Source organism: Streptomyces sp. NPDC049585, from assembly GCF_040675615.1.
Classification (GTDB): domain Bacteria; phylum Actinomycetota; class Actinomycetes; order Streptomycetales; family Streptomycetaceae; genus Streptomyces; species Streptomyces luteosporeus.
The window spans coordinates 56584-113020 of record NZ_JBFAPE010000022.1 but is presented as its reverse complement, the minus strand read 5'-3'; the positions used below and the strand labels follow the sequence as shown (position 1 = coordinate 113020).

At 73.8% G+C, this 56437-nt stretch carries 49 protein-coding genes (1 of these 49 cut by a window edge); 19 read left to right on the top strand and 30 right to left on the bottom strand.

The features are described from left to right. Positions 1-138: 138 nt before the first annotated feature. The 3 genes from AB0K17_RS22120 to AB0K17_RS22110 form a co-directional block, all read right to left on the bottom strand. Positions 139-2091, bottom strand: a complete 1953-nt coding sequence (locus tag AB0K17_RS22120; RefSeq protein WP_365983959.1) for a primary-amine oxidase — start codon at positions 2089-2091, stop codon at positions 139-141. Beyond that, the gene (locus AB0K17_RS22115) at positions 2088-3638 is read right to left on the bottom strand and encodes an APC family permease (protein ID WP_365966349.1); all 1551 of its coding nucleotides are present in this window, start codon (positions 3636-3638) and stop codon (positions 2088-2090) included. Before AB0K17_RS22115 ends, AB0K17_RS22120 begins: the two co-directional genes overlap by 4 nt. Positions 3639-3709: 71 nt before the next feature. Then, a complete protein-coding gene (locus AB0K17_RS22110) occupies positions 3710-4690 on the bottom strand; it encodes a hypothetical protein (RefSeq protein WP_365966348.1) in 981 nt (326 codons plus the stop codon). A gap of 339 nt (positions 4691-5029) precedes the next feature. Between AB0K17_RS22110 and AB0K17_RS22105 the strand changes: the two genes are divergently transcribed. Beyond that, complete coding sequence (locus AB0K17_RS22105; RefSeq protein ID WP_365966446.1) at positions 5030-5914, top strand: DMT family transporter; 885 nt, start codon at positions 5030-5032, stop codon at positions 5912-5914. 19 nt (positions 5915-5933) lie between these two features. Then, positions 5934-6467 (top strand): NUDIX domain-containing protein, encoded by a 534-nt coding sequence (locus tag AB0K17_RS22100; protein WP_365966347.1) that lies wholly within the window; start codon positions 5934-5936, stop codon positions 6465-6467. Positions 6468-6631: 164 nt separating this feature from the next. Here AB0K17_RS22100 and AB0K17_RS22095 read toward each other — a convergent pair whose 3' ends face one another. Next, a complete protein-coding gene (locus AB0K17_RS22095; RefSeq protein WP_365983958.1) occupies positions 6632-7561 on the bottom strand; it encodes an NADP-dependent oxidoreductase in 930 nt (309 codons plus the stop codon). Positions 7562-7601: 40 nt separating this feature from the next. Next, complete coding sequence (locus AB0K17_RS22090; protein ID WP_365983957.1) at positions 7602-9101, bottom strand: MFS transporter; 1500 nt, start codon at positions 9099-9101, stop codon at positions 7602-7604. Between the two features lie 138 nt (positions 9102-9239). Between AB0K17_RS22090 and AB0K17_RS22085 the strand changes: the two genes are divergently transcribed. From AB0K17_RS22085 to AB0K17_RS22070, 4 genes are all read left to right on the top strand, one after another. Beyond that, complete coding sequence (locus AB0K17_RS22085) at positions 9240-9698, top strand: MarR family transcriptional regulator (protein ID WP_365983956.1); 459 nt, start codon at positions 9240-9242, stop codon at positions 9696-9698. A 91-nt stretch (positions 9699-9789) separates the two neighbouring features. Next, positions 9790-10731, top strand: coding sequence for an MBL fold metallo-hydrolase (locus AB0K17_RS22080; protein ID WP_365983955.1), 942 nt, complete (start codon positions 9790-9792; stop codon positions 10729-10731). Between the two features lie 108 nt (positions 10732-10839). Then, positions 10840-11868 (top strand): phosphotransferase family protein, encoded by a 1029-nt coding sequence (locus AB0K17_RS22075; RefSeq protein WP_365983954.1) that lies wholly within the window; start codon positions 10840-10842, stop codon positions 11866-11868. 9 nt (positions 11869-11877) lie between these two features. After that, positions 11878-13158 (top strand): acyl-CoA dehydrogenase family protein, encoded by a 1281-nt coding sequence (locus AB0K17_RS22070; protein WP_365983953.1) that lies wholly within the window; start codon positions 11878-11880, stop codon positions 13156-13158. Between the two features lie 4 nt (positions 13159-13162). Here the strand turns inward: AB0K17_RS22070 and AB0K17_RS22065 are convergent, their stop codons facing one another. Further along, positions 13163-13774: a TetR/AcrR family transcriptional regulator gene (locus tag AB0K17_RS22065; protein ID WP_365965161.1), complete on the bottom strand. Its 612-nt coding sequence runs from the start codon at positions 13772-13774 to the stop codon at positions 13163-13165. 239 nt (positions 13775-14013) lie between these two features. Here AB0K17_RS22065 and AB0K17_RS22060 point away from each other — a divergent pair, with 239 nt between their 5' ends. Together AB0K17_RS22060 and AB0K17_RS22055 are read left to right on the top strand one after the other, a co-directional pair. Continuing rightward, the gene (locus AB0K17_RS22060; protein WP_365983952.1) at positions 14014-15366 is read left to right on the top strand and encodes a serine-threonine protein kinase; all 1353 of its coding nucleotides are present in this window, start codon (positions 14014-14016) and stop codon (positions 15364-15366) included. 180 nt (positions 15367-15546) lie between these two features. Further along, positions 15547-16158, top strand: a complete 612-nt coding sequence (locus AB0K17_RS22055; protein WP_365965163.1) for a hypothetical protein — start codon at positions 15547-15549, stop codon at positions 16156-16158. Positions 16159-16224: 66 nt separating this feature from the next. Here AB0K17_RS22055 and soxR read toward each other — a convergent pair whose 3' ends face one another. Continuing rightward, the gene (gene soxR, locus AB0K17_RS22050) at positions 16225-16674 is read right to left on the bottom strand and encodes a redox-sensitive transcriptional activator SoxR (protein ID WP_365965164.1); all 450 of its coding nucleotides are present in this window, start codon (positions 16672-16674) and stop codon (positions 16225-16227) included. A gap of 30 nt (positions 16675-16704) precedes the next feature. After that, positions 16705-17319 (bottom strand): TetR/AcrR family transcriptional regulator, encoded by a 615-nt coding sequence (locus AB0K17_RS22045; protein ID WP_365965165.1) that lies wholly within the window; start codon positions 17317-17319, stop codon positions 16705-16707. 122 nt (positions 17320-17441) lie between these two features. On the opposite strand from AB0K17_RS22045, the gene AB0K17_RS22040 reads away from it, so the two are divergent. The 3 genes from AB0K17_RS22040 to AB0K17_RS22030 are packed head-to-tail and all read left to right on the top strand — an operon-like array spanning position 17442 to position 20136. Beyond that, entirely contained in the window at positions 17442-17960 is a 519-nt protein-coding gene (locus tag AB0K17_RS22040) for a DUF2165 domain-containing protein (RefSeq protein ID WP_365965166.1), read from the top strand. Positions 17961-18020: 60 nt separating this feature from the next. Then, positions 18021-19358 carry a homogentisate 1,2-dioxygenase gene (hmgA, locus tag AB0K17_RS22035; RefSeq protein ID WP_365965167.1) on the top strand — a complete coding sequence of 446 codons (1338 nt, stop codon included), beginning with the start codon at positions 18021-18023 and terminating at the stop codon, positions 19356-19358. 28 nt (positions 19359-19386) lie between these two features. Beyond that, positions 19387-20136 (top strand): GntR family transcriptional regulator, encoded by a 750-nt coding sequence (locus AB0K17_RS22030; protein ID WP_365965168.1) that lies wholly within the window; start codon positions 19387-19389, stop codon positions 20134-20136. A gap of 81 nt (positions 20137-20217) precedes the next feature. On the opposite strand, the gene AB0K17_RS22025 is transcribed toward AB0K17_RS22030, so the two are convergent. Together AB0K17_RS22025 and AB0K17_RS22020 are read right to left on the bottom strand one after the other, a co-directional pair. Then, positions 20218-20508 carry a hypothetical protein gene (locus AB0K17_RS22025; protein ID WP_365965169.1) on the bottom strand — a complete coding sequence of 97 codons (291 nt, stop codon included), beginning with the start codon at positions 20506-20508 and terminating at the stop codon, positions 20218-20220. Positions 20509-20726: 218 nt separating this feature from the next. Then, entirely contained in the window at positions 20727-21563 is an 837-nt protein-coding gene (locus AB0K17_RS22020) for an SGNH/GDSL hydrolase family protein (RefSeq protein ID WP_365965170.1), read from the bottom strand. 315 nt (positions 21564-21878) lie between these two features. On the opposite strand from AB0K17_RS22020, the gene AB0K17_RS22015 reads away from it, so the two are divergent. The 6 genes from AB0K17_RS22015 (at position 21879) to AB0K17_RS21990 (ending at position 30187) form a co-directional block, all read left to right on the top strand. Then, positions 21879-22334 (top strand): hypothetical protein, encoded by a 456-nt coding sequence (locus AB0K17_RS22015; protein WP_365965171.1) that lies wholly within the window; start codon positions 21879-21881, stop codon positions 22332-22334. A 2-nt stretch (positions 22335-22336) separates the two neighbouring features. Beyond that, the gene (locus AB0K17_RS22010) at positions 22337-23431 is read left to right on the top strand and encodes a GNAT family N-acetyltransferase (protein WP_365965351.1); all 1095 of its coding nucleotides are present in this window, start codon (positions 22337-22339) and stop codon (positions 23429-23431) included. A 418-nt stretch (positions 23432-23849) separates the two neighbouring features. Further along, on the top strand, positions 23850-24671 hold the full coding sequence (locus AB0K17_RS22005; protein WP_365965172.1) for a glycosyltransferase family 2 protein: 822 nt from the start codon (positions 23850-23852) through the stop codon (positions 24669-24671). Then, positions 24668-25747 carry a glycosyltransferase family 2 protein gene (locus tag AB0K17_RS22000; RefSeq protein ID WP_365965173.1) on the top strand — a complete coding sequence of 360 codons (1080 nt, stop codon included), beginning with the start codon at positions 24668-24670 and terminating at the stop codon, positions 25745-25747. Before AB0K17_RS22005 ends, AB0K17_RS22000 begins: the two co-directional genes overlap by 4 nt. Next, the gene (locus tag AB0K17_RS21995; RefSeq protein ID WP_365965174.1) at positions 25744-26589 is read left to right on the top strand and encodes a polysaccharide deacetylase family protein; all 846 of its coding nucleotides are present in this window, start codon (positions 25744-25746) and stop codon (positions 26587-26589) included. Before AB0K17_RS22000 ends, AB0K17_RS21995 begins: the two co-directional genes overlap by 4 nt. Beyond that, a complete protein-coding gene (locus AB0K17_RS21990) occupies positions 26582-30187 on the top strand; it encodes a polysaccharide biosynthesis C-terminal domain-containing protein (RefSeq protein WP_365983951.1) in 3606 nt (1201 codons plus the stop codon). Before AB0K17_RS21995 ends, AB0K17_RS21990 begins: the two co-directional genes overlap by 8 nt. A gap of 292 nt (positions 30188-30479) precedes the next feature. Here AB0K17_RS21990 and AB0K17_RS21985 read toward each other — a convergent pair whose 3' ends face one another. From AB0K17_RS21985 to dnaE, 14 genes are all read right to left on the bottom strand, one after another. Continuing rightward, positions 30480-31127, bottom strand: a complete 648-nt coding sequence (locus tag AB0K17_RS21985) for a hypothetical protein (protein ID WP_365983950.1) — start codon at positions 31125-31127, stop codon at positions 30480-30482. 19 nt (positions 31128-31146) lie between these two features. After that, on the bottom strand, positions 31147-31401 hold the full coding sequence (locus tag AB0K17_RS21980; RefSeq protein ID WP_365969716.1) for a hypothetical protein: 255 nt from the start codon (positions 31399-31401) through the stop codon (positions 31147-31149). An 84-nt stretch (positions 31402-31485) separates the two neighbouring features. Beyond that, positions 31486-32889 carry a xylan 1,4-beta-xylosidase gene (locus AB0K17_RS21975; protein ID WP_365983949.1) on the bottom strand — a complete coding sequence of 468 codons (1404 nt, stop codon included), beginning with the start codon at positions 32887-32889 and terminating at the stop codon, positions 31486-31488. 96 nt (positions 32890-32985) lie between these two features. Then, a complete protein-coding gene (locus AB0K17_RS21970) occupies positions 32986-33360 on the bottom strand; it encodes a GntR family transcriptional regulator (RefSeq protein WP_365983948.1) in 375 nt (124 codons plus the stop codon). Between the two features lie 9 nt (positions 33361-33369). Beyond that, complete coding sequence (asnB, locus tag AB0K17_RS21965; protein ID WP_365983947.1) at positions 33370-35220, bottom strand: asparagine synthase (glutamine-hydrolyzing); 1851 nt, start codon at positions 35218-35220, stop codon at positions 33370-33372. Between the two features lie 111 nt (positions 35221-35331). Next, on the bottom strand, positions 35332-36498 hold the full coding sequence (locus tag AB0K17_RS21960) for a type III PLP-dependent enzyme (protein WP_365983946.1): 1167 nt from the start codon (positions 36496-36498) through the stop codon (positions 35332-35334). After that, positions 36495-38207, bottom strand: a complete 1713-nt coding sequence (locus AB0K17_RS21955) for an IucA/IucC family protein (RefSeq protein WP_365983945.1) — start codon at positions 38205-38207, stop codon at positions 36495-36497. Before AB0K17_RS21955 ends, AB0K17_RS21960 begins: the two co-directional genes overlap by 4 nt. A gap of 57 nt (positions 38208-38264) precedes the next feature. Continuing rightward, positions 38265-38513, bottom strand: coding sequence for a hypothetical protein (locus AB0K17_RS21950; protein WP_365983944.1), 249 nt, complete (start codon positions 38511-38513; stop codon positions 38265-38267). After that, positions 38510-39730 carry a siderophore biosynthesis protein gene (locus tag AB0K17_RS21945; RefSeq protein ID WP_365983942.1) on the bottom strand — a complete coding sequence of 407 codons (1221 nt, stop codon included), beginning with the start codon at positions 39728-39730 and terminating at the stop codon, positions 38510-38512. The genes AB0K17_RS21950 and AB0K17_RS21945 overlap by 4 nt, the downstream gene beginning before the upstream one ends. 110 nt (positions 39731-39840) lie before the next feature. Next, positions 39841-41367 (bottom strand): carboxyl transferase domain-containing protein, encoded by a 1527-nt coding sequence (locus tag AB0K17_RS21940; RefSeq protein ID WP_365983941.1) that lies wholly within the window; start codon positions 41365-41367, stop codon positions 39841-39843. Positions 41368-41371: 4 nt separating this feature from the next. Then, entirely contained in the window at positions 41372-41905 is a 534-nt protein-coding gene (locus AB0K17_RS21935) for a DUF402 domain-containing protein (RefSeq protein ID WP_365983940.1), read from the bottom strand. Positions 41906-41967: 62 nt separating this feature from the next. Next, complete coding sequence (locus AB0K17_RS21930; RefSeq protein ID WP_365969705.1) at positions 41968-42867, bottom strand: triacylglycerol lipase; 900 nt, start codon at positions 42865-42867, stop codon at positions 41968-41970. Positions 42868-43063: 196 nt separating this feature from the next. Then, positions 43064-44119 (bottom strand): hypothetical protein, encoded by a 1056-nt coding sequence (locus tag AB0K17_RS21925; protein WP_365969704.1) that lies wholly within the window; start codon positions 44117-44119, stop codon positions 43064-43066. A gap of 89 nt (positions 44120-44208) precedes the next feature. Continuing rightward, positions 44209-47622: a DNA polymerase III subunit alpha gene (gene dnaE, locus AB0K17_RS21920; protein ID WP_365983965.1), complete on the bottom strand. Its 3414-nt coding sequence runs from the start codon at positions 47620-47622 to the stop codon at positions 44209-44211. Positions 47623-47939: 317 nt separating this feature from the next. On the opposite strand from dnaE, the gene AB0K17_RS21915 reads away from it, so the two are divergent. Both AB0K17_RS21915 and AB0K17_RS21910 read left to right on the top strand, forming a co-directional pair. Next, positions 47940-48980, top strand: coding sequence for a DUF3533 domain-containing protein (locus tag AB0K17_RS21915; RefSeq protein ID WP_365983963.1), 1041 nt, complete (start codon positions 47940-47942; stop codon positions 48978-48980). Between the two features lie 450 nt (positions 48981-49430). Then, complete coding sequence (locus AB0K17_RS21910; RefSeq protein WP_365969703.1) at positions 49431-49880, top strand: subtilase-type protease inhibitor; 450 nt, start codon at positions 49431-49433, stop codon at positions 49878-49880. 77 nt (positions 49881-49957) lie between these two features. Here AB0K17_RS21910 and AB0K17_RS21905 read toward each other — a convergent pair whose 3' ends face one another. The 6 genes from AB0K17_RS21905 to AB0K17_RS21880 form a co-directional block, all read right to left on the bottom strand. Then, complete coding sequence (locus AB0K17_RS21905; protein ID WP_365969702.1) at positions 49958-50851, bottom strand: S1 family peptidase; 894 nt, start codon at positions 50849-50851, stop codon at positions 49958-49960. Between the two features lie 339 nt (positions 50852-51190). Beyond that, positions 51191-52105 (bottom strand): slipin family protein, encoded by a 915-nt coding sequence (locus AB0K17_RS21900; protein ID WP_365983939.1) that lies wholly within the window; start codon positions 52103-52105, stop codon positions 51191-51193. A 194-nt stretch (positions 52106-52299) separates the two neighbouring features. Next, complete coding sequence (locus AB0K17_RS21895) at positions 52300-53214, bottom strand: S1 family peptidase (protein WP_365983938.1); 915 nt, start codon at positions 53212-53214, stop codon at positions 52300-52302. 265 nt (positions 53215-53479) lie between these two features. Further along, entirely contained in the window at positions 53480-54307 is an 828-nt protein-coding gene (locus AB0K17_RS21890) for a DUF1684 domain-containing protein (RefSeq protein WP_365983937.1), read from the bottom strand. A gap of 5 nt (positions 54308-54312) precedes the next feature. Continuing rightward, entirely contained in the window at positions 54313-55611 is a 1299-nt protein-coding gene (locus AB0K17_RS21885; protein WP_365983936.1) for an LLM class flavin-dependent oxidoreductase, read from the bottom strand. Further along, on the bottom strand, positions 55608-56437 hold the 3' portion of the coding sequence (locus AB0K17_RS21880; RefSeq protein ID WP_365983935.1) for an LLM class flavin-dependent oxidoreductase. It continues 211 nt past the right edge of the window; 830 of the gene's 1041 nt are visible here — the last part of the coding sequence; its start codon lies beyond the right edge, outside the window; the stop codon is at positions 55608-55610. Before AB0K17_RS21880 ends, AB0K17_RS21885 begins: the two co-directional genes overlap by 4 nt.

Below are 56437 nucleotides of genomic sequence, written 5' to 3'. Positions count from 1 at the left end.
AGCCAGCGACGGCCTGCAGTCGACGCGCCGGGGGCGAAGCGCGGCACCCCATCTGCGGGCGCGTCGTGGCTTGTCGCGCAGTTCCCCGCGCCCCTACGGGGCCCGGTGGTGCCCCGCGGCGAAGAACGTACAGCGCCCCTACGGGGCGCAGTGGCCGCCGGGGGTCTCGCGGGGCAGGTCCAGGGCCGGGTTGCGGTCGAAGAAGCCGGTGGGCTTGAGGGTGAAGCCGGTGGGCTCGACCGGCATCACCGGCCATTCCTCCAGCCGCGGCAGGTGGGTGGGGCCGAAGGTGTGCCAGACGGTCAGCTCGGTGTTCTCCAGGGATTCGCCGCCGGTGGTCCACTGCGGCAGGCCGCCGTCGCCGGGGTGCTGGTTGGGGTATTCGCCGGCCGGGTAGCGGCGGTCGGCGCGGTGCCGGGTGACCCACAGGTGCTTGGTGCCGTACGCCATGCGCCGGGCGACCGGCGAGCCGGGCCGGGCGAGCAGGACGGGCCCCGGCTGCGGTACGAGGGTGTAGGCGACGGGCTGCCCCATGCGGTTGCGGGAGGCGGGGTTGAGGATCCGCCAGCGCCGGCCGGTTGTGGGGTCGGCGAGCCGCCCGCCGTCGGCGCTGTCGGCGATGACCGTGGTCCGGGTGGTGAAGGCGTTGCCCTGGGGGTTGTCCGGGCCGGCCGGCACGGGGACGACGTCGATCTCCTCGACGGTGTTGTGCAGGCCGTCGACCGCCATGTCGAGACGGACGCAGAAAAGGTGCTGGTGGTAGGGGGCCAGCAGGCCGGGGGCCACCTCGGTGCCGTGCGGCGAGCCGGTGCCGGGCTCGATCGCCGCGGTCTGCACCATGCCGGTGGACTTGGCCTCGAAGGCGATCGTGCCGTCCTGGTGGAAGTACCAGTAGAAGCCGTAGTCGTAGTTGCCGACGGTGGCGATGTAGGAGACGACCAGGCGGCGGGCGCGGCGGGACTCCACGGCCATGTCGTTGAAGACGTCGGTGTGCTTCCACAGCAGGCCGTGGTCCTCTTCGTGGATGCAGATGGCGTTCGGCAGCGTCAGCGGGTCGCCGGCCTCGTCGGCGAGGACGGCGTCGAGGTAGCGGATCTCGCCCAGGCAGTCGCAGCCCAGGCGCAGTGCGTTGGCGTTGCGGCCCAGGGAGTACTCGCCGGCGTCGAGGAAGGCCACCCAGTTGCGGGACTCCTCGCTCTCGCCGTAGGCGACGGCCATCTCGGCCAGGGAGGCGCGGTGGAGCACGGACCGCTCGCGGTCGCCGTCGCGGTGGGTGATTTGGTGCAGGACCAGGCCCTCGCGCGCATTGAAGTCGATGCGGAAGCTCCAGTTCAGCCAGGTCAGCTGCGGCCCGTCGAGCTGGAAGGAGGGCCCCTGGCTCTGGGTGATCTCCAGCGGCCGCAGGTCGGTGCGGCGCGGCCCGGTGAACTCCGCCTCGTAGCGCCCGCACTCGGCCGGTACGGGGACGGGTCCGGTGTCGACAATGCGTACGACCGTGCGCTCGGTGACGTCCACGTCGGCGACCAGACCGCCCACGGGGTGCGCCCAGGCGTTGTCGGTGGCGTCGCAGCGCAGCCACGTCAGGCAGCGCAGCAGCCGGCGGCCGGGGCGGTCGAGCACGAGGCCGCCCGCGGCGAGCGGGGCGCAGACGGCGAGCGAGGTGTCCTCGATCCCCCGCTCGGCCATGGCCTTGCACCAGGCCGGGTCGGCCTTGACCAGCGCGTCGACGAGCACGTACTCCTCGAACATCACCTGCGGCTGACCCTCGGTGGCCGGGTCCAGCTCGCGGTACGACAGCAGCAGGCCGGCGCCGGTGTCGACGACCGCCTCGGCGGAGGCGCCGGTGGCCGTGTCGTGCAGGGTGACGCGCAGCCGGCGCACGACGGGGTCGCCGGGGCGGTGGGCGGCGGCCGTGTGCCGCTCGGGCTCCTCCAGCAGGACCATCGGGAAGCGCGTGGTGGGCGTCACCTTGCCGGCTTCCTGCAGGATCCGGCGGGCGGTGGTGATCTCTTCGGCGCCGAGCGGGTCCAGGGGGTGGGGGAAGGCGTCGGTGCCCTGCGGCTGCGGGGCGGCCGGATGGCAGCAGGTCATGGTGAAACCTTTCGCTGAGCGGTGGGGGCCCCGGCGGTGGCCGCGGCCTTCTCCAGCTGGAACGCCTCGTTGCCCAGCCCGATCCGGGCGTGGACCTCGGGGCGTACCGCCTTGAGCACGAGCCCGTAGACGACGCCCAGGACCACGGCGGCGCCCACGACCCCGGGCAGCACCCAGCCCAGGGCCGAGCCGGGGCCGGTGCCGACGAGCACGTGGAAGTCCTTGACCGCGTAGCCGGCGATGACCAGCAGGGCCAGCCCGGCCGCCGCTGCGGCGACGAGCCGGGCGGCCTGGGCGCGGGCGGCGCCGCGGCGTACGAAGAAGACGATGACGGCGGCGCTGGCGGTGGCCATCAGCAGGATGACGCCGAGCGCGCCGACGTTGCCCATCCAGGTGAACAGCCGCTGGACGGGTGCGGTGGGGTCGCCCGCGGGCCGGTCGTCGGTGACGGCGAAGAGGACGACGGCGAGCAGGGAGACGGTGCTCTGCAGCAGCGAGCCGTGGGCAGGTGCACCGCTGGTGGCGGAGGTGCGGCCGAGTGCGGCGGGCAGCAGGCCCTCGCGGCCCATGGCGAAGGCGTAGCGGGCGACGACGTTGTGGAAGCTGAGCATGGCCGCGAACATGCCGGTGACGTAGAAGACGTGCATGACGGTGGTGAACGTGGCGCCCAGCCGGGCCCGGGTGAGGTCGAACAGCAGGTCGGGGCCCTTTTCGCCGGCCAGCCGGGTGATCTCCGCAGGCCCGCCGGCCACGCTCATCGCCCAGGAGCCGAGGGCGAAGAAGAGGGCCACGAAGCCGACGGCGAGAAAGGTGACGCGGGCGACGACGACGTGCGGGCGGCTGGTCTCCTCGGCGTAGACGGCGGCCTGCTCGAAGCCGACGAAGGAGGCGATGGTGAAGGACAGGGCGGTGCCGAGCCCCGCGCCGGCCAGGGTGGTGGGGTCGAAGGCGTGCAGGGAGAGCCCGTCCGGTCCGGGGTCGGCGACGGCGGCGAGGTCGAAGGCGCCGACCATGAGGCACTCGACGAGCAGCAGCACGCCGAGGACCTTGACGTTGAGATCGACCTTCAACCAGCCGAGGGCGGCGACGACGGCGACGGCCGCCGTGGCCGGCACCCACCAGGCGACCGTCAGGCCCAGGTGGGCCTTCAGCAGCCCGGACACCTCGTGACCGAAGATGCCGTAGATGCCGACCTGCATGGCGCTGTAGGCGACGAGGGCCACCACGGAGGCGGCGGCGCCGGCGGTGCCGCCCAGGCCGCGGGCGATGTAGGCATAGAAGGCGCCGGCGTTGTGGACATGGCGGCTCATCTCGGCGTAGCCGAAGCTGAAGAGGATCAGCACGACCCCGAGGATGACGAAGAGCAGGGGCTGGCCGGTGATGCCCATGACGCCGTAGATGCTGGGCATGACGCCGGCCGTGACCATCAGCGGGGCGCTGGCGGCCACGACGGCCAGCAGCAGGCCGGCCACTCCTATGCGGCCGGCGCTCAGCCGTCCGGCGACGCCCTTGAACGTACTGATCTCACTGGTGGTGCCCGTCGACATGGCGGGGTGGTCCTTCCCGTGGGGATGCACAGGCGTGGGCGGCCCGGGGCTGCCGGGCCGTGGGGGTGGGGTCAGGCGATGCCGAGCGCGGCCCGGCGCACGGTGCGCAGCGCCGTGCGGGGGTCCCGGTCGGGGTAGGCCCAGGGGGCGTGCGTGGCGTGCGGCCCGATGCGGGTGAGCAGGGCGGCGGCCTCGGCCGGGCGGCCCTCGTGGAACTTGGCGTGGGCGAGGAAGTTGAGGTCGACCTTGCGCCGTGGGTGGGCGGCGGGGGCCCCGGCGCCGGTGCCGGCGCCCTCGTCGGTGTCCCACTCCAGCCACCAGTCGAAGGCGGCCTTCATCACCTGCCGGGCCCGGCGGGTGGTCCAGTGGCCGGAGCGGGCCGGGTCGGGCGGCTCCAGCCCGGCGCCGGCCAGGACCCGGTAGCGCTCGGCGTGCGCGACGACGGGCAGGACGGCCAGCGGGGAGTCGGCCGGTGCCTGCTCGGCGGCCCAGGCGGCGAAGTCGTAGACCTCGTGCAGCGGGTCGTCGCGGTCGCCCTTCTGGTGCTCGGCGAGACGGGCCGCCATCAGGTGGTGGGCGTGGTGGTGGTCGCGGTGCCGGGCGCGCACCTGGTCGAAGGCACGGACGCACTCGTCGTCGGTGCCGGTGCGGCGGGCGAGGACGAGCAGGCCGAGCCAGGGGGTGGGGTCGCGGGGTGTGATCCTTGCGACCGCGAGGCACAGGGCGCGGGCGGTGTCGGGGGGCTCCTTGCCGTCCAGGGCGCGGAAGACCGAGGCGCAGGCGAGCAGGAGGGCGGCGTCCGCGCTGTCGGGCTCGGCGAGCTGCCACTCCCGGGCCCAGACGGCGCTGGTGGCGCCCTCGGCCAGGACGAGGAGGCGGTGGCCGCGGCGGTCCCAGTCGTCCCCGGTGCGGGCGATCAGCCGGCGGGTCTCGTTCCAGCGGCCGCGGGCCAGGGCGTCGCGCGCGCCGGCCAGCTCGGTGTCGTCGAGGGCGGGGTCGAAGGTCAGCCCGTCCTTGTTCCGGTGGCGGCCCAAGGGGGGTGGGGGCGTCATCTGCGGGCTTCCTCCACGGCGTACGGTCACGCACAGCAAACCGGTAGTCACGGCTCCGCGTCAAGGGTGGATCTTGTTGCTGAAGTGACGTCAAGTAAGCTAGCGGGAGGGCCCGTTGCCGTCTGCCGTCCGGCCGGGACTGTGCAGTGGATCGTTACCTCGGGCAGCCATGACACCCCCTGGCGGCCGCACACGCGGGCGACGAACGTTTGTCCGTTTTTTCGCGTCTCCGGATGAACGGCCGAAACGCGGGTACTCGGCGGGGGCACCATTCCTGGTGCGGCTATCGTCTTGTTGTCAAGTCTCCTACGACCGCACGGTCTTGAGGTGCACGACGTGATGGTCTTCGCACTCGCCGTGGCCGCGGCCTGCTGCCTGGGCGTGGGGTTCGTCCTGCAGCAGAACGCCGCCCAGCGGGCCCCCATGAGCGACTTCCTGTCCCTGCGGCTGCTGCTCGACCTCGCCCGCATGCCGCGCTGGCTGGCCGGCATCGCACTGATGGTCTGCGGCATGGGCCTCGGCGCCGTCGCCCTCAGCCGCGGCGAGGTCTCCCTGGTCGACCCCCTCATGGCGACCAACCTGCTCTTCGCGATGGCCCTCTCCCGCTGGCAGACCAAACAGCCCCTCGGCCGCGACGGCTGGTGCGGGCTGTGGCTGCTGGCCGGCGGCGTGGCCGCGTTCATCATCGCCGGCCGCCCGCACGGCGGCCAAGCGGTCACCGACCCGCTGCGGCACTGGCTCGTCCTCGGCATCATGGTCGGCACGGCCCTGCTGCTCGCCGCGGCCTCCAAACGGGTGCGCATGAGCACCGAAGCCGCCCTGCTGGCGGTGGCCGCCGGCTTGCTGTACGGCGTGCAGGACGCCCTCACCCGGGTCAGCGGCGAACGCTTCTCCCACGGCGGCTGGGCCGAGCTCGTCACCGGCTGGCAACCGTACGCCGTACTGGCCCTCGGCCTGACCGGGCTCGTCCTCGTCCAGAGCGCCTTCGAGACGGCGCCCCTGCGGATGTCCCTGCCCGCCCTGACGGCGGCCCAACCGCTGGCCGGCATCGCCTGCGGCATCGGTTTCCTCGGCGACCAGGTGCGCACCACACCCGCCGCGCTGGCCGTCCAGGCCGCGGGCCTGGCGGCCATCGTCTGCGGCATCGTCCTCATCGGCCGCCACCCGGCCATGCCGTCCGGCATGAAGGAGGAGGGCCGGATACGGGACCTCCAGCCGCACTGAGGGCTCTAGGCTGCCGGGCATGACCGATCCTGCGACCGACCCTGCGGACGAGGTGCTGGACGTCGTCGACGAGCACGACCGGGTGATCGGCCGCGCACCGCGCGGCGAGGTGTACGCGAAGGGGCTCCTGCACCGCTGCGTCTTCGTCCAGGCGCGCGACGCCCACGGCCGGATCTTCGTGCACCGCCGCACGGCGACCAAGCTGGTCTTCCCGTCGATGTACGACATGTTCGTCGGCGGCGTCGTGGGCGCGGGCGAGACGTACGACGCGGCGGCGCTGCGGGAGGCCGAGGAGGAGCTCGGCGTCACCGGCCTGCCGGCCCCCCGACCCCTCTTCCGCTTCCTGTACCGCTCGGCCGAGGGCCACGGGGGGTGGTGGTCGGCGGTGTACGAGGTGCGATGTGACCTGGCGGTCAGGCCGCAGGTGGAGGAGGTCGACTGGTGGGCCTTCCTCCCCGAGGAGGAGGTCGCGGCCCGGCTGGACGAGTGGCGGTGGGTGCCGGACGGATACGAGGCGTACGCACGGCTGCGCCGGTTCCGGGAGGGTGGGTAGCCCCGGTCCCGCCGCCCCCTGGCACCCCCGGACCGGGCTTCGCCCGGTGTCCTCGAACGCCGGACGGGCTGGAATCAGCCCGTCCGGCGTTTGAGGACCGGGGGTCCGGGGGCGGAGCCCCCGGGAAACGGTGAAAGGGCGGGACCGGGGAATGCCCCGCAGGGCTACTGCACCCGCACCACGATCTTGCCGCGCGTGTGCCCCTGCGCGCTCAGGCGCTGCGCGTCCGCCGTCTTCTCCAGGGGGAAGACCTCCGCCACCTCCACCGTCAGGACGCCCGCTTCCGCCAGGTGGGCGAGGGCCGTGAGGTCGGTGGCGTCCGGGCGGACCCACAGCAGGCGGCCGCCCAGGGCCGTGGCGGTCTCGGGGTCGGCGATGGAGACCAGGCGGGCGCCGCCCTCGGCCGCGAGCTGCGGCGTGGTGGCGGCGGCGCCGTCACCGACGAAGTCCATGACCGCGTGCACGCCCTCCGGGGCGAGCGCGCGGACCCGGTCGGCGAGCCCGTCGCCGTACGTGACGGGCTCGGCGCCCAGCGAGCGCAGGTAGTCGTGGTTGCGCTCGCTGGCCGTGCCGATGACGCGGGCACCGAGGTGACGGGCGAGCTGGACGCCCAGGGAGCCGACACCGCCCGCGGCGGCGTGGACGAGGACGGTGTCGCCCTCGCCGACGTCCGCGGCGCGCAGCGACTGGTAGGCGGTCAGCCCGGCCAGCGGCAGGCCGGCGGCCTGTTCGAAGGTCAGGTTGGCCGGCTTGCGGGCGAGCGTGCGCACGGGCGCGGCCACGTACTCGGCGAAGGTGCCGCCGGACAGGACGTCCTTGCGGACGTAGCCGATGACCTCGTCGCCCACCGCGAACTCGGGGGCGTCCACGCCCTGCTCGACGACGACGCCGGAGACGTCCCAGCCGGGGACGACGGGGAAGACGGCGTCCAGGAGGGGGTCGAGGTAGCCGGCCTGGGCCTTCCAGTCGACGGGGTTGACCGCCGCCGCCCTGACCTCGATCAGTACCGAGTCGGGGGCGACCTTGGGCCGGGGCAGCTCGCCGTACTCGAGGGCCTCGGGGCCGCCGTAGGCGCGGTAGCTGACTGCCTTCATGGGGGTGACTCCTTCCTGAGGGGGGACAGCGGGCCGTGGTTCAGCGGGTCGCGGGCACGGCTTCAGCCTCGGTGGCCTCGCCGGCGTCCGCCACCGCGCCGGTCCGCCGGGTGGCGAGGGTGCGCAGGCCCAGCCAGGCCACCAGCGAGACCAGCAGGAAGGCGGCGCCCGCGATGACGAACGTCAGCCCGAACTGGCTCTCGGCCGGCAGCTTCGGCACGCCCGGCGGCAGGTGCTCGATGCTCTTGGAGGCGAGGACCGTGGTGATCATCGCACTGCCGATGGCGCTGCCGGTGGAGCGGGAGATGGAGTTGATGCCGTTGGCGATGCCGGTCTGGTGGTGCGGCACGCTGGCGACGATCACGGCCGGCATGGCGGCGTAGCCGAGGCTGATGGCCGCGCCGACGAACATGCCCGCGGCGATGACGGAGTAGGTGTGGTCGTGGTCCAGGGCGATCCAGGCGAAGCCGGCGGTGCCGATCAGGGAGGCGAGGAGCAGGACCAGGCGCGGGCCCTTGTGCCGGACGAGCTGGCCGCCGACGGGGGCGGCGAGCAGCGAGACGATCGTGGAGGGCAGCAGGTACTCGACGGAGGCGCGCAGGACGCTGGCGTCGAAGCCGTAGCCGGTGACCTTCGACGGCATCTGGACGAGGTAGGAGACGCCGATGAACAGAGCGAAGGAGCCGAAGCCGACGAGCAGGCCGGCGATGTTGGCGAAGAGCACCGGGCGGTGGGCGAACATGCGCATGTCGACGAGCGGCTCGCGCACCTTCAGCTCGACCAGCGTCCACAGGGCGGCCATGACGGCGGCGCCGGCGAAGCAGCCGATCGTGCGGGTGGAGGACCAGCCCCACTCGTGGCCCTGGGTGATGGGCAGCAGGAGCAGGATCAGGGTCGCGGCCAGGGTGAGCGCGCCCAGGACGTCGGTGCGGCCGCCGGTGGTCTCGCGGGTGGCGGGCACCAGGGTGACGACGGCGATCAGGGCGAGCGCGGCCAGGCCAGTGGCCAGCCAGAAGGCGCTGCGGTAGTCGGGGTTGTCACCCGAGGTGAGCAGGCCGGTGGCGACGAGGGCCAGGCCGCTGCCGAAGGCGAGGGTGCCGCTGACCATGGCCATGGCGCCGGGCAGCTTCGCCGGGCGGACCTCCTCGCGCAGCACGGACAGGGCGAGCGGGAAGATCGCGGTGGCGGCGCCCTGCAGCACCCGGCCGGTGATCAGCCAGGGCAGGGAGTGCGTGACGGCGGCCAGGACGGAGCCGGCGACCATGACGATCAGCACGCCGACCAGCGTCTGCTTCTTGCCGTGCTGGTCGCCGAAGCGGCCCAGCAGCGGGGTGAAGACGGCGGCCGAGAGCAGGGTGGCGGTGGTGACCCAGCTGACGTTGGCGGAGCTGGTGTGCAGGTCGTTCTGGATGAGGCCGAGGATCGGCACGACGAGCGTCTGCATCATCGAGACGACCATGGCGGCCAGGCTCAGGGCGAAGACGATTCTGGTCTCGGCCCTGCTGTCGGCGGACGACGCGGCGCGGGAGTCGGAGGACATGGGTACGCGGGGTTCCTTCGTGTTACTTCACGACATGGATGCTTGAAATCGTCAAGCAACCCCGGAACCGTACGCCCAGATACTTCAGATAGTCAAGTTAATGATTTAAGAACTCAACCTCTTGAGTACACTCCAGGCATGAGCACTCCCCCGTCGAAGGCCCGGCTCCTCGAACTCGTGGCGGCGCTCGGCACCGCCCAGTGGCAGGACTTCGCCACCGCCGCGGCCCGGCACGGCCTCACCTCCGTCCAGGCCAAGCTGCTGGCCCAGCTCAAGGGGCCGGTGCCGATGCGCGGCCTGGCCACCGTGCTGGTGTGCGACGCCTCCAACGTCACCGGTATCGTCGACCGGCTGGAGGCCCGCGGCCTGGTGCGCCGCGAGCCCGACCCCTGCGACCGCCGGGTGAAGAACGTGGTGGCCACCGACGAGGGCCGGGAGACCATCCGCCGGGTGCGCGCCGAGATGCAGGCCACCCACAGCGCCCTCGACACCCTCGACGAGCAGGAGCGCACGGTGCTGTACGGGCTGCTGGAGCGACTGCGCCCGGGTCTGGAGCACACCGGCCAGGAGCGCACCGGCCACGAGCGCCGCGCCTGACGACCGGTCACCTGCCGTCCGCCGCCCGCCCGTATCCTGGCGGGCGGCCGGATCCGCCCCATCCCGCGGCGGACGACCCAGGGAGGCGCCGATGACCAGCACGACCACGCACCGGGCCGGGGAGCAGGAGACCGAGCCGTACACAGTCCCGCTCGCGCCCGGCGTCACGGCCTACGTGCAGCCCGACGGCGGCTGGTGCCTGAACAACGCGGGCTTCGTCACCGACGGCGGGCGCACCCTGCTGATCGACACGGCCGCCACCGAGCGGCGTGCCCTGCTGCTGCGCGACGCCGTCCTGGCGAGCGGCGCGCCCCTGCCCTCCACGGTGGTCAACACCCACCACCACGGCGACCACACCTACGGCAACTGCGTCTTCACCCCGGCGGCCACCGTCGTCGGCCACGCCGCCTGCCGCAGCGAGACCCTGGCGGCCGGTCTGCAACTGCACGCCGCCTGGCCGCAGATCGACTACGGGCACGTCGAGGTCACCGCGCCGGACATCACCTACACCGGCGCGATGACCGTGCACGTCGGTGGGACGGAGGTGCGCCTGATCCACCCGGGGCCCGCCCACACCATCGGCGACACCATCGTCCACCTCCCGCAGCACGGCGTGGTCTTCACCGGCGACCTCGTCTTCAACGGCGGCACGCCCTTCGCCATGATGGGCTCCATCAGCGGCTGGCTGCGGGCCCTGGACGTCCTGCGGGGCCTCGACGCCCGCGTGGTCGTCCCCGGCCACGGCCGCGTCACCGACCCGAGCGCGTACGACACCGTCGAGGCGTACCTGCGCCGGGTCCAGGAGCTGGCCCGCACCGCCCACGCGACCGGCCGCACCCCGCTGGAAGCGGCCCGCGAGGCCGATCTCGGCGAGTTCGCCGCCCTGCAGGAGAGCGAGCGTCTGGTCGCCAACATCCACCGCGCCTACGCCGAACTGGACGGCCTGCCCCCGGGCTCCCCCCTCGACGTGCCCACCGTCTTCGGTGACATGGCCCAGCTCAACGGCGGCAAGCCGGTCGCCTGCCACCTGTAGGCCGCGCCCCGCCGACCCCACCGACCCCACCGACCTCTGGACGTCATACCGACTGGTCGGCATCATGATCGGCGTCACCCGAGGGCAACCCCCGTGAAGGAGCGCGCGATGAGCCGTGCCGGTGCACCACCGGGTCTGGACCCCGAGCGGTTGCGGGCGTACCTGGACCGAGAACGGCCCGGGCTGGTCGCCGGGCCGCTGCGGGCCGAGCTGATCGAGGGAGGGCGCTCCAACCTCACCTACCGCGTCACCGACGACGCCGGCGGGTGCTGGGTGGTACGCCGGCCCCCGCTGGGGCACGTGCTCGCCACCGCCCACGACATGCGGCGCGAGCACCGCGTCATCAGTGCCCTGCGCGGCACGGACGTGCCGGTGCCCGCGCCGGTGCTGCTGTGCGAGGACGAGGACGTGCTCGGGGCGCCGTTCTACGTCATGGAGTTCGTGCCGGGCACGCCGTACCGCTCGGCGCGGCAGCTCTCCGGCATCGGGCCGGAGCGCACCCGCGCCGTGGTGCTGCACCTGACCGACACCCTCGTCGCCCTGCACGCCGTGGACCCGGCGGCGGTCGGGCTCGCCGATTTCGGGCGGCCGGAGGGGTTCCTGCAGCGGCAGCTGCGGCGCTGGGGCGCCCAGTTGGAGGCGTCCCGCAGCCGGGAGCTCGCCGGCATCGACGAGCTCCACACGGAGCTCGCCGCGGCCCTGCCGGCGTCCGGCGCACCGGCCGTGGTGCACGGCGACTACCGCCTGGACAACGTGCTCGTCGGCGACGACGACACCGTACGGGCCGTGCTGGACTGGGAGATGTCCACGCTCGGCGACCCGCTGACCGACCTGGGCCTGCTGATGATGTACAGCAGCCTCACGGCGGTGCCGGGCTCGCCGGTGAGCACCACCCGCGACGCCCCCGGCCACCCCTCCCCCGCCGAGATCGCCCGGCGCTACGCGGACCGCTCCGGCCGGGACGTCGGCGCACTGCCCTGGTACACGGCCTTCGCCTACTTCAAGCTGGCCGTCATCCTGGAGGGCATCCACTACCGCTACACCCTCGGGCAGACCGTCGGTACGGGCTTCGACCGCATCGGCGAGCTCGTCCCGCAGTTCGTCGAGGGCGGACTGACCACCCTGCGTACGGGCTGAGGAGGCCACGTGGACTTCGCGTTCGACGCGCGCACCGTAGAGCTGCGCGAGAGACTGCTGGCCTTCATGGAGGAGTGCGTGTACCCGGCGGAGGCCACCGCCGCGGCCCAGCGGGCCGCACTCGCCTCGCCCTGGGACGTGCCCCCGGTGGTCGAGGAGCTCAAGGCCGAGGCCCGCCGCCGAGGACTGTGGAACCTCTTCTTCACCGAAGAACACGGCTTCACCGAAGAACACGGCTTCACCGACGAACACGGCTCGACCGGTGAGAAGTACGGCGCCGGGCTGACCAACCTGCAGTACGCGCCGCTCGCCGAGATCACCGGCCGCAGCCCCCAGCTGGCGCCCACCGCCGTGAACTGCGCGGCGCCCGACACCGGGAACATGGAACTGCTCGCCCAGTTCGGCACCCCCGAGCAGCGCGAGCGGTGGTTGCTGCCGCTGCTGGCCGGCGAGATGCGCTCGGCATTCGCCATGACCGAGCCGGACGTCGCCTCCTCCGACGCGACGAACATCGCCACCCGCATCGAGCGCGACGGCGACACGTACGTCATCACCGGCCGCAAGTGGTACATCTCCGGTGCCCTGCACCCGGATTGCCGCATCCTGATCGTCATGGGCGTGACGGACCCCGACGCCGCGGACGTGCGCCGCAGGCAGTCGATGGTCCTGGTGCCGCGCGACACCCCGGGCGTGCAGGTGCGGCGCGCGATGCACGTCTACGGCTACGAGGACCACTACCACGGGGGCCACGCGGAGGTGGTCCTGGACCGCGTACGGGTGCCGGTGGCGAACCTCGTGGGCGAGGAGGGCGGGGGCTTCGCCATCGCCCAGGCCCGGCTCGGGCCGGGCCGGATCCACCACTGCATGCGCCTGATCGGCATGGCCGAGCGGGCCGTGGAGCTGATGTGCCGGCGCGCGGTGGAACGCACCGCGTTCGGCGGGCCGCTGGCGGAGCAGGGCGTGGTGCAGCAGTGGATCGCCGACTCCCGGGTGGCGATCGAGCAGCTGCGGCTGCTGGTGCTGAAGACCGCGTGGCTGATGGACACCGTCGGCAACCGCGGGGCGCACACCGAGATCCAGGCCATCAAGATCGCGACGCCGCGGACGGTGGCGGACATCGTCGACCGGGCCGTGCAGCTGCACGGCGCGGGCGGGGTGGGCCAGGACTTCCCGCTGGCGGAACTGTGGGCCGCCGCCCGGACGCTGCGCCTGGCGGACGGGCCCGACGAGGTCCACCAGCGGTCGCTGGCCCGCCGGGAGCTGGCCCGCTACCGGCCCGGGCGGCCCTGACCCCTCACGGGCGCAGGGCGCGCATCAGCAGGTCCGCCAGGTGGTCGGCCACCTGGCGGGGGCCGAGCGCCCCGTCCGGCCGGTACCAGCTGCCCAGGTGGTGGACGGAGCCGAAGTGGTAGTCCACCACCAGGTCGGCGGGGGTGGCCCGGCTGAAGACCCCGGCGCGCTGGCCCTCCTCCACCAGGGCCCGGAACCGCTCGTGGTAGCGGCGGCGCTCGGCGCGCACCTGCTTGAGCTTCTCGGGCGAGAGGTGGTGCATGGAGCGGAAGAAGATCTTCGTGTCGTCGAGGTTCTCTATCGTGGTCACCACGACGTCGGCCGCCGCCTCGCGCAGCCGTCGCTCGACGGGCGCGTCGGCGCCCGCGAAGGCGTCGAGCCGCTCCTGCTGCAGGCGCAGAACGCGCCCGTAGACCTCGTGCAGCAGGTCGTCCTTGGAGCCGAAGTAGTGGTACAGGGCGCCCTTGGTGACGCCCGCGGCCTCCACGATCTCCTGCACGGACGTGCGGTCGTAACCGCGTTCCGCGAAGAGGCGGGTGGCGGCGGCCAGCAGGCGCTGCGGCACCGGTCTGCCGTCGTTCTCCGTCGCTCCGGCCGTCGCCGTTCTGCTGCTCATCCGCCGCCACCTGCCTTCCGTCCGCGGGGGCGGCCGCGCCGGGTGCGCGGCTCATGCCCAGGATCTTGCCACTGCGACCGGCGGTCGCGCCGGGGCTTCTTCCGCATCCGTTCAACTGCCCGTAGCACAGGGGCTCGCACCGCTGCTCACCAATGGGTGAAGGGCCGTCGGAACGGCTGGACACCCCCTCTTGACGGCAGGACGATGCGCCCCAGGCGAGCGGCGACTTGGGGGACGGGATGTCGGACATAGGCGTGCGGCCGTACTGGGAGCTGACCTTCGACGCCGAGGGCCGCTGCGACCCCGGCGAACGGGACGCCCTGTTGGGGGGCGTCGCGCAGAACGGGCTCAGCGATCTGGTGGTCTTCTCGCACGGGTGGAACAACACCCGCACCTCGGCCACCGCCCTCTACCGCCGCTTCTTCGCCCCCTTCCCCACCCTCCTCGCCGGTGCCGCGCACCCCGGCGGCCTCGGCTACACGGGTGTGATCTGGCCGTCCATGCGGTTCACGGACGAGCCGGTCCCCGACTTCCCGGCATCGCCGGCGACGGCGACGGCGCTCGATGCAGCGTGGCCCGTGCTGGAGCCGGCCACGCTGCAGGCGCTGGCGCGGGTGTTCCCCGGCAGCGAGGCGCTGCTGGACCGGCTGGCGGAGCTGCTGGAGCGGCGCCCGGACGACCCGGCGGCGCTGGCGGAGTTCGTGGGGCTCGCGCGCCGGCTGACGACCGCCGGCCGGCAGGGCGCCGCGGACGGCGGCGCGGGCTCCTCGGTCTGGGCGTACGACCTGGAGGAGGGCGCGGGCGAGCCGGCGGAGCCCACGATGTTCTCCGGCGACCCCGAACGGGCGTGCGCGGCCTTCGCCGAGGCCCTCTCGCTCGCGGGCGTGGCGCGCACCGACCTTTTCGGCGCGGTGCGGCGGCTGTGGTCCGGGGCGCTGGAGCTGCTGCGGCAGGCGGCGTACTGGGAGATGAAACGCCGGGCGGGCGTCGTCGGACAGGCGGGCCTGGGCCCTGTGCTGGGGGCGCTGGCAATGCGCTGCCCCGGCGTGCGGGTGCACCTGGTGGGGCACAGCTTCGGGGCCCGGCTCGTGGCGTTCGCGCTGCGCGGGCTGCCGGTGGACGCGCGGTGCGTGGGCTCCCTCACGCTCCTCCAAGGCGCCTTCTCGCACTACGCGTTCGCCTCGCGGCTGCCCTTCGACTCCGGCAAGGGCGGGGCGCTCAGGGAGCTGCAGGCGCGGGTGAACGGCCCGGTGGTGTGCTGCCATTCGCGCCTGGACACGGCGCTGGGCGTGCTCTACCCGCTGGCCTCGCTCATCTCCGGCGACGCCGACTCCGTACGCCCGGAGACCCTGCTGGGCGTGGACGCGGCCCGCTGGGGCGCGATGGGCCACGACGGCGTGCAGGCCGTGGCGGGAACGGCCCGCGCGACCCTGGCCGAGGCCCTGGCCGGGCCGCTCCCGGCCACAGGCTGCGTGAACGTCGACGCCGCCGCGGTCGTACGGCTCGGCGGCCCTCCCACGGGCGCGCACAGTGATATCTGCCACGCCGAACTGGCCCGCCTGGTCCTTCTGGCGGGGCGCGTGATGCGCTGACGACGGGCGCGAAGCGGCCGTCTTCGCGGCGAGGCCACATCGAGGGGCGCTACCGGGGTAGCAGAGCCTGCAGCCGGGCGGGCCCGCGGGGCCCGCCCGGTTCCCCGAAGGGATCCGATCGGCGACGAGTTACGTCCCTTCCATGTCGATCCGAGTCCGCGCCGCCGGAGGTGGGATGCAGTGGCAGGTTTCAGAGCACTGGCACGAGAGGTGCGCAATCCGCGGAACAGCATCGCCCTGCGCAGGACGTCCCTGCGCAAGTGCCTGGAGCGGTTCGCCCCGTACGGGCACCGGGCGACCTGGCGCCATCTGTGCGCCCGTGCCGGCATCGCCCCGGACGACCGCGCCCCCGACCCCGCCCGGCTGATCGCGGCCCTGGCGGAGCTGGAGGAGGCGCGCGAGGTCTGGCTGGCGTACGAGGTGGAGTTCGCCGGCCGGCGCCGCCGTGAGAAGCACGAGGGAATCCGCCAGCCCAGCGCGGTGGACGACTGGCACCGCAACACCTGGGGCGGGTGCGACATCGTGCCCTGCGCCTCGCCCGACGTCACTCCGGACGCCCGCCTGGCGGACGTCCTGCGCCGGGTCATAGCCGCGATGGAGTCCGCACCGGGGCGCTCCTGCCCGGTGTGCGCGCAGGAGCGCATCGAGTGGCGCACCGATCTGGAGCGCTACCCCCTTCAGGGTCCCGTCTGCACGGACTGCGGCATCGTGGTGCCGACGTCCGTGCTCACACCCGCGGCACTGTCGGCGACCCGCAGGTACGCCCTGGCCGAGCAGTACGCGGCGGTATGAGCGCGCTCCCCGGACCGCCGGGGAGCGCAGGAACCACCGGGCCGGCGGAGCGGGGCCGCCGGCGCATCAGGTGAGCAGCGAGCCGCTGCCGCCCAGCGTGCCGAAGCGGTCGTCGGGGTTGGACAGTGCGCACGCGTCGAGCGACAGGCAGCCGCAGCCGATGCAGTTGTCGAGGTGGTCGCGCAACTTGGTCAGCTGGGCGATGCGTTGCTCCAGCTCGATCCGCCAGTCCTCCGACAGCCGGGCCCAGTCGGCCCGGTTGGGGGTGCGGCCGTCGGGCAGGGTCGCCAGGGCCTCGGCGATGGTGGCCAGGGGGATGCCCACGCGCTGGGAGGCGCGGATGAAGGCCACCCGGCGCAGCGCGTCCCTGGTGTAGCGGCGCTGGTTGCCGGCGGTGCGCCGGCTGGTGATGAGCTTCTTGGACTCGTAGAAGTGCAGGGCGGAGACCGCGACGCCGCTGCGTGCGGAGAGCTGCCCCACCGTGAGCTCGTGAACCTGTCGGGATATCTGCGGCACGTGCCCGACTGTATGTCAGGTGCGTGCGTGTCAGGTGCGGCAGCCGACCATGCGCAGGACCAGGTCCGCGTACAGGTCGCCGACCTCGGCCGGGGTGCGCCTGCCGTCGGTGGTGAACCAGCGGGCGACGTCGACGCACAGGGAGAGCACGGCCAGGGTGGTGCCGCGCACGTCGGGGACGTCGAAGTCGCCCGCCGCGACGCCCTCCTCGATGATGGTGCGCACGACGGAGTCGGTCTCCCGGCGCAGGGCGAGGATCTCGGCGTGGTGCTGCTCGCCGAGCGCGCCGAGCTCGTACTGCACGACGCGGGCGGTGGTGTGGTGCTCGGCGTGCCAGCGCACGAAGCGGCGCACGGCCTCGGCCAGGCGCTCGGCGGGGGTGCCGGGGGTGTCGTGGGCGCGGCGCAGGACGTCGAGGGCGAGGCGGTGCCCGACGCTGCTGATGCGGTAGAGGAGTTCTTCCTTGGTGCGGTAGTGGATGTAGAGCGCGGCGGGGCTCATGCCGGCCCGGCCGGCGATGTCGCGGGTGGTGGTGGCGTGGTAGCCGCGCTCGGCGAACGACTGCACGGCGGCGGTGAGCAGCCGGCGGGCCGCGTCCGGCGTGACGTCGGCCCATTCCCCGGTCGGTCGTGCCTGCGCGCCCATGGTGGTGCCCCCTCCTCGGCGACGAGACGTCCGGCCACCATACCCGCCCCTGAGCGCTCGCTCAGGGGCGGCCCCGGCGGCCGGGCGGCATGCCGGGGGGCCGCGGCGGGCAGCATGCCCCCATGACCACCGGGCGCACCCTCGCGGGGGCGGCCACGGCGCTGACCGCCACGGTGGCGGTCCACATCGCGCTCGTCGCCTTCGGCAACATCACCGATTTCGGCACCAACCAGGAATTCGTCCGGCACGTGCTGGCCATGGACACCACCTTCGAGGATCCCGATCTGATGTGGCGGGCGATCACCGACCGCACCCTGCAGGACGCCGCCTACGTGGCCGTCATCGTCTGGGAGACGGTGGCGGCGCTGGTCCTGCTGGCGGCCACGGCGCTGTGGCTGCGGGCGCTGGCGCGCCGGTCGGGCTACGGTCCGGCGCGGCGGCTGACAACCGTGGGGCTGGTGATGCTTCTGCTGCTGTTCGGGCTGGGGTTCCTCGCCATAGGCGGGGAGTGGTTCGCGATGTGGCAGTCGACGAAGTGGAACGGACTGCAGGCCGCCACCCGCACCATCCTCCTCGCGGGCCTGACCCTGCTGCTGGTCCAGCTGCCCTCACCGCAGTGGCACGGCCGGGACATCCATTGACGTGTCCGCCCACTAATCCTACGGTCGTCCATAGGAATCCGTCGGCAGTGGGAGCACGCGATGAGCGGTACCGACAACGAGCAGGCCCGGAAGACCGCGGAGACGCTGGCCTACCTTCCGGGCTTCGGCAACGAGCACAGCAGCGAGGCCGTTCCCGGCGCCCTGCCGCACGGCCGCAACGCGCCGCAGCGGGCGCCGCTGGGGCTGTACGCCGAGCAGCTGAGCGGCAGCGCCTTCACCGAGCCCCGCCGCAACAACCGCCGCTCCTGGCTGTACCGGATCCGCCCCTCCGCCGCCCACCCGCCCTTCACCCGCGTCGCAAGCGGCGCCCTGCGCGGGGCGCCCTTCACCGAGACCGTCCCCGACCCCAACCGGCTGCGCTGGGACCCGCTGCCCGAGCCCGCCGAGGGCACCGACTTCCTCGCCGGCCTGTGGACCCTGGGCGGCAACGGCGACGCGGCCCAGCGCACGGGCATGGCCGTCCACCTCTACGCCGCCAACGCCTCCATGCACGACCGCGTCTTCAGCGACGCCGACGGCGAGCTGCTCGTCGTCCCCCAGCAGGGCGCCCTGCTGCTGCGCACCGAGTTCGGCCTGCTGCGGGCCGAGCCGGGGCACGTGGCGCTGATCCCGCGCGGCGTGCGCTTCCGGGTGGAGCTGCTCGACGCGACCGCCCGCGGCTACGTCTGCGAGAACTACGGCCAGCCCTTCGTCCTGCCCGACCTCGGCCCGATCGGCGCCAACGGCCTGGCCAACGCCCGCGACTTCCTGGCCCCGGTGGCCGCCTACGAGGACGTCGAGGGGCCGGTCGAGGTCGTCAACAAGTTCTGCGGCAACCTCTGGAGCGCCACCTACGACCACTCCCCGCTGGACGTCGTCGCCTGGCACGGCAACCACGTGCCCTACGTCTACGACCTGCGCCGCTTCAACGTCATCGGCAGCATCAGCTACGACCACCCGGACCCCTCGATCTTCACGGTCCTCACCTCGCCCTCCGACACCCCGGGCCTGGCCGGCGTCGACTTCGTGGTCTTCGCGCCGCGCTGGCTCGTGGGCGAGGACACCTTCCGGCCGCCGTACTTCCACCGCAACGTGATGAGCGAGTACATGGGCCTGATCGAGGGCGCGTACGACGCCAAGAGCGCCGGCAAGGGCGGCTTCGTGCCCGGCGGCGGCTCCCTGCACAACATGATGTCGGCGCACGGCCCCGACCGCGCGACGTTCGACAAGGCGAGCGCCGCAGAGCTGGTGCCCCAGAAGATCGACGACGGACTGGCCTTCATGTTCGAGACCCGCTGGCCGGTGACCCTCACCGAGCAGGCGGCGGGCGCCGACCACCTGCAGCAGGGCTACGACGGGGTGTGGCAGGGTCTGGAGCGCCACTTCCGCCACCCGTAGACCCGCCCTCCTCCCCGTCGGAGCCGCCGTGACCCTCTTCGCCCCCGACTCCCTCGCCCTCAACCGCAAGCTGCCCCTGTGGTACCAGGTCTCGCAGTCGCTGCGCGCCTCCATACTCGGCCGGCGCCCGGAGGACCCGCTGCGCCTGCCCACCGAGGACGCCCTGGCCGAGCACTACGGCGTGAGCGTGCTGACCATGCGGCAGGCACTGAAGGAGCTGGAGGCGGAGGGGCTCATCAGCCGGCACCGCCGGCGCGGCACGTTCATCGAGCCCAGCGCCCGGCGCGGCGCGCCGGTACGGCTGCTGGGCTCGGTGGACACCATCGTCGCCCAGCAGTCCGGCGAGCGCACCGACCTGCTCGACCACGGCCCGGTGCCCATTCCCCCGGACCTGGCCGAGCACTTCCCGGACCTCACCGAGGCGGTGGCCTACCGGCGGCTGCGCCGCGACGGCGCCGGCGGCGAGCCGACGAACTGGGCGGAGAACGTGGTGCGCCCCGACCTCGCCCGCCGCATCGACGTCGCCGACCTCGTCCGCTGGCCGATGACCAAGGTGCTGCGCGACACCGTGGGCGTGACGATCAGCCGCATCACCGACACCGTGGAGGCACGGCTGGCGGACCCGGAGACGGCCCGCCTGCTCCAGGTGCCGCTGCTCAGCCCGATCCTGCACTACACCGGGATCACCTACGACGACGCGGGCCGCGTCGTCGACGTCGCACGCATCCGCTACCGCGGCGACCGCTTCTCCTTCACCGTCACGCTCGAAGCCCACTGACCGGCCGGGATGCCGGGGCCGGGCGGCCTGCCCCCGGGGAAAGGGGCGGGCCGTACGGGAGTCGGACGCCGCGGGTGCGGGTCAGGCGTGGGAGCCGCTGCGGCTGCCGAAGAGCGTGCGGCGCAGCCGCCGCAGCGGGGCGAGCAGGGAGACCTTGGCGGTGCGGCTCTGGCTGCTGCGCTCCTGGCCGGCACGGGCCTGGTCACGGGAGGTGATCTCCCGCATCAGCACCGTGGCGCCCTCGACGTCGCGCTGCGGCAGGGCGGGCCCAGACAGCACCGCGAGATGGCGCTCCAGCCGTGCACTGGACGCACTGCTCCCGTAACTGATGGCAGGCACACGCGCCCTGCTGTGCATAGCTATCTGATCCATGAGACTCCCCACCCGTACGAGGCACCCGGCCCAGGCAGGGTAACCCTATCGCCCCATCGCGTCACCCGCGCATTCGCGGGGCCGATTCACCACCCCGTCAAGGGCGTTGACAGGGCTGACGTGAACCTGCCGTTACCGAGCGGTTGTTGCCCGGGACAATACGCCACGGAAGGGGGGACAATCACGCTACATTCCGATAGATTCACCCTAAATCACTCTCAGTGTCGACGGTGGGCCGGGGCGGCGCCCGGGACGGCCGCCGAGGAGAAGACCGGAAGGTAGCCGCGGGACTGGCCGGAGGCGGTGGGGTGGTAGGACTCGTCCACCGGGAGCGTGACGCTGTTCAGCCACGCGCTGCCGGAGCACAGCTCGTGTCCGGCGAAGGTCGTATTGACGTCACCGAAGCGGAATCCGTGGTCCGCGGCGCGCTTGGCGGTGACGGTGTTGATGAGGTCGGCGGCGGCGTTGATCGCCTTTCTCTTGGTGTCGCTCAGCCCCACGCAGGTGCCGCCGGTCCGGTAGAAGCGGGGATAGCCGAGCACGACCACCTGGGCGCGGGGGGCTCTGGAGCTGATGGCCGAGTAGACGCTGTCGAGCTTGGCCGGCAGCTCGTTCTGGATGAAGGCGCGCGCCTTGGAGATGCGGTCCAGGCACGGGCCGTCCCCGTTGAAGACGCAGGTGGACATGGTGTCGGCGAAGCCGGCGTCGTTGCCGCCGATGCTGATGCTCACCAGTCCCGTGGCGCTGGAGAGCGAGGAGAGCTGTTCGTCGAGCACATCACCCGTACGGGCCCCCGAACAGGCGGCGAAGGAGAAGCGCGCGGGGGCGTGCGCGGCCGCCCACAGGGCGGGGTACGCTCTCGTGCTTCTCTTGCAGTCGCCGCTCGCGGAGTCGTAGCCGCCCGCCCCCAGGCCGGCCGAATAGGAGTCACCGAGGGCGGCATAGGCGGGAGTTGAGGTCTGCTCGGCGGCCTGCGCCGTGGTGGCGCCGCCGGCGGCGAGGGTGACGGTGAGGGCCAGCGCGGAGAGCGCGCCGGCGAGGCGGATCAGTTTCATGGAACCTCCCTAGCAGGGGTCATCGCCATCACCGTGGTAGCAGCGCCCCGGTGTCGCTGGAAGTGTCCATGTCAAATTTTCAATCGGACGACACCCGTCGATCGATCATCCAAACGAATTTGCTCACAAAACGGCCGGACTGACTGGGCGTCAGATGGGCATACTGTTCATTCGACGGACATCCTCCGGTTGTGGTGGCACGCCGCCGGAGCCGTTCGCAACACCCGTTCGCACAGCCTTCACATCTTGACGGGCCTTTGTCCGCTGCGCGACATTGAAGCCCGGCATCCGGCGCTTCGGGGGGCAAAGTCGCCAATGCAGAGCTTCACTGATCTCACCGGTCTGGACGACTCGGCGGAGCCGGGTGGTGATGCGCGCCCGGGGCCCGGCCGCTGCCGGAGGATGCCGGCCGCGGACTCGCTGCCGGTCACCGCGGGCGCGGCGGCGGTGGTCGCCGCGGTGGGCGGAGCCCTCGCCCTCGCGGACATCGCCTCTCCGCTGCGGGCGCCGTTCACACTGTTCTACCTGATCGTGGCACCGGCGTACGCGGTTGCGGCGCTGCTGGACGGGCTGGACCCGCTCAGCCGGGCCGTGGTGGCCACGGGCGGGGCCCTGGCGGCCGACCTGCTGGTGGCCCAGGTGATGCTCGGCCTGCACGCCTGGTCGGTGCGCGGCGGCGTGGCCGCGGTGGCGGGCATGAGCCTGCTGCTCTTCCTGCTGGCACAGGCGCGGCGCCATCGGGGGCGCGCCTCGAGAAGTCGGGCGTCGTGACCGTGGACATCAGCGTGTACCGGCCCGGCGAGCTCACCGCGGCCGACCGGGCGGCGTGGTCGGCCCTGCAGGCCAGGGCCGTGGAGGACGGCTCGCCGCAGCTCGCGAATCCTTTCCTCGCGCCGGAGTTCGCCCTGGCCGTGGGGCGCTGCCGGCGCGGGGCGCGGATAGCGGTCGTGCGGGAGGACGGCGAGGCGGTGGCCTTCTTCCCCTTCCAGCGCACCTCGATGGGGGTGGGGCAGGCGATCGGGCTGGGCGTCTCGGACGCCCAGGGCCTGGTGCACCGGCCGGGCTTCCAGTGGGACACCCGCGAGCTGCTCGCGGCCTGCGGGCTCTCCCTGTGGGAGTTCGACCACCTGATCGAGGGGCAGAAGCCGTTCGAGGTGACGGCCTCCGGGTCGTACGCCTCGCCCGTGATCGACGTCGACCAGGGCTTCGAGCGGTACCTGGCGGCGCTGCGCAAGCAGTCGCCGAAGTTCACGCGCACCACCTTGGCCAAGGAGCGCCGGCTGGGGCGGGACATGGGCGAGGTCCGGTACGTGCACGACGAGCGCGATCCGGCGATGCTGCGCGTGCTGACCAACTGGAAGTCGGCGCAGTACCGAAGAACGGGGCGCGCGGACCGGTTTGCGCGCCCGTGGATAGCCCATCTCGTCGAGCAGCTCTTCCACACCCGCACGCCGTCCTTCAGCGGGCTGCTGTCGGTGCTCTACGCGGCCGGCCGGCCGGTCGCGGCCCACTTCGGGCTGCGCTCGCAGACGGTGCTGGCCTGCTGGTTCCCGGCGTACGACCCGGATTTCGCCAAGTACTCCCCCGGCCTGGTGCTGCACCTGCGGATGGCCGAGGGGGCGGCGGCCGAGGGGCTGGCGTACCTGGACCTGGGGCGGGGCGGCAAGGCGTACAAGGACTCGCTCAAGACCCGTGAGCTCAGCGTCTCGGAGGGCTGGGTGACCAGGCGGCATCCGGTGGCGCTGGGCTACCGGGCGCGGCGGGCGCCGGTGCGGGCGCTGCGCAACACCGTGCAGTCCCGGCCGGAGCTGTTCGAGCACGCCGACCGGCTGCTCAAGCGCGTGGGCCGGATACGGGAGCGCGGCTGACCGGCCGCGGTCAAGCATCCCTGCCGATGCGGCGTCAAGAGCCGGACGGCGGTGGATGGATGCATAGGCGCAAATAACACCAAAGGAGGAGTCTCCAACCCACCTCTTGCCATACACTCTCAAGCTTCAATACCGTCGTACATCTACCCGCATCGGCCCATCATGTATCTCAGCGGCTCCGGGGAGGGCTTGACAGCGTCGCGATGGTGTCCGGCGCGGGGCGCGGCAGGGGGTGCCGCGCTCGGCCGTCCAGTGGAGAGCCGAGTCGCGCGCCGCGCGGCACGATGTATTTGCCAACTCGCCCTGCCCGGAAGGTGATTCTCGCCGTCCGGGGAAGGACGAGTACCCCCTTTTCGAACCGGCACACGATCGGACCGCTGGGGCAGGCGGTCCACCGGACGAGAGGGAAAGACGAACCATGAGTGCGTTCCTGCGCCCGGCGGCCAGTGAAGAGGATCCCGAGACATCCGGTCGCTACCGTCCGGTGACCTCTCATTTCGCGATAGCGCCACCGGTGAGCGTGGTCATTCCCGCCATGAACGAGGCGGAGAATCTCCCGTACGTGTTCAAGACGCTGCCCGACTGGATCCACGAGGTGGTTCTGGTCGACGGCAACTCCACCGACGACACCGTCCGGGTCGCCCGGGACCTCTACCCGCAGGTCAAGGTCGTCGAGCAGCTCGGCAAGGGCAAGGGCGACGCCCTGATCACGGGCTTCGCCGCCTGCACCGGCGAGATCATCGTCATGGTCGACGCCGACGGCTCCGCCGACGGCGGCGAGATCGTCAGCTACGTCTCCGCGCTGGTCGGCGGCGCGGACTTCGCCAAGGGCTCCCGCTTCGCCAACGGCGGCGGCACCGACGACATGACGCTGATCCGCAAGTTGGGCAACCGGATCCTCACATCCCTGGTCAACCACAAGTTCGGCGCCCGCTACACCGACCTGTGCTACGGCTACAACGCCTTCTGGAAGCGCTGCCTGGACGAGATCGCCCTGGACTGCGCCGGCTTCGAGGTCGAGACCCTGATGAACATCAGAGTGGTCAAGGCCGGCCTGCGGGTCCAGGAGATTCCCAGCCACGAGTTCGTGCGCATACACGGCACGAGCAATCTGCGTGCCGTGCGCGACGGGCTGCGCGTGCTCAAGGTCATCCTCGAGGAGCGGGGCACGCCCCGCGCCTCGCGCCGCCGCCGCACCCTGGCCATCGCACCGGCCGCGGGCCGAGGGGACGTCTCTTGAGCAGCGCGTCCCACGGAACGGGCCGGGCCGGTGCGCCGAGCGTGTCGGTGGTCATCTGTGTCTACACCGAGGACCGCTGGGACGACATCCTCGCCGCGGTGGCCTCGGTGCACGACCAGTCCTACCCGGCCCTGGAGACGCTCCTGGTGGTCGACCACAACCCCGCGCTGCTGCGCCGGCTCGCCAAGGCGTACGGCGACGACGGCGCGGGGGCCGGCCTGCCGCCGGTGCGGGTGCTGGCCAACACCGGCCCCCGCGGCCTGTCGGCCGGCCGCAACACGGGCACGGCGGCGGCCGGCGGCGAGGTCGTCGCCTTCCTCGACGACGACGCGGTGGCCGAGCGGGACTGGCTGCTGCACTTCGCGGCCGCGTACGCCGACCCGAGGGTGATGGCGGTGGGCGGCCGGACGGAGCCCGTGTGGTCCTCCCGGCGCCGGCCGGCCTGGTTCCCGCAGGAGTTCGACTGGGTGGTGGGCTGCACCTACCGCGGCCTGCCGCCCGGCAAGGTGGTGGTGCGCAACGTCCTGGGTGGCAACGCCTCCTTCCGCCGCGCCGCGCTGCGGGCCGTCGGCGGCTTCGCCAGCGGCATCGGCCGGGACGGCCACCGGCTGCCACTGGGCGGCGAGGAGACGGAGCTGTGCATCCGCCTGACCCGGGCCATGCCGCAGGCCCTGCTGCTCATCGACGACCGGGCGGTGATCCATCACCGGGTGCCGCCCGGCCGCGAGCGCTTCGCCTACTTCCGCACCCGGGCGTACGCCGAGGGCCTGTCCAAGGCCCTGGTGGCGCGCAGCGTGGGCACGGAGCGGGGGCTGGCGAGCGAGCGCCGCTACACCACGCGGGTGCTGCCCGCCGGGGTGGCGCGCGGGCTGCGGGACGCCGTGCTCGGCCGCCCCGGCGGGGCCGGCCGGGCCGGGGCGATCGTGGCCGGTGTCCTCGCGGCGACCGGCGGCTACGCGCTGGGCAGTCTGCGGGCGCGCGCCGCCGGCGCGCGCTTCGCGGTGGCGGCGCCGCAGCCGGCGGCGGCGGCGCGGGCACCCGCGGCGCCCGCGCCGTACGAGGGGGCGGGCGCATGAGCGGAACTCCGGTGCCGATCCTGATGTACCACGCGGTGGCGCAGGCCCCCGCCCGGGCGGCGTACGGGCTGTCGGTGGCCCCGGCCGCGTTCGCGGAGCAGATGCGGCTGCTGGCCGGGCACGGGTTCACCCCCGTGACGGCCGGTCAGCTGGCCGCGGCGTGGCGCGGGGGCGAGCCGTTGCCTCCCAAGCCGGTGCTGATCACCTTCGACGACGGCTACGAGGGTGTGCACCGCTACGCCCTGCCCGCCCTCGCCGAACACGGCTTCACCGCCACCCTGTTCGCCTCCACCGGCTGGCTGCGGGGGGCGCACGAGGCCGGGGGCGCCCTGGATCTGATGCTCAGCTGGGACCAGCTGCGCGAGCTGGCCGCGGCCGGCTTCGAGATCGGGGGCCACAGCCACACCCACCCCCAGCTCGACCAGCTGGGGGACGAGCGGCTGTGGTTCGAGGTGGGGCACTGCCGTGACCTGCTGGCGGAGGAACTGGGTCACCCACCCGTGTCCTTCGCCTACCCCTACGGCTACTCCAGCCGCCGGGTGCGCGATACGGTGCGCGCGGCCGGGTTCACGGTGTCCCTGGCCGTGGGCAATGCGCTGGCCGCGCGCCGCCAGGGGCCGTACGCCCTGGAGCGGGTGACCGTGCGGCGCTCCACGGGCATCGAGGAGTTCGAACGGCTCGTCGAGGGACGGGACATCGGCCGGATCTTCGCCCGGGACCGGGTCCTGACCAAGGGATACGCCGTCGTCCGCAGAAGCCGGAGTCTCGTCGGAAGCGGCCTCGTCGGAAGCGGCCTCATCAGAAACAGCGGCACGAGGAAAGCGATCGAAGCCCGTGTCTGACACGACCGCCCCGACCGAGGAACGAGCCGAGGACGCAAGCGTGGAGCCGATGCCCCGCCGGCGACTACCCGGGCGGGGCATCGGCAGTCCGCTGTTCCGCAATGCCTTCGCGCTGATGCTCAACACCGGCATCAGCGCCGTCCTCGGCCTCGGCTTCTGGCTGATGGCCGCCCACTACTACAGCGAGTCGTCGGTCGGCCAGGGCTCGGCGGCGATCGCCGCGATGAAGCTCCTGGCCGGTCTGACGGCCGTCACCCTCACCGGGGCGCTGGCCCGCTTCATCCCCGTCGCCGGCCGCACGACGGGCTCGCTGGTCCTGCGCACGTACGCGGGCAGTTCGGTGGTCGTCGCGGTCGCCGCCGGCGTCTTCCTGCTCACCCTCGACCTGTGGGGCCCCTCCTACCGCTTCCTGCACGGGCTGCTGCCGGGGCTGGGCTTCGTGGTCGCCGTGGTGGCCTGGTCGCTGCTGACCCTGCAGGACGGCGTGCTGACCGGGCTGCGCAGCGCGCTGTGGGTGCCGGTGGGCAACACCGTCTTCTCCGCCGTGAAGCTGGCGCTTCTGGTGGGGCTGGCGGCGGCCCTGCCGGTGTCCGGGGTGTTCGTCTCCTGGGTGGTCTCGATCGCGGCATCGGTGCTGCCACTGGGCTGGCTCGTCTTCCGCCGGCTGGTGCCGGCGCACGTCAGAGCCACCGAGGGCCGGGGGCAGCCGGCCTCGTACCGGGAGATCGGCCGCTTCCTCGCCGGGGACTACACCGGATCGCTGTTCTCGCTCGCCGTGGTCTACCTGGTGCCCGTGATCGTCGCGGCACAGGTGGACTCGGCGGACAACGCCTACTTCTACATCACCTCCACCATCGGCGGCACGGTCAACCTGCTCGCCATCAACATGGGCGCCTCCCTGACCGTCGAGGGCTCGCACGATCCGGCGCGCCTGGCCGACAACTGCCGGGCCGCGCTGCGCCGCATGGCCAAGATCATGGTGCCGGTGTGCGTGCTGATGTTCGCCCTCGCGCCGTACATCCTCCACGTCTTCGGGCGCGGGTACGCCGAGGCGGCCACGCCCCTGCTGCGCTGGTTCGCCGTGGGCGCGGCGCTGCGGGTGGTGATGGAGGTCTACTTCGCGGTGCTGCGGGCGCAGAGCCGCACGGCCGGGCTCGCCTATCTGCAGGGACTGCTGTGCGTGCTGGTGCTGGGGCTGACGCTGGTGCTGCTGCCCCGGATGGGGCTCACGGGCGCGGGCGTCGCCGAGATCTGCAGCCTGACGGTGATCGCGGCCATCGCAGCGGTACGGCTGCGGGGCGTGCTGAAGGCGTCGCCGGCCGGATCCTCCCCCACCACACCGGTGCCGGCACCGCCCGACGGGGACCTGGCCGACCTCCCCGTCCGCGGCGAGAACGACCCCGAGGAGGAGGGGGCCGGCGAGAGCGGCCGGGGGCGGCTGACCGGCGCCCGCCGCGTGCTGCGCTCCGCGCTGGACGCGGACACCCTGCCGCTCGGCGTCCGCCTGGACATGGACCACCCCGAGCGCCGCCCCGACGTACGCCCGGTGGGCGCGCCGTCCAAGGCGCCGGCCCCGCCTCCCGTGCCCGGCCCGGTGCGCCGCCTGCGCACCCCCGGGGCCGCCGTGTGGGGGCTGCTCGTGGTGGCGCTGGCACTGTACTGGCTGCCGCTGACGGCCTTCGGCCACGTCGACCTGGACGGCATGGGCGGCTTCGGGCTGGTGTCCGTGCTGCCGGTGGCCACCCTCCTGGGCGCGGGGCTGCTGATCGCCGCGTTCGCCTGCGCCCTGTGCCTGCCCGGGCCGCACCGGTGGCTGCTGGCGGCGGTGCTGGTGGCGACGGTGGTCTGCCTGCACGCGGTGCCCGCCGTGCTGGAGGAGCAGCCGCGCTTCGCCACGGCCTGGCAACATCTGGGCTTCCTGGACTTCATCGACCGCACGGGGGTGGCCGCTCCCGATCTCGACGCCCGGTGGAGCTGGCCGGGCTTCTTCGCGCTGGCCGCCTTCGCCGCGCGGGCCTGCGGCGTGAGCGACCTGGGCGAGGTGCTGCGCTGGTGGCCGCTCGCCGTACAGCTGCTCTACCTGGCCCCGCTGGTGCTGCTGGTGCGCACGGTGCGGGCGGACTGGCGGGCGAAGTGGACGGCCCTGTGGCTGTTCGTCCTGTGCGGCTGGGTCGGGCAGGACTACTTCTCCCCGCAGTCCCTGAACTACTTCTTCTACCTGCTCTTCGTCGCCGTGCTGGTGGTGTGGTTCCGCTGGCCCGGGCAGCTGCGGGGCAAGCGCCTGCCCGGGGAGCAGGAGGTCGCCCCGGCCGGGCGCGGCACCTCGGTGGCGCTGCTGGCCCTGGTGATCGCCCTGTTCGCCGCGTCGGTCGCCAGCCACCAGCTCACCCCCTTCGTGATGCTCGGCGTGCTCACCGCCCTGGTGCTGGCCCGCCGGCTCACACCGGCCGGGCTGCCGCTGCTGTGCACGGTGCTGCTGGCGGTGTGGGTGGGGTTCCTGGCCGAGCCCTACTGGTCCGGGCACTTCGACGACCTCTTCGGCGGGCTGGGCTCGCTCGGCGGCAACGTCTCCGCCTCCGTCTCGGGCCGCATCCAGGGCGGCAGCGCCACGCACAAGGCAGTGCTCTACGTCCGGGTGGCCCTCGCCGCCGGGGTGCTGGTCTGCGCCGCCCTCGGCTGGTGGCGCCGGCGCCGCGCGGGCCTGGCCGACGTCGTGCTGCCGGTGCTGGCCGCCGTGCCCTTCCTCGCCTTCGGCATGCAGTCCTACGGCGGCGAAGTGGCGCTGCGCGTCTTCCTCTTCGCCCTGCCGGGGGCCTGCGCCCTGGCCGCCCTCGCGCTCTTCCCGCGCCCGGACGCAAGGGGTGCGCACCGGTACCGGGGGCCGCTGGCGGCGCTGCTGGCGGGGCTGGTGCTGGTCATGGGGTTCCTGGTGGCCCGCTGGGGCAACGAGCCCTTCGAGCGCGTACGGCCCGGCGAGGTCGCGGCCATGGACTACGTCTACGGGCACGACACGCCGACCGTCCGCCTGCTGTGGCCGAGCAGCAACACCGCCGACGACGTCACGCCCGCCATCCCCTGGGGGGCGCGCGAGATGGAGCGGGTGCTGTACCAGCCGGTGCTCGCCCCCCGCGACCCGGCACGGGCGGGCGACCTGGTGGGCGCCCTGGGCGCGGCCGGCAGCAACGCCTACCTGATCGTCAGCCGCGGGCAGTCGGAGTACCTCGAACTCAGCGCGGGCTACGCCCCCGGCTGGCGGCAGCAGCTGCTGCGGAGCCTCGACGGGCGGCCGGAGCTGCACCGGGTGCTGGCCAACGACGACGCCGTGCTGTACGAGCTGAAGGACAAGCCCGCCGGCACCGCCGCCGCCCCACGGCCGGGCCCGCCGGGCCCCCGGGTGACCTGGACACCGGTGTCCGTCGTCGGCGCGCTGGCCGCGCTGGCCCTGCTGGTGCTGCTCACGGTGCGCGAGCTGGTACGGGTGGGCTCGTCGCCCGGCGTACGGCAACTGCGGCTGCTGCAGGGCTCCTTCTGGTTCGCGCTGCCGCTGCTCCTGGTGGTCGCCGGATCCCTGGCGTGGCGCCTGGTGACACTCTCCTGACCGACGGGGCGCGCCCGTAAGGGGCGCGGGGCGGTGTCGATCTGCGGCTGCCGCCGCGTGGGCGCGACAAGCGGCCCCTGGGGCGATGCGTCGACTGCGGGCCGTCGGTGGCCGGTCGCGCAGTTCCCCGCGCCCCTACGGGGCGCCCCGTAGGGGCGCGGGGCAGTGCCGATATGCGGCTGCCGCCGCGTGGGCGTGACAAGCCACGACGCGCCCGCAGACGGGGTGCTGTGTCGCGCTCGCGCGGCGGCAGCCGCACATCGACATCGCCCCGCGACGAAGATGCGCCCGCCTAGAACAGCGACCGGTAGCACAGGGCCGCCACCGCGCTCGGGCCCGGTAGCGGCCCGGCGGGCCGGTGGTGCGGCAGGGTGCGGCCGTCGAGGGCGGTCACGCCCGTGGCCGGGTAGGTCAGCCGCACCCCGCCGGCGCGGTCCCAGGCCGGGTCGCGCTCCAGCACGCCGAGCCGCTCCATGGAGCTGCCGCGCAGGGCGGGATGGACGTGCAGCGGCCCGACCGCGCCGAACGCGGTGGTGAGCAGGGTCAGGTCGCACTGCTCGGTGTCCACGTGCAGCAGCACCTCGTCGTCGTCCTCGTAGTAGCCGTAGGCGGCGAACGTGGGCACCAGCAGCCGTCCGGTCAGGGCCCGGCCCAGGCCCGTCAGGGCCAGGTGCACCCGGGTCAGCAGCGGTCCGCCCGCGGCGGGGGTGGCGCGGCGGGCGGACCGGCCGGCCGGCACGGGTGTGCGCGGCCCGCGGGGCGGTGGCGCCGCCCGGGCCCACCGCTCGCGGCCCTCGGCCGCCAGGCCCTCGGCCAGGGCACGGTCCCACAGCCCGGGCAGCCGGGTGTGGCCGTGGGCGGCGAAGGAGCCGCGCTCGGCGCGGGTGGCCGTGGTACGCAGCAGCGGGGGCGGGGCGTCGGGCGCGGGGCGCAGGCTCATGCGGCGTGTCGGGGGCGTGTCAGGTGGCGGTGGGGGCGGGCCAGGACACCTCGGGGGTGTAGTGGGCCAGTTCGGCTTCGGGCGCGAGGCTCAGCACGCCGGCGAAGGAGTACCCGCCGGCCAGGGGGACGCGGGCGGCCCCGCCCAGGTGCGCCTCGATGGCCGCTCTGGCCTCCGGTGCGGCCTTCGCGGTCTCGACGACCTCCCGCGGCAGCACGTAGTAGTTGTGCTCCGCGTCCACGATGACCAGCGCCTGACTGGTGTGTTCGGGCATGGTGGCCCTTCTTTCGCAGGGTTCGACACTCGGGTCCTGGTGACACCTGTCCGCAGTGTTGCCGCCCGGTGACCGGGGCAACCGTCACAGCCAGCGCACTTCGTAAGGCCGCAGGTCCAGGGCCCGGCCGTCCACGTGGGCGGTGACCGGAGTGTTCTGTGTGTTGACGACGAGCACGGCGGAGCCGGCGGCGAGCACCCTGACGCGTGCACGGTCCTGCTCGGCGACGTCGGGGGTGCGCAGGGGGGCGCCGGGCGGGAAGGCGCGGGCGAAGCGGGTGAGGAGGTCGAACATCGGCAAGCCGCCTCCGCCGTCGGCCAGTTGGGTGCTGCGCCACAGGCATCCGGGGCAGTCGGCGCCCTCCTCCTCGGGGTTCCAGTAGAAGGCGCCGGCCACGCCGGAGGCGGCCAGCTGCATCATGGCGCTCGCCTGGACGGCGAGGCGGTGCTCCTCGGTCCACGTCCTGCGGCTGTCGTGCTCGTCGGCGGGTTCGACGTACCACTCGGCCCACCACACCGGCAGCCCGGTCGTGCGCTGCAGCCAGGCGGTGACGTCGGCGAACTTGCGGGTGGCACCGAACTCGTCGGGGACGGACCTGTTGCCCGTACGGGTGTAGCTGGCGCCGTCGACGACGACGAAGTCGGCTCCGTCCTTGTGCGCGTCCCAGTACTCCAGGGCGTCGACGGCCCGTTGGTCCACCGCGCCCCAGTCGCCGCTCACCCGGGAGGCGTAGGAACCCGTCCCCGGGGCCTCGCTGTCCATGACGACGTAGGGGCCGCCGACGAGGGCCCTCCTGTTGTGTTGCTTGATCTGCTTGTAGACGAGGTTGTACAGCTCGGTGTACCCCTCGTAGTCCCAGCGGTTGCGGGATTCGTCGTAGAAGCCCTTGAACTCGTTCCAGACGATGAAGTGCCGTACGTCCGGGTAGCGTTGGGCGATGACGCCCGCGAGGTGGGCGAAGTCCTTGTAGTGGGCGCGGTCGGGGGCCTTCTCCAGGGCCTTCTGCGACCAGTCCGTCCGCTCCCCGCCGCCCTTCATCCAGTCGGGGGCGCAGCACAGGGTGAGCACGGGCGTGGTGCCGGTCGAGCGCATCAGGGCGATGCGGCGGTCGAGGTCGGTGAAGTTGTACTTCCCGGGGCGGGGTTCGGGGTTGTCCACGCCCCAGCCCATGATGTGCTGGTTCTGCGCGACGGGGGCGGCGCCCAGGGTCCGTTCGGCGGCCTTCACGGCGCTGTCCTGGCCGAGGTCGGCGCTGTACTGGGTGTGGGTGAAGCCCCATCCCACGGTGGCGGCCGCGCCGCCGGGCCTGTCCGGCGGGCCACCGCCGCCCGACTGCCAGGCCGCGACCGTCGCGGCCACGAGCACCGCGAGGGCGAGCAGCGCCCCGGCGAGCAGTCCCGCCGTGCGCCCCCGGGGCGGCCACGACCACCACCCCCGTACCCGCGACCGTGCCCGGGGCGGCGCGGGCCATCCACGATGACGTCCCATCACGGAAAGGGTAACCGGGGCGGAAACGGTGTGCGGTGGCTTCGGGTCAACGCCGGTGCGGACAGGGCCGGCTCACCGGCCGGCTCGGGAACCGCCTCAGTCGCCGTAGACCGCCCGCAGGGCGTCGGTGACGGCCGCCAGGGCCGCCGCGCGGTCCGCGCCGAGGCGGTGGGCGCGCTCGGCGTAGGACCGGGCGGCGGCCGCGGTCTCGCGCTCGGCGGTGTCGCCGGGGGCGGCGACGAAGGTGCCGTTGCGGCCGCGGGTCTCGACGACCCCGTCGGCCTCCAGGGCGCGGTACGCCTTGGCGACCGTGTTGGCGGCCAGCCCCAGCTCCTCGGCGAACCCGCGCACGGTGGGCAGCTTGTAGCCGACCGGCAGCACACCGGAGCGGGCGCGCTCGGCGATGCGGGCACGGATCTGCTCGTACGGGGGTTCGGGAGCGTCGGGGTCGACGGTCAGGTGCAGGGCCATGGCCCCATGCTAGAGCGCGAGCTCGGCCCCTTGGCCGGTCAGCCAGCCGTTGAGGTTGAGGACCACCTCGGTGGCGGTGCGGAAGGACTCGCCCGCGCCCTCGGCCAGGGCCTCGGCGACCGCGGCGGAGTCCAGCAGCGGCCGGACCGGCGCGTCGGCCCCCAGGCCCTGCAGCGCGCTGCGCAGGGCCGCGGCGTAGCGGGGGTCCTGGGTGCTGGGGTAGGGGCTCTTGACGCGGTCGGCGACGGCGTCGGGCAGCACGTCGCGCACGGCGGCCCGCAGCAGGGACTTCTCCCGCCCGTCGAAGGTCTTCATCTCCCAGGGAGTGTTGAAGACGTACTCCACGAGCCGGTGGTCGCAGAAGGGCACGCGCACCTCCAGGCCGACGGCCATGCTCATGCGGTCCTTGCGGTCGAGCAGCTGCTGCACGAAGTGGGTCAGGTGCAGGTGGCTGATCTGACGCATGCGCAGCTGCAGGCCGCTCTCCCCCGGCAGCACCGGCACCCGGCCGAGGGCCTCGTGGTAGCGGGCCCGCTGGTAGCCGGGCAGGTCCAGCTTGGCGAGCAGCCCCTTGTCGAGCAGGGCGACGCGGCCGCCGCTGCCAGGCCCGGAGAACTGGTCGGCGACGCCGGCGGCTATCCAGGGGAAGGTGTCGGCCCACACGCTCTGCGGGTCGTGGAACCAGCGGTAGCCGCCGAAGACCTCGTCCGCGGACTCGCCCGACAGCGCGACCGTCGACTGCTCGCGGATGGCCTTGAAGAGCAGGTACAGCGAGACGTCGCCGTCACCGAAACCGGCGGTCGGCATGTCGCGCGCCCGCAGTACGGCCTCGCGGTTGGCCCGCTCCATCAGGGCCGCCGTGTCCAGGACGATGTCGCGGTGGTCGGACCGCACATGCTCGGCCAGCGCGTGGGCGTACGGGCCGTCGGGCGTGCCGCGCAGGCTGTCCGGCGTGAAGTTCTCGGTGTGGCCGGCGAAGTCGACGGAGAAGGACCGCACCGGCCCGCGACCGGCCTGCGCCAGGCCCCTGGCCGCCAGCGCGGTGATGGCCGAGGAGTCCAGGCCGCCCGAGAGCAGGCTGCACAGCGGGACGTCGGCGACGAGCTGGCGGGCGACGATGTCGTCGAGCAGCTCGCGCACGTGCCGCACGGTGGTGTCGGTGTCGTCGGTGTGCTCGCGGGCCTCCAGCCCCCAGTACCGGCGCACGGCCAGCCCCTGACGGCGCACGCGGGCGGTGTGCCCGGGCAGCAGCTCGTACATGCCCTTGTAGACGGCGTGCCCCGGCGTCTTGGTGAAGGCCAGCGCCTCGGCGAGCCCCTCCGCGTCCACGACGGCCCGCACGGCGGGATGCGCGAGGATCGCCTTGGGCTCGGAACCGAAGAGCACGCCGTCGGGAGTCGGGTAGTAGTAGAGGGGCTTGATTCCCATGCGGTCGCGCACGAGGAGGAGTTCCTCGGTACGGGCGTCCCACAGGGCGAAGGCGTACATGCCGTTGAGACGCTCGGTGAACGCCTCGCCCCACTGCAGGTACGCGTGCAGCACGACCTCGGTGTCGCTGCTCGTGCGGAAGGCGTGGCCGTGGGACTCCAGCTCGGCCCGCAGCTCCCGGTAGTTGTACACCTCGCCGCTGTAGGTCAGGGCGAGCAGCGTACGCCCGTCACGCTCCAGCAGCATCGGCTGCCGGCCGCCCTCGATGTCGATGACGGCGAGCCGGCGGTGCCCCAACGCGGCGTGCGCGTCGATCCAGACGCCGCCGGCGTCGGGGCCGCGGCAGATCATGGTGGCGGTCATGGTGTCGAGGACATCTCGACGGGTCGTCAGGTCGGCGTCGAAGGCGACCCATCCGGTGATGCCGCACATGGTGCTTCTCCCTTCGTCGGGGGTGGCGTGTGCGAGGCTACGCCGCAATGAATGTAGACACCATCTACTTTCGGCAAAGGTCGCCGCCCCTGACGGGGCGCCCCCAGGGGCTCAGCCCGCCGCAGGCGCCCCCACCACGTGGAACGTCGGGCGCGGGTGCATCAGGAACTCATGGTGCGAGATGTTCCACGCGTACGCCCCCGCCATCGCGAACGCGATGCGGTCGCCCTCCGCGAGTCGTTCGACGCGCACCCGCGCCGCCAGCACGTCCTTCGGCGTGCACAGTTGCCCCACCACCGTCACCGGTTCGTCGGTCACCGCCGGCCGCCCCTGCTGCCCGCGCGGCAGGACCGTGAAGGGCTGGTCGTGGCCCTTCGTCACCGGTGTGCGCAGGTGGTGGGTTCCGCCTCGCACGACCGCGAACGCCTCGCCGTAGCTGCGCTTGAGGTCCAGGACGTCGGTGACGTACCACCCGCAGTACGCCGTGAGGGCGCGCCCCGGCTCCACGCGCAGCGTGAACGCGGGGTACTGCCGTGACAGCCGCCGCAGGCCGGCCCCGTACGCGCTCCAGTCGAAGCGTGCCTCGGGGTGGCGGTAGTCGACGGCCATGCCGCCGCCGAGGTTGAGTTCGCCGGCCGGCAGGCGTGCGGCCGCCCAGGCGGCGACCTGCTGCGCCACGGCCAGCTGGGCAGGGGCGTCGAGGCCGCTGGCCAGGTGGGCGTGGATGCCGCGCAGCCGTACCGGCGAGTCGCGCAGCAGGGTCATGCAGCGTTCCGCCGCGGCCGGGTCGAGGCCGAAGGGGCCGGGGCGTCCGCCCATGGCGAGGGCGGCGCCGCCCAGGCTGCCTTCGCGTACCGGCAGGTTGACCCGCAGCAGGACGTCGGTGGCCGCGGTGCCGAGGAGGCCGAGTTCCCGCTCGCTCTCGACGTGGAGGCGTTCGACGCCCTCGGTCAGGGCCAGGCGCAGTTCCTGGGGGGTCTTTCCGGGCCCGCCGAAGGCCAGGGGGGGCCGTCCGGGCAGGACGCGCCGTACGTGGAGCAGTTCGCCGCCGGAGGAGACCTCGTAGCCGTCGACGTGCGGGGCGAGAGCGCGCAGGACGGCCGGGTCGGGGTTGGCCTTGGTCGCGTAGTACAGCTCGACGTCCGCCGGCAGTGCCGCCCGCACCGCCCGGGCGTGCTCGGCGAGGGCGGCGACGTCGTGGACGTAGGCGGGCAGTGCGTCGCCCGGCAGTGCCTCGGCGCAGGCCGCGACCCGTGGCGTGATCGGCGGCGTGGTCACGACGAGAGGGCTTTCAGCAGTCCGGAGCCCAGGGGTGAGCCGATGCGCACGTAGCCCGCGTCCCGGTCCGCCTTGCGTTCCCAGCGGGTGAGCAGGTTGGCCTTGGCCGGCAGCGGGGCGCCCGCGATCAGGGCGCGCAGGGGGCGGGGGTGGCCGTGGGCGGCGGCGCAGCCGGCGAGTGCGCGGCGCACGGCGCACCACAGCCGCGCCTCGAGGTGGGGGTGGCGGTCGGCGAGGGCGGCGAGCATCTCGGCGAGGTGGTTGACGACCAGGCAGTACACGACGCGGTCCCAGCCGCGTGCGGCGTCGTAGGTCAGCGGCGCGGCGACGCCCGGTTCCAGGGTGGCCAGGGTCCGGGCGTGGTGTGCGGCCAGGAGTTTGGTGCCTTCGAGGTCGCGCAGCAGCACTTGGCGGGGGGTGCCGGCCGCATCGACGCCAATAACGACGTTCTGCAGGTGGGGTTCGAGGACGACGCCGTGGTCGAAGAAGGCGGCGAGGACCGGTGGCACGAGCAGCTTCAGGTAGGTCTCCCACCAGGTGAGCGCCTGCTGTTCGCCGGCGCCGGCGAGCAGGTGGTTCAGCTGGGCGGGCCCGGTGGGGTACTCGTCGGCGACGGCGGCGGCCAGCAGCGCGGTCAGTCCCGGTGCGAGCCGGCTGCCCAGTCCCTCGCGGACGATGACGCCGAAGCCCTCGACGAGGTCGCGGCTGCCGACGTCGAGGGTGCGGTAGGCGGGCTCGCGCAGCAGCACCGTGCCGGGGAAGCGGGCGGCCAGGTCGGCGGCCACGGGCTCCAGCAGCCGGGTGAGGGCGACGGCGCCGGCCAGCTCGTACTCGGCGTTCTTGCGCAGGCAGTTGGTGATGCGGATGTTGAGGCTGCACTTGAGGAAGTCGCGGCCGTCGTAGAGCGTGCGCACCGAGGCGGTCGGCCAGAACCGCGTGCCGCGCGGCCCCAGGTCGAGCACGGCGCCGCGGCGCAGCGCGGCCCGCAGGGCGGGGTGGCGGCGCAGCATGGCGTACTGCCAGGGGTGGACGGGCAGCAGGAGGTGGCCGGGCGGTACGCGGCCGAGCCGGTCGAGGGCGCTCAGGGCGGGCGCCCCGGTGCTCTCCTGCCGTATGTGCTCGGGGCGTACGGCCAGGTGGCGCAGGGCGAAGCGGGCGCCGGCCTCGGGGGCGTAGCGGGCCCAGTGGGCGCCGGAGCCGGTGCGGGCCTTGGGGGTGGGGTGGAAGCGGTGGCCGAAGAGCAGGGACTGCTCGGAGTTGCGGTAGCGGTCCGCGGCGGCCGCCGGGACGGCGCCGGCCCGGTGGGCGGCCAGGGCGGCGCGGACGCCGGCGTGGGTGGCCGCGACCTGTTCGGGGAACTCGTCGTTGCGCACCCCGGTGCGCAGCAGCAGTTCGTGGTGGATGCGCTCGGCCAGGCCCTGCCAGGACAGCTCGCCGAAGGTGCCGCCCCGTTCCTCGGCGACGGGTCCGGCCAGGCGGTGGGCGCCGATCAGGGAGGCGCGGCGCAGCCGGACCCGCAGCAGGGTCCCGCTGCGCGGCAGGCGCAGCAGCAGGTGGCCGTCGCTGACGGCGGTGTGGTGCCCGGGGCCGCAGACCTCGCGCAGCAGGCAGTTGAGCAGGGTGTGGGCGACGACGTGGCCGGCCTCGGGCAGGGCGGCGGGGACGGCCGCGGCCACGGCGGAGGCGGCGGCGTAGGGGGCTGAGGTCATCTCGGCGACTCCAGGGGTGGCGGGCGTGCGGGGGCGGGCCGTCGGCGCGTGGGCGGATCAGCGCGCGGTGGGGCGCAGGTGCTCCTCGGTCGGGCCGGGCCGGGCGCGGCCGGTGGAAGGGACGGGGTGGTCGCGGAGGACGGCCACGGTGTCGTGGGCGAGGGAGCCGCGCAGGCCGTGCACCGGGCCGCCGGCGCCGGTGCGCAGCCGGTGGGCGTCCTCGCGCAGCAGGGCGCCGAGCACCCGGGCCGGCAGCTCCTCCTCCAGGGCGTCCCGGGCCGTGGCGGGCGTGGTGGCGGTGCTCATGGGACGATCTCCCATCGCCGTGCGGCCAGGAATGCCGCGACGGCGCGGTCGATCCGGTCCTCGTCGGTACCGGTCGCCCGCAGCACCCCCAGGTAGTCGCGGTTCGTGCGGTGATGCGGGTGCTCCTCGCCGACCTCGCGCAGCGGCCGGTAGACCAGCCGGACACCGTCGCGCTCGGTCTCGCTCGGCCCGGGCGCGGCCTTGAGGGTGCCGCCGCGCCCGGCGCACACGTACTCGATACGTACCCGTCTTCCGCACCCCGCCGCACCCGCGGGCAGGGGCGGCATCTCGCCGAGATGCACGCGCAGGACGAGGTCGAAGTAGGGCAGGTCGAGGGCTTCGGCGAGGGCGAGGTCGCACTGGTCGCCGATGGAGCGGTAGTTGACCTCGATGATGCGGGCGCGCCCGCCCTGGGCGACGTATTCGGTGTGGCAGGCGCCGAAGCCGATGCCCAGGGCCTGCAGTTGTGCCGCGACGTGGGCGCTGTGCGGCTGCGGGAGCGCCGGCAGCAGGTCCATGCGCTCCTCGACGAAGTGGGGCGGCGGGGAGAGGGTGGCGCGGAAGGCGGCGAGCAGGTGCAGGGCGGTGCCGTCGCCGAGGGTCTCCAGGCTCTGCAGGGGGCCGCTCAGGTACTCCTCGGCGACGAGGGCGGCACCGGGGCGGCGGGCGCGTATCTCGCGCACGCGGGCGGCCAGTTCCGCCCCGTCGCCCACCAGGACGACGTCCTCGCTGGCCACGCCCTCGCGGGGCTTGAGCACGCAGGGGAAGGGCAGGCCGGTGAGCGTGCGCGGGTCGTGGCCGGGGGGCAATTCGGCGCAGCGGACGGCGTCCAGGCCGCGCGCGGCCAGGGCGCGGCGCAGTTCGGCCTTGTTCTTGGCGCGCAGGGCGGCGCGCCAGTCCTTGCCGGGCAGGGCGAAGTAGGCGGCGGTGAGGGCGGTCTGCACCTGGAGGTGGTCGCTGTTGGTGAAGACGGCGTCGGGCCGGCCGAGGGCGGAGATGGTCGCGATGCAGGCGCGGAAGTCGCTGACGTCGCAGGCGAGGACGTCGAGCGGGGGCAGCGGGGCGCGGCCCGCCGCCGTGTGCCGGGCGTGGGCGCGCCGGTGGGCCTCGGGCCGGTCGGTGAGCACGGTGACGGCGAGCCCGAGGCGGGCGGCGGCGGGCAGGTAGCCCTCGGTGACGGAGTCGGTGGGGTTGAGCGCGAGAAGATGCAGCCGCACGGGGGCACCTTTCGGTCGGCCGACGGGGTACGAGGGCGCGTACGTCCGAGGGGCCGGCGCGGGGCGGGGTGCGCGGGCGCGCGGCGGGGCGGGGCGGCGGGGCCGGCGGGTCAGCCGGTGGTGCCGAGCCGCCGGTAGCGGGCACGCCGTGCCCGCAGCCTCTCGTGCCGGTCGCCCGCCCTGAGAGCAGCCATGTCCGCTCCGATCACCCGGCCGAGGTCCGAAAGGAAGTCCGCGCCCTCTGCGTCCTCCTCCACGATGCGGTCCACGATCCCGTTCGCCAAGAGGTCGGCGGAGCGCACGCCCTGGCGGGCGGCGACCTCGTGGGCCCGGTCGGTGGTGCGGTGCAGGATCGCGGAGGCGCCCTCGGGCGGCAGCGGCGAGAGCCAGGCGTGCCGGGCGGCCACCACGCGGTCGGCGGGCAGCAGGGCGAGTGCGGCACCGCCGGCGCCCTGGCCGAGCAGCAGGCACAGGGTGGGTGCGGGGAGGTTGACCAGGTCGGCCAGGCAGCGTGCGATCTCGCCGGCGAGCCCGCCCTCCTCGGCCTCCTTCGACAGCGCGGCGCCTGCCGTGTCGACGACGCTGAGCAGGGGCAGGTCGAGTTCGGCGGCGATGCGCATGCCGCGCCGGGCGGCGCGCAGTCCGGCGGGGCCCAGGGCCTGCCCGGGGGCCGCCGGGGTGGCGCGGGTGCCGCGGTCGTGGGCGAGGACGACGCAGGGGGTGCCGCCGACGCGGGCGAGGGCCAGCAGCAGGCCGGGGTCGCGCTCCCCGGCGCCGGTGCCGCTGAGCAGGGTGACGTCGGTGGCGGCGGCCTTCAGCAGCTCCCGTACGCCGGGGCGCCCGCTCTCGCGCGAGCGCCGGATCGACTCCTCGGCGGACGGGACGGGGCCGCCGGCGTCGGCCGCCGGGCCGGTGGGCGGTGCGGTGGGCGGTGCGGTGGTGGTGTCCCGGTCGCACAGGACGGCCAGTGCCCGGGCCGCGGTCCCCGGCAGCTCCGCGGGCGGCAGCACGGCGTCCACCAGGCCGTTGGCCAGCAGGTTCTCGGCGACCTGCACGCCGGGCGGGAACTCCTCGCCGTACAGGGCCTGGTGCACCCGCGGGCCCAGGAAGCCGATGAGGGCGCCGGGTTCGGCCGCGGTGAGGTGGCCGAGGGACCCCCAGGAGGCCAGCACCCCGCCGGTGGTGGGATGGCGCAGATAGACCAGGTAGGGCAGCCCGGCGGCCTTGTGGTCGGTGATGGCGGCGGCCACCTTGACCATCTGCAGGAAGGCGACGGTGCCCTCCTGCATACGGGTGCCGCCGGAGGCCGGTGCGGCCAGCAGCGGCAGCCGCTCGGCCGTCGCCCGCTCCACGGCCCGTACCAGCCGCTCCCCCGCCGCGACCCCGATCGATCCGGCCAGGAAGCGGAACTCGCAGGCCACGACGGCCACCCGGCGGCCGTGCACCCGCCCCTCGCCGGTGACGACGGACTCGTCCAGGCCGGTGCGCTCGCGGGCGGCGAGCAGGTCGGCGCGGTAGGCGGGGTCCTCGGTGGTGACGTCGACGGGCTCGTCCCAGGGCCGCCAGCTGCCGGGGTCCACGGCGGTGCGGATCAGGTCGAGGGCGGGCACGGGTGCCGGTCTGCTGCGCTCGGTCATGCGGTCAGCCTGCCACGGGGCCGCCGAGCAGGTCGTCGAGGCCGCCGGCGCGCACCAGGGCCTCCAGTTCGTCCAGCGTCCGCGCGGCCGCGGCCGCCGCCTGCGGATCCCGCTCGGCCAGGCCGCTGGCGGCGAACTCGTCCTCGTCCAGGCGCAGTACGGTGGCCCCATCGGCCGAGACCCACAGGTCCAGGTCGAGGTCCTCGACGACGACCTGGCCGGCCGTGACGCCGGCGGGGCGCGTGATGTCGCAGTACCAGCCCTTGAGCGAGCCGTCGGCCTGCCGCACCTCCTTGACGGAGAACCAGCGGTCGCGCCAGTAGTGCTCGGTGAAGACGTCGCCCTGCTCGAACCGTACGAAGCCGAAGTCCCGCACCGGCGGCCCGGCCCAGGGGGCGCGTACGGCGAGACGGGTGCCGTCGTCGTGGAGGACCTCCGCCGGGTAGCGGACCTTCTCCTTGCCTGCCTTGGTCAGCACGATGGTCGCGGTGGTGCCCGGGGCGAGAGGGGGATGCGTGTTCATGGGATGCGTGTTCATGGGGGCAGCCTCTCCCGCACCGGGCGACCGGGCCAGCGATTTACGCCGGCGTGTCAGCGTGCTCAGCTCACCATCGACGCGCAGGTCGAGGGGGTGGCGCGGGTGGGGTCGAGGGTGTTGGTGATCTCGTGGAAGACCACCCGGTCGATCGTGCCGATGGTCACGTGCATCGAGATGTCGATCGGGCACAGGTCCTGCAGGAGCACGTTGCGCACGTCGGGGCCGCTGAGGAAGCCGGAGGTGTAGGGCGTGACGACCTCGTCGTAGCGGGTGGCGATGACGGTGTAGTGCACGCCCGGGACGGTGTCGCCGCCCTCGTTGAGCCGGCGCAGGAAGTCCGAGCCGACGGCCTGGTCGGTCAGGCCCGGCGCGGTGCCGCCGATGGCGGCGCGGGCACCGGGGACGGCGTCCATGAGTTTGGTCAGGCCGCTGAGGGTGGTGCCGTGGTTGGTGGGGGCCACGGCGATGAGGGAGTTGACCTTGGGGGCACCGCCGAGGAACTTCAGGTAGTAGCGGGGCATCATGCCGCCCTGCGAGTGGCCGACGATGTCGACCTTCTTCGCGCCGGTGGCGGCCAGCACCTTGTCGACGTACCGGGCCAGTTGGCCGGCCGATTCCGCGACGGGGCCCAGGCCGTGGAAGAGCGGGACGCCGGGGAGCTGGCCGTAGTCGAGGGAGAAGACGCAATAGCCCCGGGCGGTCAGATAGGGGGCGAGCGCGAGCCAGTTGTCGACGGAGTTCCCGAGGGTTCCGTGGGAGAGGACGACGGGACGGGGATGGGCGGCGGACGGTTTGCACGTGTAGTCGTTCCAGCCGCTGCTGACGGTGCCGGCGGTGCGGGTACCGGCCGGGGCAGCCGTCGCGACCTGCGGCGTCGCGACGATCGCCAGGGTCAGGGCGAGGGCGGCCAGAAGGGACCGGAGGGGGGCGGCACATCTCCATCGGGCATGGCGAAGGCGCACGGTAACTCCTTTTACGGCAGGGGGAGTTACCCCCGTTAAGTTACGGGGGTGTAAACTTACTTTCGAGTAGGGTGCGTGCCGTTCACCTGGACGTCAAGAAAAAGGACAGGAATTCCAGCAATCGACCCAGGAGTTGATCCATTCCGGCCATGGCCGGACAGGGACGGCCCGAGGGAACGATGAGGCCGCCGAACAGCTACGCCGCCCCCGGCTCCCGTACGTCCAGCGCCGCGGCCGGCCCCACCGCCCCCGTGCCGAAACGCGCCCGCGCCCGGTCCATCGCCGCCTCCACCCGGCGCGCCTTCTCGTCGGCCGGATCGAACGTCAGCTGGTGCGCGGCCGACCGCCCGTCGCCCACCCCCTCCGCCCGCAGCGCCACCGCCCGCACCCGGGCCCGCTGCAGGGCCAGTGCCTCGTGCAGCGCATACGCCGCGGCGATCAGCTCCGGACCGTGCGCGGTCGGCTCGGCGAACGCCCGGGACCGCGTGCTGGACGAGCCGTCCGCGTACCGCACGGTCAGCTTCAGGGCCCGCGCCACCTGCCCGCCCGCCCGCATCCGGGCACCCAGCCCGTCCGCGAGCGCCAGCAGCGCACGGCGACGGTGCTCCGCATCCAGCTCGTCGGCGCGGAAACGGTGCTCGACACCGAGGGACACGGCACGGGCGTCGGGCGTCACCGGCGTCGGATCGATGCCGCGCGCCCGCTCGTGCAACCGCCGCCCGGCGGCCGCGCCGAGGATGCGCTGCAACGCGGAGACCGGGGCGGCCGCGACCCGGCCCACCGTGTCCAGGCCGTACGTGCGCAGGGTACGGGCGGTGGCCGGGCCGACGCCGTACAGGGCGGCGACGGGCTTGTCCGCCAGGAATTCGGCAGCCGCCGCGTCCCCCTCCGGGAGGGCGCGCACGGCTCCCGCGGGGCCGTCCTGCGCCGCCATGCGGGCGAGCATGGGGTTGGCCGCGATGCCGATCGTGCAGTCGACGCCGTACCGGGCGAGGGTGCGCACGCGCAGCAGATCGGCCAGCTCGGCCGGATCGTGCCCGAAGTAGCGCACGGCGCCGCGGACGTCCATGAGGGCGGCGTCGGGAGGCAGGACCTGTACGACGGGCGTGACCTCGGCGAGCAGCCCGAGAAGCCCGTCGAACGTCTCCTCGTCGAGGACGCCGCGGGCCCGGGCGGGGTGGAAGTGCACGTAGAGGGTGGTGGCGGTGGCGGTTTCCTCCCCCGCCCCGCCCCTTCCCGGCGGTATCGGCATGGGGCTGCGCCGCGGGGGGAGCTTCGCCCCCGGTCCAGGCTGCCGGGGCTCCGCGCCGGCAGCCTGGACCACGGAAAGCCGGCGCGCAGTCATCGGCCCGCGCTCCCCTGGCTCGCATGCCACAGCTTGCGCCCCGTGGGCGCGCCCTCGCCCGCCGGGCGGAGGTCGGCCCACGGGTGCATCTCGTAGCCGGTGGGCATCTCGATGCGGCGTTCGGGTTCCGGCCCGGCGGCCCGGGCCCCGTCCGCCGGGGCGGCGGCGAGGAGCTCGGCCACCGCCCCCAGCCCGCCTTCCTTCCGCACGCGCAGCAGCGCGGAGAGATCCCACGCCGCCGCCCCCACCACGCTCAGGCTCCGCGGCCCCCGCCGCTGCACCACGCCGCGGACGAGCAGCAGCCAGGAGTGGAAGACGGTGTGGGCGCACGTCGCGTGGCTGTCGTCGAAGAAGGCGCAGTCGACGAGGCCGGTGCCGTCGTCGAGGGTGGTGAAGATGACGCGTCGGCCGGAGCGCACCGGCGGGGTCTGGGTGGCGGCCTTGGCGCCGGCGACCAGCACGGTTTCGCCGTGGCGGGCGTCGCGCAGCCGTCGGGCCGGGGTGACGCCGAGTTCGGTGAGGAACTGCCGGTGGTCGGTCATCAGGTGGCGCGAGGTGTCCATGCCGAGGACGTCGAGTTCGGCGCCGAGGCGTTCGCGGGCGTCGAGGTCGGGCAGGCCGATGGGTTCGGCCTGGGCACTGTCGATGAGCGTGGGCTGGTTCGTCCTCGCGTGCCGTCCGCCGTGGTGGAGTTCGGCGATGTGCAGCAGCAGGTCGCGCCGGTTGGTGCCGAAGGCGTCGAGCGCGCCGACGCGGGCGAGGCGTTCGGCGACGGGGCGGGCGGGCCGGGCCCGTTGCCACAGGTCGGGCAGGGAGGTGTAGGGGCGGCCGGCCGCGATGCGCTCGGCCTCGGCCTTGGCGATGCCCTGGACTTCGGACAGGGCGAGTCGGAGCCCCCACACTCCATCAGACACCAGTTCGATCGAATAGGCCGTTCCCGAACGGTTCACGTCCAGCGGCAGGATCGGCACCCCGTGCCGCCGCGCGTCGGCGAGCAGCAGTCGCTTGGGGTACATGCCGGGGTCGTGGGTGAGCAGTCCGGCGTAGAAGGCCGCGGGGTGGTGGGCCTTGAGCCAGGCGGACTGGTAGGTGGGTACGGCGAAGGCCACGGCGTGGGCCTTGCAGAAGCCGTAGGCCCCGAAGGCCTCGACGATCTCCCAGGTGCGCCGGACGACCTCGTCGCTGTAGCCGCGTTCCTTGGCCCTGGCCTCGAACCAGGCCCGGACGCGGCCCTGCAGGTGGGGTTCGGACAGGGCGCGGCGGCTCTCGTCGGCGAAGCCGCGGTCGCAGCCGGTCATGATGCGCAGGATCTCGATGATCTGCTCGTGGAAGACGACCACGCCGTGGGTCTCGCCGAGGGTCTCGGCGAGGTCGGGGTGCGGGTAGCGGGCGGGGGCGCGGCCGTGCCGGGCGGCGATGAAGGGGCGGACCATGTCGGCCGCGACGGGGCCGGGCCGGAAGAGGGAGATGTCGACCACGAGGTCGTGGAAGTTCTCGGGCTGCAGCCGGCCGATCAGGTCCCGCTGGCCGGGCGATTCGATCTGGAAGCAGCCGAGTGTCTCGGCGGAGCGGATGAGCCGGTACGTCCGCCGGTCGCCCGGCGGCACCTGTGCGGGGTCGTCGAGGTCGATGCGGCGGCCGGTGGCTCGGTGGATCTCGGCGACGGCGTGGGCCATGGCGGACTGCATCCGCACGCCCAGGACGTCGAGCTTGAGCAGTCCGAGGTCCTCGACGTCGTCCTTGTCGAACTGCGACATCGCAAATCCCTCGCCGCTGGTCGGCACGACGGGGGTGCGGGCCCGCAGGGAGGCGTCGGAGAGCAGGACGCCGCAGGGGTGCATGGCGATGCCGCGGGGCAGTCCGTCGAGGGCCTCGACCAGTTCCCACAGCCGGCCGTGGTCCTCGGCGGCGACGGCGCGCAGTTCGGGCAGTTCGGCCAGGGCGGCGCGGGCGTCGCGGGCGCGGATGTGGGGGAAGGCCTTGGCGAGCCGGTCGACCTCGGCCGGCGCCATGCCGAGGGCCGCGCCGACGTCGCGGATCGCGTGCCGGATGCGGTAGGTCTCGGGCATGGAGACGGTGGCGACGCGGTCCTCGCCGAAGCGTTCGAAGATCGCGCGGTAGACCTCCAGGCGGCGGGCGGACTCGACGTCGATGTCGATGTCGGGCAGCGCGGCCCGCCGGGTGGACAGGAAGCGCTCCATCAGCAGGTGGTGGGCGACGGGGTCGGCGTGGGCGATGCCGAGCAGGTGGTTGACGAGGGAGCCGGCGCCGGAGCCGCGTGCGGTGACGCGGATGCCGAGGGCGCGGGTGTCGTCGACGACCCGGGCGACGGTCAGGAAGTACGAGGGGAAGCCGCGCTGTTCGATGATGGCGAGCTCCTCCTCCAGCCGGTCCCAGTAGCGGCGGTCGCGGTCGTGGCCGCGGCGCACCATGGCGGCGGCGCAGCGGGAGCGCAGCACGCGGGCGGCGGTGCGGCGGTCGGCGCCGACGAGGTGGGGTTCGGGGAAGTGGACGGAGCCCAGGCCCAGGTCGTCCTCGGGGTCGACCAGGCAGGCGGCGGCGCTCTCCTCGGTGGCGGCGAGCAGCCGGTGGGCGCCCGTGCGGCCCTGGCCGGCGGCCTCGGCGATGCGGGCGGCCACGTCGGCCATGCGGGCGCCGTCCTTGAGCCAGCGTTCGCCGCCGTCGTGCTGCTCGGGCCGGCGGGGGTCGACGGGCACCAGGAGACGGGCGGAGTCCAGGACGTCGGCGACGGGCCCCTGGCCGGGGTCGGCGTAGCGGACGGCATTGCTGAGGACGGCGCGTACGCCCTCCTCGGCGGCGAAGCCGACGGTGCGGGCGGCGAGCCGCAGGGAGCCGGGGCCGGTGCCGGTGCGGCCGTGCCAGACGGCCTCCAGCCGCAGGGCGTCACCGAACATTTCCCGCCAGGGGGCGAGCAGCCGGGCGGCGCGGTCGGGGCGGCCGGCGGCCAGGGCGCGGCCGACCTCGGAGCCGGGGCCGAGCAGCACGGTCAGCGGGGTGCGCAGGCCGGCGGCGGCACCGGCCAGGTCGGCGCGGGTCAGCCCGGGGCGTTCGGTGCCGCCGGCGTGGGCGGCGGAGACCAGGCCGCACAGGGCGGCCCAGCCGCGGGCGCCGTCGCGGGCGAGGAAGACGGCGCGGGGGGCGGACTCGTCGACGAAGGCCCCGCCGCGTGCGGGGGTGCGGCGGCGCGTCCCGGCGGGTCCGGGCTCGGGCAGCGGGTCGGGTACGGCGAGGTCCACGCCGAACAGCGGGCGCACCCCGGCCCGGGCCGCGGCCCTGGCGAAGCGCACGGCGCCGGCCAGGGAGTCGCGGTCGGTCAGGGCGAGCGCGTCCAGGCCGCGCTCGGCGGCGCGCTCGGCCAGCCGCTCGGGGTGCGTGGCGCCGTAGCGCATCGAGAAGCCCGAGGCGGTGTGCAGGTGTGTGAACGCGGGGACCGCCACAGCCGTCGCACCTCCTGCCGCTCGCGCTCACTCCATGGCCGAATCCTTTCGCCCTCCCTGTCACCACCATAAACCACTTCTCGAACGTTCGTACGAATCCCGTGCGAGGCCTGCCTCCGATCGCCCCCGGCCACCCGAACGGCCCGCCCGGCCTGCGCACGGCCGCACGCGATCGCAGGCTGGGCGGCGAGGAGCGACGGCAGCAGGACGAGACGGCAGCAGGACGACGCGAGACGGCAGCGGGAGACGCAGCGAGCAAGGAGCGGCGCATGGTCCACGACCCCGGCGGTGCCACCCGCTTCCTCGGGGAGGTCCGCAGCGCGGTCACGGGCCGGGCGGCCGCCCTGGTGATCGGCACCCTGGTGCTGCAGCTGGCGTTCATCGCCTCCTACGTCGGCGCCTTCCACCGGCCGAAGCCGGCGGACATCTCCCTTGGCGTGGTCGCGCCCGGCCCGGTGGCGACGCAGGTGGTGCAGCAACTGGGGGCGCTGCCCGGGCACCCGCTGGAGCCCACCGCGGTGGCCGACGAGGCGACGGCGCGGCGGCGGATCGGCGAGCGGGAGCTGGACGCCGCGCTGGTCGTCGACCCGCGCGGCACCACCGACACCCTCCTGGTCGCCGGCGGGGCCGGGGCCTCGCTCGCCCAGGCCACCGAGGCGGTGCTCACCCGGGCCGAGCAGGCCCAGCAGCGCGCGCTGAAGGTGCTCGACGTGGCCCCGGCGGCGGCCGGCGACGCCCGGGGACTGACCTCGTTCTACCTGGCGGTCGGCTGGTGCGTGGGCGGCTACCTGTGCGCCGCGATCCTCGCCATCAGCGCCGGGGCCCGGCCCGCCAACACGCACCGCGCGCTGATCCGGCTCGGCGTCCTGGCCCTCTACGCCCTCGCGGCGGGGCTGCTGGGTGCGGTGATCGCCGGGCCGGTGCTGGACGCGCTGCCCGGCAGCCTGCCGGGACTGTGGGGGCTGGGCGCCCTGACGGTCTTCGCGGTCGGTGCACTCACCCTGGCCCTGCAGGGGCTGGCGGGGGTGGTGGGCATCGGGCTGGCGATCGCGCTGGTGGTGGTGCTGGGCAATCCCAGCGCGGGCGGCGCCTACCCCTACCCGCTGCTGCCGCCGTTCTGGCGGGCCATCGGCCCGGCGCTGCCCCCGGGCGCCGGCACCTGGTCGGCGCGCTCCGTCGCCTACTTCCACGGCAACGGGCTGACCTGCCCGCTGCTGGTGCTGTCCGGGTGGGCGGTGGCGGGCACGCTGGTCGCCCTGGGCCTCGCCCTGCGGCGTACGCACGGAACGACAGACCGAACGGTCGGTTAGAGCGGTCTTCGGTCATTGCTGCGGCATGCCACGACCACCCCGGCCGTCGCACGGGCAACCGGGCGCACCCTTTTCGGCCGGACGACGCGAGGCCTCCGCAGGCCGGCTCGCAGGGCTTTGGATCCAATGGTCAACGCCGCCGCAAGTCATGTTTTCTCAGGCTCATTTGATAATTCATCAGAGAATTCAAGGAATCCTTGCAGGTCAACACGCCTGAAACATTGCTTCCCCCGCTTCCCTCCCAAGCCGGGCGCGAGCACACCCCCAGCACTCGCGCGACGCCCCGGGGAGATCGTCCGGCCACAGAAGCGGACAGGAATCCAGCCACACCACTCCACTACGCAGGGTCCTCGCGCAGCGACTGAAAGTGTTCGATGAGAGTGCGTTCATGCACGAGTTGAGCAAGACTGCCGTCCGTTATCTGCAGCCACGAGCAAGGGAGTGTTCGCAATGCGGTACATCACTGGGGGACTCGCGCTGGGAGCCGCGGTGGCGCTGGGCGGCCTGATGGCAGCCGGAACGTCGGCGAGCGCCGCCCCCACGCCCATACCCGCGGCACAGACGCAGAGTCTGTACGCGCCCTCAGCGCTCGTACTGACCATCGGCCAGGGCGACTCCGCGGTCGCCTCGGGAATACAGCGCGCGGTGACGCTCACCTGTACGCCCAAGCCCAGCGGCACTCACCCGAACACCCAGGGTGCCTGTGCGCAACTGCGCCAGGCCGGCGGTGACTTCACCAAGATCACCCAGGTCAAGGAGGGCACGTTCTGCACCCGTGAGTGGAACCCGAGCGTGGTCACCGCCCAGGGCGTGTGGGAGGGCCGCCGAGTGAACTTCGAGCACACCTTCGCCAACCCGTGCGAGCTGAAGGCGGGCAAGGGCCTGGTCTTCGAGTTCTGACCGGCCCGGCGTGGGCGCGGCCCCCGGACACCGTGGAGGTGTGTCCGGGGGCCGCTGTTCGTGGGGGCCGGACCGCCTCAGCCCGTACCCGTCTCCAGGGACGCCCCGTAGGCCTGCAGCGCCTGGGGCACCGGCTGGTAGTAGGTCTCCCCGCCCTGTGTGCAGTTGCCGCTGCCGCCGGAGGTCAGGCCGATCGCCTTGTCGCCGTCGAAGAGCGGGCCGCCGCTGTCGCCGGGCTCCGCGCAGACGTCGGTACGGATCAGCCCGTCGACGCGGCCCTCCTGGTAGTTGACGGTGACGTCGAGACCGGTGACCTTGCCGGTGTGCACGCCGGTCGTCGAACCGCTGCGGGAGACCGGCTCGTCGACGTGCGCCGCGGCGGCCTGCCGGATCGCCTGCGTACGGCCGCCCGAGAGCATCACCGCACCGGGATGCGCGACACCGGCGGTGTACTCGGCGAGGGAGTGGTCGTGCCCGGGGAACGTGGCGGCGACGGTCTTCGCGATCTGCGCCCCGCCACGGACCGCCGCCCAGACGTTCGCGGCCTTGCCGCAGTGGCCCGCGGTCAGCAGGTACGGCCGGCCGTCCTTGACCACGTTGAACCCGGCGGAGCAGCGGGCCGAGCCGCCCCAGATCGCCTCGCCCCCGGCGAGGTACCGGGTGAGCCGGGTGGGAATCGAGCGCACCGTGACCGCCTCGCCGAGACCCGAGGCGACCTCCTTCAACCGGGCCAGCTTCGCCCCTTTGACGGTGCTGTCGGCGGTCACGACGACGCGGTGCGTTCTCGGGTCGGTCATCCACGCGGTGCCGGGAATGGCGGCCCGTGCGTCCAGGGTGCGGCGGGCCTCCTCCAGCCGCGCCTGCCACGGCTGCGCCCCCGCGGCGGGGTGCGGGGCAAGAGTGACGGCGGCCAGCACGGCGGCCGCCGCTCCCGCCAGGACGGCCCGCACGGGCAACCGACGGATCTTCAACTCGGCACCTCCAGTGGGGGGTGGGACCCGTCGGTCGCGATCGGCCGGGCCCGGAGGACGAACGACACAGCCGCACCCCCGTTGGAGGTCGCGTCCATGCCAAGTTGGTCCGTCGAGTGTCCCGACCGGGCAAGGGAGTGCACAAGGGCGACTTCCGGTCGCGCGCATGCCCATGCGCGCGCCGCGGGCGTACGCCTGCGGCAGGCCTCGGGGCTCGCGCCCCGGCCCCGGTGTCCTCAATCGCCGGACGGGCCGACTTCGTCAGCCCGTCCGGGGGCACCTCCCAGCGGTAGCCGGGGGAGATTGAGGGGGGAACGGCCAGCTGCAGGCGCACGCCCCTCAGGTGTGTCCGATATTCGCCTCGGTCTCCTCGGACTGCGGACGCCCGGACTCGACGTGCCCGAACTCCAACGGCACCGGCTCCACCGGCACCGGCCCCCGCACCGGCGGCGCGGTGGGCTCCGCCTCCGGCCGCTGCGCGGCCTCCGGCGCCGCGCTGCCCGCCCGCTCCAGGAAGCGCAGCAGCTCCACCGGGAAGGGCAGCACCAGCGTGGAGTTCTTCTCCGCCGCAACGGCCACGATCGTCTGCAGCAGCCGCAGCTGCAGCGCGGACGGCTGGGCGGACATCGTCGCCGCGGCTTCGGCGAGCTTCTTCGACGCCAGCAGCTCCGCGTCCGCGTTGATCACGCGGGCCCGCCGCTCGCGCTCGGCCTCCGCCTGCCGCGACATGGAGCGTTTCATGGTCTCGGGCAGGGAGACGTCCTTGATCTCGACCCGGTCGATGTGGACGCCCCAGCCGACGGCGGGGCTGTCGAGCATCAGCTCCAGGCCCTGGTTGAGTTTCTCGCGGTTGGACAGCAGGTCGTCCAGGTCGCTCTTGCCGATGATCGACCGCAGCGAGGTCTGGGCCATCTGGGAGACCGCGAAGCGGTAGTCCTCGACCTGGATGACGGCCTCGGCGGGGTCGACGACCTTGAAGTAGACGACCGCGTCCACCCGGACGGTGACGTTGTCGCGGGTGATGCCCTCCTGCGCGGGCACGGGCATCGTGACGATCTGCATGTTCACTTTGCGCAGGCGGTCGGCGAACGGAACGATCAGGGTGAGGCCGGGTTGCCGGATCTGCGAGCGCAGTCGCCCGAGCCGCAGCACGACGCCGCGCTCGTACTGCTTGACCACCCGCGCCGAGGCCAGCAGGGACACCAGCCCGGCCGATCCCGCCGCCACCAACGCCACCACGAGGTCTTCGAGCATCTCGACCCCCTGCGTACATGCGTACAAGGTCCGCTGTTACGTCCACGGTATGCCCGTGCCGGGGCACGGTCGAGCCCCCGGCGCGGATGCCGGGGGCTCGGCCTGCTGCTGGCCGCAGGCGGGCGTGGGGAAGGGCGGAATGCACGCTCGCGGTCAGGTCGGAAGGGTCGGAGGGGCTGGAGGGGTCGGACGGGTCAGAAGATGCTCACCCCGTAGGCGCTGAGCGCCTTGGTGACCGGCTGGAAGAAGGTCGTGCCGCCGGAGGTGCAGTTGCCGCTGCCGCCGGAGGTCAGGCCGAGGGCGGTGGAGCCGGCGAAGAGCGCGCCGCCGCTGTCGCCCGGTTCGGCGCACACATTGGTCTGGATCAGACCGCGCACGATCTGGCCGTTGCCGTAGTTCACGGTGGCGTTGAGTCCGGTGACCTTGCCGCCGTGCACCTTGGTGGTGGAGCCGCTGCGCTGGACGCTCTGGCCGACGCTCGCGTTGCCGGCAGCGGTGATGCGCTGGGTGCGCCCGTTGTAGAGGTCGACCTCGCTGGGATGCGGGAGCGAGCCGTTGGTGTACTGCACGATGCCGTAGTCGTTGCCGGGGAAGCTGGTGCCGGTGGTGGGGCCGATGCTGGTGGTGTGACCGGCGTTGGCGTAGTAGGCCGGCTTGCCCTGGGTGCAGTGGCCGGCGGTCAGGAAGTAGTAGGTGCTGCCCTTGCGCACGTTGAAGCCCAGGGAGCAGCGCCAGGTCGGGGCGTAGATCGCGTCGCCGCCCGCGAGGAGCGGGCGGAAGGTGCCGGGGGTGCGCTCGATGCGTATGGCACCGGCTGCCCGGCCCGCCTGCTGTCTGATCCGTTCCAGGCCGGCGGCGGGGACGCCTGCGTCGGCGGTGACGACGAGGGTGTGGCTGGTGTCGTCGACGTACCAGGCGGTGCCGGGAACATCGGCGGTCTCGACGGCCGAGGTCGCTGCGGTGAGCGCCGCCGTGGTCGGGACGGCGGCGGGCTCGGCCCGGGCCTGGGTGGAGACGAGTGCGGAGGCGGCCAGGAGGCCGGCTGCGACGGCGGTGACCCGGGCGCGCCGGGCGGTGGTGCTGCGGGGGGTGGTGCGCCTGATCCTCACGTATGTCCTCCCGAGTGGGGTCGGGGGTCCGCGGTGGGCGGGCCCGTGAGGCGCGGTCGAAGGGCACGGCACATTCCGTTTTTCGCCGTGCCCCTGACAAGCGCTGTTCGGGAGTATTCGGGCGCCGCACCGCGCGGCGCAAGGGCTCCTTTCGGACGCGCCCCCGCGCACACCGAAGCGCCCCGGCCGCCTCTCCCGCCGCCGGGGTCCGCAGGACGCCGCCCCCGTCCACGGCGGGGGCGGCCCCGTCCGGCGGTTCGACGCATCAGTGTGCGAGCGGGTTCCGCTCCCCCGCCTCGACGGCGAACGGCAGCCGGTTGCCGGGCGGTGGGAGGGGGCAGATGAAGTGGTCGGCGAAGGCGCACGGCGGCAGCAGGGCGCGGTTGAGGTCGACGGTCACAGCGCCGTCGGCGTCCGGGACGCCCGGCCGCAGGAAGCGGAAGCGATAGCCGGACACCCCGCTGGTGCCGTCGGCGAAGACGCCCCACAGCGCGCCGTCGGCCTCCGCCGCCACCCGCAGCGTGAACTCCCGGCCGTGCGGTACGCCGGCGGGGGCCCCGTCCGGCGCGGCGGGGCCGATGACCAGCTCGCCGGCCAGGGCCAGGCCCCGCGCGCGCCCGTCGGCGTTCTCCACGGTGATCCGCTGGTCGCGCTCGTACGGGCGGAAGCGCCCCGGCAGCACCCAGCGCTCGTCGTAGGGGAAGACGTCGATGCCGGCGAACGCCCGGCGGCGGGCGGAGTCCGGGTCGAAGACGCGCACCGCCCACACCCCCTCGCGGTGCATGACCAGCAGCTTCCGCGTGCCGGAGGCGACCCGGGCCGCTTCCGGCGAGGGGTCGGCGGCCAGAACCACCTCGCCCGTGAACGGCGTGCCGTCCACCACCAGATCGTCCTCGCTGCCGGCCCGCAGCAGCACCCCGTCCCCCTCGGACGCCTCGGTCCACTGCCCGGGAATGGCCGGAATCCGACCGTCCGGAAGGTCGGGGAGCCAGTGCGTCCCGGTGAGGGCCATCGGCCCGTACGGCGCCGCGACCGTCCCGGTGCGCTGCTCGCACCACTCCCGCCACTGCCGGTGCGCCTCGCTCGTGCTCATGACGGTCAACCCTTCCACACCGGCACCTCCAGCCCGAGGTGGTCCCGCAGTGTCGGGCCCGTGTACTCCTCCCGGAAGACGCCACGCTCCTGCAGCAGCGGCACCACGCGGTCCACGAACTCGTCGAGTCCGCCCGGGGTGAGCTGCGGGACGAGGATGAACCCGTCGGCGGCGTCGGCCGCCACGAACCCCGCCATCGCCTCCGCCACCTGCTGCGGCGTGCCGATGAACGACTGACGGCCCGTCGCCTCGATGACGGTCTGCCGGGCGGACAGGCCCTTCGCCTCCGCCAGCGCACGCCACTTGGCGACGACGGCGAAGGGGTCGCCCAGGGCCACCCGGCCCTGGAAGAGCCGGCCCTGCGGATCGGGGTCGCAGGTGGGCAGCGGTCCGTCGGGGTCGAGGTCCGACAGGTCGCGGCCCCAGACCTGTTCCAGCGTCAGCAGCGCGGTCTGCGGGGAGACCTGCTGCTCGCGCAGGGCGTGCGCCCGCTCCTGGGCCTCGGCCGCGGTGTCGCCGAGCACGAAGGTCACCCCCGGCATGATCTTCAGCTCCTCCGGCCGCCGGCCGTACGCGGCCAGGCGTCGTTTGACGTCGGCGTAGAAGGCGCGGCCGGCCTCCAAAGTGCCGTACCGGGTGAAGACGACGTCCGCGGCGGAGGCGGCGAACTCGCGGCCCTCCTCCGAGTCGCCGGCCTGGATCACCACGGGATGCCCCTGCGGCGAACGGGGCACGTCGAACTCGCCCGAGACCGTGAAGTGCCGCCCACGATGGGCGAAGGGGCGGCCCCCGCCGCCGGGCGCCCGGGAATCCCACAGCTCGCGGGCCAGGGCGAGGAACTCGGCGGCGCGCGTATAGCGCTCGGCGTGGTCGAGGTAGCCGCCGCGCCGGAAGTTCTCGCCGGTGAAGGCGTCGGAGGTCGTCACCACGTTCCAGGCCGCCCGGCCGGCGCTGAGGTGATCCAGCGATGCCAGGCGGCGGGCGAGTTCGTAGGGCTCGTTGAAGGTGGCGCTGACCGTCGCGGCCAGGCCCAGCCGCTCGGTCACGGCGGCCAGCGCGCCGAGCACGGTGACCGACTCGGGCCGGCCGACCACGTCCAGGTCGTGCACGGCACCCTTGTGTTCGCGCAGCCGCAGCCCCTCGGCGAGGAAGAAGAAGTCGAACCGGCCCCGCTCCGCCACGCGCGCCACGTGCTCGAAGGAGGAGAAGTCGATCTGACTCCCTTTGCGGGAGCGGGGATCCTGCCAGACGGTGGTGTTGTTCACGCCCGGGAAGTGGGCGGCCAGATGCAGGTGCCGGTTCATGCGGACTCCCCCGTGCGCGCGTAACGGTTGGCGGGACGGGCCAGGCACAGGTGCTCGCGCAACGTGGCACCCGGATAGAACACCCGCAGCAGACCGCGGTGCTGCAGGACGGGCACGGTCGCGTCCACCAGCAGCGCGAGGTCGCGCTCGGGCCGCTCGGGCCTCAAGTGGAAGCCGTCGGCCACGCCGTCCGCGTACCAGGAGCCGAGCAGCGAGGCCAGCGCCACGGCGTCGGCGGACGTGTGCAGCGCCACGGGCAGCGAGGCGAGGACGACGAGGCGGCCGGCCGGCGCCCCCGGGTCCCGCCCGTGGGCGCGGGCCCGGCGCCGTAAGTCCTCGGCGGCGGCCCGCGCCCGGTCGGCGCCCCGCGTGCGGGGCAGGCGTATGTACGCCACGTCGGCGCGCCGGACCGCGGCCTCCCGGGCCTGCGGGGCGGTCGCGTCGACCACGACGACCGGGTGCCCCTGTGGCGGCCGCGGCACGATCGCCGGGCCGCGCACGCGGAAGCCGGGGCCCTCGAAGTCGACGTGGTGCAGCTTGTCGCGGTCGACGAAGCGGCCGGTGGCCGCGTCGCGGATCTCCGCGTCGTCCTCCCAGCTGTCCCACAGCCGGGCGGCGACGTCGGCGACCGCATCCGCCTCCCGCCACGCCTCGGTGGGCGAGGGCGCAGGCCGCCGCCCGAAGACACGGGCCTCGGCCTCGCAGGACGAGACCCCCACCTGCCACCCGGCCCGGCCCCGGCTGACCCAGTCGAGGGTGGCCACGGCGGACGACACGTGGAACGGCTCGGTGTGCGTGGTGGTGACGGTCGGCACGAGCCCGATCC

Coding starts and splice junctions, on each gene's coding strand:
- AB0K17_RS22080 (WP_365983955.1), top strand. CDS start 9,790: ATGACCAGCACGACCACGCACCGGGCCGGGGAGCAGGAGACCGAGCCG.
- AB0K17_RS21995 (WP_365965174.1), top strand. CDS start 25,744: ATGAGCGGAACTCCGGTGCCGATCCTGATGTACCACGCGGTGGCGCAG.
- AB0K17_RS21890 (WP_365983937.1), bottom strand. CDS start 54,307: ATGAGCACGAGCGAGGCGCACCGGCAGTGGCGGGAGTGGTGCGAGCAG.
- AB0K17_RS22005 (WP_365965172.1), top strand. CDS start 23,850: ATGAGTGCGTTCCTGCGCCCGGCGGCCAGTGAAGAGGATCCCGAGACA.
- dnaE (WP_365983965.1), bottom strand. CDS start 47,622: ATGCGCTACGGCGCCACGCACCCCGAGCGGCTGGCCGAGCGCGCCGCC.
- hmgA (WP_365965167.1), top strand. CDS start 18,021: ATGAGCGGTACCGACAACGAGCAGGCCCGGAAGACCGCGGAGACGCTG.
- AB0K17_RS22020 (WP_365965170.1), bottom strand. CDS start 21,563: ATGAAACTGATCCGCCTCGCCGGCGCGCTCTCCGCGCTGGCCCTCACC.
- AB0K17_RS22065 (WP_365965161.1), bottom strand. CDS start 13,774: ATGAGCAGCAGAACGGCGACGGCCGGAGCGACGGAGAACGACGGCAGA.
- AB0K17_RS22045 (WP_365965165.1), bottom strand. CDS start 17,319: ATGGGCGCGCAGGCACGACCGACCGGGGAATGGGCCGACGTCACGCCG.
- AB0K17_RS21940 (WP_365983941.1), bottom strand. CDS start 41,367: ATGACCGAGCGCAGCAGACCGGCACCCGTGCCCGCCCTCGACCTGATC.
- asnB (WP_365983947.1), bottom strand. CDS start 35,220: ATGTGCGGCATCACCGGATGGGTCGCCTTCGACGCCGACCTGACGACC.
- AB0K17_RS22095 (WP_365983958.1), bottom strand. CDS start 7,561: ATGAAGGCAGTCAGCTACCGCGCCTACGGCGGCCCCGAGGCCCTCGAG.
- AB0K17_RS21970 (WP_365983948.1), bottom strand. CDS start 33,360: ATGGCCCTGCACCTGACCGTCGACCCCGACGCTCCCGAACCCCCGTAC.
- AB0K17_RS22105 (WP_365966446.1), top strand. CDS start 5,030: ATGGTCTTCGCACTCGCCGTGGCCGCGGCCTGCTGCCTGGGCGTGGGG.
- AB0K17_RS22115 (WP_365966349.1), bottom strand. CDS start 3,638: ATGTCGACGGGCACCACCAGTGAGATCAGTACGTTCAAGGGCGTCGCC.
- AB0K17_RS21980 (WP_365969716.1), bottom strand. CDS start 31,401: ATGCCCGAACACACCAGTCAGGCGCTGGTCATCGTGGACGCGGAGCAC.
- AB0K17_RS21955 (WP_365983945.1), bottom strand. CDS start 38,207: ATGACCTCAGCCCCCTACGCCGCCGCCTCCGCCGTGGCCGCGGCCGTC.
- AB0K17_RS21950 (WP_365983944.1), bottom strand. CDS start 38,513: ATGAGCACCGCCACCACGCCCGCCACGGCCCGGGACGCCCTGGAGGAG.
- AB0K17_RS22025 (WP_365965169.1), bottom strand. CDS start 20,508: ATGGATCAGATAGCTATGCACAGCAGGGCGCGTGTGCCTGCCATCAGT.
- AB0K17_RS22085 (WP_365983956.1), top strand. CDS start 9,240: ATGAGCACTCCCCCGTCGAAGGCCCGGCTCCTCGAACTCGTGGCGGCG.
- AB0K17_RS22110 (WP_365966348.1), bottom strand. CDS start 4,690: ATGACGCCCCCACCCCCCTTGGGCCGCCACCGGAACAAGGACGGGCTG.
- AB0K17_RS21885 (WP_365983936.1), bottom strand. CDS start 55,611: ATGAACCGGCACCTGCATCTGGCCGCCCACTTCCCGGGCGTGAACAAC.
- AB0K17_RS21915 (WP_365983963.1), top strand. CDS start 47,940: ATGGTCCACGACCCCGGCGGTGCCACCCGCTTCCTCGGGGAGGTCCGC.
- AB0K17_RS22060 (WP_365983952.1), top strand. CDS start 14,014: ATGTCGGACATAGGCGTGCGGCCGTACTGGGAGCTGACCTTCGACGCC.
- AB0K17_RS22100 (WP_365966347.1), top strand. CDS start 5,934: ATGACCGATCCTGCGACCGACCCTGCGGACGAGGTGCTGGACGTCGTC.
- AB0K17_RS22090 (WP_365983957.1), bottom strand. CDS start 9,101: ATGTCCTCCGACTCCCGCGCCGCGTCGTCCGCCGACAGCAGGGCCGAG.
- AB0K17_RS21910 (WP_365969703.1), top strand. CDS start 49,431: ATGCGGTACATCACTGGGGGACTCGCGCTGGGAGCCGCGGTGGCGCTG.
- AB0K17_RS22015 (WP_365965171.1), top strand. CDS start 21,879: ATGCAGAGCTTCACTGATCTCACCGGTCTGGACGACTCGGCGGAGCCG.
- AB0K17_RS21975 (WP_365983949.1), bottom strand. CDS start 32,889: ATGGGACGTCATCGTGGATGGCCCGCGCCGCCCCGGGCACGGTCGCGG.
- AB0K17_RS21985 (WP_365983950.1), bottom strand. CDS start 31,127: ATGAGCCTGCGCCCCGCGCCCGACGCCCCGCCCCCGCTGCTGCGTACC.
- AB0K17_RS22040 (WP_365965166.1), top strand. CDS start 17,442: ATGACCACCGGGCGCACCCTCGCGGGGGCGGCCACGGCGCTGACCGCC.
- AB0K17_RS22075 (WP_365983954.1), top strand. CDS start 10,840: ATGAGCCGTGCCGGTGCACCACCGGGTCTGGACCCCGAGCGGTTGCGG.
- AB0K17_RS21900 (WP_365983939.1), bottom strand. CDS start 52,105: ATGCTCGAAGACCTCGTGGTGGCGTTGGTGGCGGCGGGATCGGCCGGG.
- AB0K17_RS21925 (WP_365969704.1), bottom strand. CDS start 44,119: ATGCCGATACCGCCGGGAAGGGGCGGGGCGGGGGAGGAAACCGCCACC.
- AB0K17_RS21935 (WP_365983940.1), bottom strand. CDS start 41,905: ATGAACACGCATCCCATGAACACGCATCCCCCTCTCGCCCCGGGCACC.
- AB0K17_RS22120 (WP_365983959.1), bottom strand. CDS start 2,091: ATGACCTGCTGCCATCCGGCCGCCCCGCAGCCGCAGGGCACCGACGCC.